Source organism: Kitasatospora sp. MAP12-44, assembly GCF_029892095.1.
Lineage (GTDB): Bacteria > Actinomycetota > Actinomycetes > Streptomycetales > Streptomycetaceae > Kitasatospora.
Genome location: NZ_JARZAE010000004.1, coordinates 5199116 through 5256526, shown reverse-complemented (window position 1 = coordinate 5256526; position 57411 = coordinate 5199116). Strand labels below are relative to the sequence as shown.

The following is a 57411-nucleotide window of genomic DNA, read 5'->3' as shown; positions in this document are numbered from 1 at the left end:
CGTCGACCCACTCCTTGTGCGGACCGTCGGCGTTGTAGCTGATGGTCAGCTGGCCGCCGGGGATCCCGCCGCCCTGCTGGATCAGCGCCTTGGCCTTGGCCGGGTCGTAGACGCAGGCGTCACCGCACAGTCCCGACTTGTAGCCGCCGGACTCGCCGAGCACCGGCGAGGTCCAGTCGGTCGCCGGGGTACGGGTGCTGGTGAAGACCACCTTGGTGATGGTGGGGCGGTCGATCGCCATCGAGATGCCCTGGCGGACCAGCTTCGCGTTGGCGGTGTTCCACTGCGGCTGGTTCAGCGGGAACGAGATGGTCTGGATGATGCCGGCGGGCTGGTTCAGGTACCGGCCGTTCAGGTCGTTCTGGATGGTCTTCAGGGCCGAGTTCGGGATGCCGTTGTCGATGTCCAGGTTGCCCGACTGCAGGTCGGCGTAGGCCGCGTTGGTGTCGGTGTAGACCTTGAGGTTGATGCCGCCGTTCTGCGGCTTGATGCTGCCGCTGTACGACGGATTGGGCTTCAGCTGCATGCTCTGGCTGCGGGTCCACGAGTCGATCAGGTACGGGCCGTTCCCGATCGGCTTGTTGAGGTAGGCCGCGTGGTTGGAGAAGAAGGCCTGCGGCAGCGGGTAGTAGGCCGAGTAGCCGAGGGTCTGCGGCCAGGTGGAGAACTTCTGGCTGAGCGCGACGGTGAAGGTGTTGGTGTCGACCACCTTGAGGCCCGACATGGTCTGGGCCGTCGGGGCGCCGGTGGTCGGCGCCACGTCGTTGTAGCCGTCGATGTAGCCGAAGAAGCTGGCGTTGACCTGCTTGTTGGTGACCAGTGCGCCGTAGTTCCAGGCGTCCACGTAACTGGTGGCGGTCACCGGTGTGCCGTCGCTGAACTTCCACCCGGGATTGAGCTTGACGGTCCAGTTCTGCTGGTCGGTCGAGGTGATCGACGCGGCGTTGGCGTTGCTCGCCTTACTGGTCTTCGGGTCGTAGACGACCAGGCCGGTGAAGATCATGTTGAGCACCGCGCCGCCGTTGACCTCGTTGGTGTTGGCCGGCTCCAGCGGGTTCTGCGGGTCACCCCACCACGCCGTGACGACGCCCGAGCCGCTCGTCCCACCACTGGCACTGCTGCCGCTACCGCTGCTACTGCTGCTGCACCCCGTGGCCACCAGCGCCACGGATGTCGCAGCGATAACGGCCCAGCGCGCTCGGGTTGCTGCCGGCATGAAGGTTCCTCCTCGACGTGTGTGTCGCATCACACCCCATCAGAAGGCCGGACCAGCGACGGCGCACCCGCAAGTAAGCCGGACGAGGGACCGCAGCAGAAAACCGCCGGCCGGACCCGCGAGGGGTCCGACCGGCGGCTTCAGAAACAGCGTCAGTTCTTCTTGGCGCGCGAGGCCGTACGGCCGCGCTCCTTCTGGTCCAGCACGACCTTGCGGATGCGGACGGTCTCGGGGGTGACCTCGATGCACTCGTCCTCGCGGCAGAACTCCAGCGACTGCTCAAGCGACAGCTTGCGCGGCGGCACCAGGTTCTCGGTGGTGTCGGAGGAAGCCGCACGCATGTTGGTGAGCTTCTTCTCCTTGGTGATGTTGATGTCCATGTCGTCCTGGCGCGAGTTCTCGCCGACGATCATGCCCTCGTACACCTCGGTGGTGGGCTCCACGAAGAGCGTGCCGCGCTCCTGGATGCCCATCATCGCGAACGGGGTCACGACGCCCGCGCGGTCGGCGACCAGCGAACCGTTGTTGCGCATCCGCAGCTCGCCGAACCACGGCTCGTGGCCCTCGAAGATGCTGTGCGCGATGCCGGTGCCGCGGGTGTCCGTGAGGAACTGCGTGCGGAAGCCGATCAGGCCACGCGACGGGACGATGAACTCCATGCGGACCCAGCCGGAGCCGTGGTTCGTCATGGTCTCCATGCGGCCCTTGCGGACGGCCATCAGCTGGGTGATCGCGCCGAGGTACTCCTCGGGGCTGTCGATGGTCATCCGCTCGACCGGCTCGTGGGTCTTGCCGTTGATGACCTTGGTGACCACCTGCGGCTTGCCGACGGTCAGCTCGAAGAGCTCCCGGCGCATGGTCTCGACCAGGATGGCCAGCGCCAGCTCACCACGGCCCTGCACCTCCCAGGCGTCGGGGCGCTCGGTCGGCAGCACGCGCAGCGAGACGTTACCGATCAGCTCGCGGTCCAGGCGGTCCTTCACCATGCGGGCGGTGACCTTGTGGCCCTTGCCGCCCTTGCCGACCAGCGGCGAGGTGTTGGTGCCGATGACCATCGAGATGGCGGGCTCGTCGACCGTGATCAGCGGCAGCGCGATCGGGTTCTCGAGGTCCGCGAGGGTCTCACCGATCATGATGTCGGGGATACCCGCGACGGCGCAGATGTCGCCGGGGCCGGCCACCTCGGCGGGCTTGCGGGTGAGCGCCTCGGTCATCAGCAGCTCGGTGATCTTCACCTGCTGGATCGAGCCGTCGCGCTTCATCCAGGCCACCTGCTGGCCCTTGCGCAGCTCGCCCTGCTCGACGCGGCAGAGCGCGATACGGCCGAGGAAGTTGTCCGCGTCCAGGTTGGTGACGTGCGCCTGCAGCGGGGCGTTCTCGTCGAACTCCGGGGCCGGGACGGCCGAGAGGATCGTGGAGAAGAACGGCTCCAGGGAGTCGCTGTCGGTCGGGACCGTGCCGTTCTCGGGCTTGGTCAGCGAGGCGACACCGTCACGCGCACAGGCGTAGACGATCGGGAACTCGATCTGCTCCTCGGTGGCGTCCAGGTCGAGGAAGAGGTCGTAGGTCTCGTTGATGACCTCGTCGATCCGGGAGTCCGGACGGTCGGTCTTGTTGATGCAGAGGATGACCGGCAGCTTGGCCGTCAGCGCCTTGCGGAGCACGAAGCGGGTCTGCGGCAGCGGGCCCTCGGAGGCATCGACCAGGAGGACGACCGCGTCGACCATGGAGAGGCCGCGCTCGACCTCGCCACCGAAGTCGGCGTGGCCCGGGGTGTCGATGATGTTGATCGTGATCGGCGCGCCACCCTCCTTCGGGTGGTACTTGACCGCGGTGTTCTTCGCGAGAATGGTGATGCCCTTCTCGCGCTCCAGGTCGTTCGAGTCCATCATGCGGTCGTCGAGATGCTGGTGAGCCGCGAAGGCACCGGCCTGCTTGAGCATCGCGTCAACCAGGGTCGTCTTGCCGTGGTCGACGTGGGCGACGATGGCTACATTGCGGATGTCATTGCGCGTGGGCATGCGGAGCGAACTCTCCCGGAGTCGTGGGTTACGGCGCCCCGGCTGCGACCTGCGGTCGCCCATTCCCTTACCGGTCCACCCGCCGGGCAGTCATGCCACGGCTTGTCCTATGGTACGTGGCTCGGGCCAGACGGGCAGATTCGGGCAGCTCACAGCTACTGCCGACGCAGGAAACCCAGGTCCTGATAGCGCGGCCAGGCGAAGCCGAAGGCCCCCGCACCGGCCACGCCGTCGCGCACGGCGACCAGATCCGGCCGCTGGTAGAGCGGCACCGAGTGGCCCAGTTGCCAGATCCGGACGTCCAGTTGGCGCAGCAGCGCGGTCTGCGCGGCGGGATCGGGCTCGGCGGCGGCCCGATCGAACAGCTGGTCGATCTCATCCGTGCCGGATCCGCCGAAATTCGTGCCGGCCATCAGCCGGCCGTCCGCTCCGGGGCGCGGTTTGGCGTAGAGCGGGCGGGCGTCGGCGGCGGGGAAGGCGGTGGCGGGCCAGGAGAAGAGCGCGAGGTCCCAGTCGCCGTCGACCAGGTGGTCGCGGACGAAGCCGTCGGCCGGGACGGCCTGCGGGTGCACGGTGATCCCGGCCGGGGCCAGCTGGGCCACCAGGGCGTCCGCGGCACGGCGGGCGATCGCCGAGCCGGCCGGGATCAGCAGGGTGAGGTCGAGGTCCAGGTTGCGGGCGGTGGGGGCGAGCGCGCCGCTGTCGTCCTGGTAGCCGTCCTGGTCGGCCATCAGCAGGTGGTTGCCGAGTGGGGTGACCGGCAGGCCGAGCGGGGCGAGGGCGGCCTCGGCGACCGTACGGCGGTCGATGGCGGCGGCCACCGCGCGGCGGACGGCGGGTGCGGCGAGCGGGCCGCGGGCGCCGTTCAGGGTCAGCTGGGTGAAGGCCGGCGCGGGCGCGCGGTGCAGGCTCAGGCCCGGGAGCGCCTCGGCCCGCCGCAGCGCCTGGTCGGAGGCGTCCACCGTGCTCTGCAGCGCGGCGACGTCCACGGCGCCCTGGTCGAGGGCGTCCAAGCGGTTCGGCGTGGCCAGGAAGTCGATCCCGTCGACTTTCACCGCATCGCCCCACCAGTTCGGATTGCGCACCAGTGAGGCCTTGCCACCCTTGGCGTCCAGCGAGCGCAGGGCCAGCGGGCCACCCGTGACGGGCAGGCCGGCGGCGGGGTAGAGCGGGCTGAAGAGGGCGCGCCACGGGGCGTACGGCTGCTTGAAGGTGACCGTGACCTGGTGCGGGTCGGCGCCGGGGGCGATCGCCGAGATGGCCGCGTAGCCGGGGTGGGTGGCGCGCAGAGCGGTCCACTGGGCGGTGAAGTCGGCGGCCGTGAGCGGCCGACCGTCGCTCCAGACGGCCCGCGGGTTGAGCCGGTAGGTGACCGTCCGGTCGCTCGCCTCGGCGCCCGCCAGGTAGTCCGGGTCGGCGGTGGGCCGGCCCCGGTCGTCCGGGCGGAAGAGGGAGGGCAGCAGGGCGTGCGCGATCAGCGCGGTGTCGGCGGTGGCGGCGGGCTGGTAGACGTCCAGCGAGTCGGGCACGGCGTCCACCGCCCAGCGCAGCGTGCCGCCGTCGCCGACCGCCGAGCGCTCCCCGGGGGTGAGATCGGAGGCGGCGGGCAGCGGCACGGGCCGGGGCGGTGGCGGCGGCGGTGCGGAGCAGCCCGCCAGTGCGCCGAGGACCACGGCGGCGGCCAGAGCGCGCCGCAGGAACCGGGAGGTGGTCATGGAATCCACTGAACTCCAGGGCCTGGCGGGGCGGCTGACGACACGACAGGCGGGCACCCGGTTGGCTGAGCGAATCCTGTCAGAAGCCTTCCGGAGATTTGTGATCAAGGTCACACTCGCAGGATGACCTTAGCGATCCCGGAACGAACTCTCCGTACCGACCGCTGGTGGCTGCCACAGTTCGCGACGGCGGCCGGGCTGCTGGCCTTCATCGCCTACTCGACCTGGCGGGCCTTCGAAGGCGCCCACTACTACGCGGCGCCCTATGTCTCACCGTTCTACTCCCCCTGCCTGGCGGCGAACTGCGCCGTGATGCGCGGCGGCGCCGACTGGGCGGTGGTCGGCAACTGGTGGCGGCTCTCGCCCGCGCTGCTGGTGCTGGTCTTCCCGCTCGGCTTCCGACTGACCTGCTACTACTACCGCAAGGCCTACTACCGGGCGTTCTGGTCCTCGCCGCCGGCCTGCGCGGTGGCCGAGCCGCACGCCAAGTACACCGGCGAGACCAGGTTCCCGTTGATCCTGCAGAACCTGCACCGGTACTTCTTCTACCTGGCCATCCCGGTCGCCCTGATCCTCACGTACGACGCGGCGCTCGGTTTCCGCAACGCCGCCGGGGCGTGGGGGCACGCCGGGCTCGGCACCGTGGTGCTGGTCGTCAACGTCGCGCTGATCTGGGCGTACACGCTCTCCTGCCACTCCTGCCGGCACATCGTCGGCGGTCGGCTCAAGCACTTCTCCAAGCACCCGGTGCGCTACCGCGCCTGGCAGTTCGTCGGGCGGCTGAACGCCCGCCACATGCAGTTGGCCTGGTTGTCGCTGGGCTCGGTCGGACTGGCCGACCTGTACGTCTACCTGGTCTCGTCGGGCGTCTTCAGCGACCCGAAATTCTTCTGAGGGGAGCCTGCATGGACAGCTACGACGTGGTGGTGGTCGGCGCGGGCGGGGCCGGGTTGCGGGCGGCGATCGAAGCGCGCGAGCAGGGCATGCGGGTCGCGGTGATCTGCAAGTCGCTCTTCGGCAAGGCCCACACGGTGATGGCCGAGGGTGGGATCGCCGCGGCGATGGGCAATGTGAACAGCGGCGACACCTGGCAGGTGCACTTCCGCGACACCATGCGCGGCGGCAAGTTCCTCAACCACTGGCGGATGGCCGAGCTGCACGCCACCGAAGCGCCGGACCGGGTCTGGGAGTTGGAGACCTGGGGCGCGCTCTTCGACCGCACGGCGGACGGCCGGATCTCGCAGCGCAACTTCGGCGGGCACGAGTACCCGCGGCTCGCGCACGTCGGCGACCGGACCGGCCTGGAGCTGATCCGCACCCTCCAGCAGAAGGTGGTCTCGCTCCAGCAGGAGGACTTCAAGGAGACCGGCGACTACGAGGCCCGCCTGAAGGTCCTCCAGGAGTACACCGTCACCAGGGTGCTCAAGGACGGCGACAGGGTGTCCGGGGTCTTCGGATACGTGCGGGAGAGCGGGCAGTTCTTCACCATCGCCGCGCCCGCCGTGGTGCTCGCCACCGGCGGGATCGGGAAGTCGTTCAAGGTGACGTCCAACTCCTGGGAATACACCGGCGACGGCCACGCGCTGGCGCTGCTGGCCGGCGCGAACCTGCTGAACATGGAGTTCGTCCAGTTCCACCCCACCGGCATGGTCTGGCCGCCCTCGGTGAAGGGGATCCTGGTCACCGAGTCGGTGCGCGGGGACGGCGGGGTGCTGCGCAACAGCGAGAACCGGCGCTTCATGTTCGACTACATCCCCGAGGTCTTCAAGGGCCAGTACGCGCAGAGCGAGGAGGAGGCGGACCGCTGGTACGCCGACCCCGACCGCAACCGCCGCCCACCCGAGCTGCTGCCGCGCGACGAGGTGGCCCGGGCGATCAACTCCGAGGTCAAGGCCGGGCGCGGCACCCCGCACGGCGGGGTCTTCCTGGACGTCTCCAGCCGGCTGCCGGCCGAGGAGATCATCCGCCGGCTGCCCTCGATGCACCACCAGTTCAAGGAACTGGCGGATGTCGACATCACCCGCGAGCCGATGGAGGTCGGCCCGACCTGCCACTACGTGATGGGCGGCGTCGAGGTGGACCCGGACACCGCGGCCAGCCCGGCCGTGCCCGGCCTGTACGCGGCCGGTGAGGTGGCCGGCGGGATGCACGGCTCCAACCGGCTGGGCGGCAACTCGCTCTCCGACCTGCTGGTCTTCGGCCGCCGGGCCGGGCTGCACGCGGCCCGCTACGCCGCCGCGCTGACCGAGCGCCCGGCCGTGCACCAGGCCCAGCTGGACGAGGCGGCCGCCGAGGCGCTCGCGCCCTTCGGCGAGGGGACGGAGAACCCGTACACGCTGCACCAGGAGCTCCAGCAGACCATGAACGACCTGGTCGGCATCATCCGGCGGGCCGGCGAGATGAAGCAGGCGCTGGACCGGCTCGCGGTGCTGCGCCGCCGGGCCGCGCAGGTCTCGGTGGAGGGGCACCGGCAGTTCAACCCGGGCTGGCACCTGGCGCTCGACCTGCGCAACATGCTGCTGGCCTCGGAGTGCGTGGCGCGCGCGGGCCTGCTGCGCCGGGAGAGCCGGGGCGGCCACACCCGGGAGGACTGGCCGGGCATGGACCGGGACTGGCGGCGGGTCAACCTGGTCTGCGGCGTCGAGGGCGACGGGATCCAGGTGCGGCGGCAGGAGAACCCGCCGGTGCGCGCGGACCTGCTGGCGCTGTTCGACCGCACCGAACTGGCGAAGTACTTCACCCCTGAGGAGCTGGCCGATGAGCTATGAGACAGAGTTCCGGGTCTGGCGCGGCGAGGGCGGCCAGGGCGGTTTCGCCAGCTACCGGGTGGAGGTCAACGAGGGCGAGGTGGTGCTCGACCTGGTGCACCGGCTGCAGGCCACCCAGGCGCCGGACCTGGCGGTGCGCTGGAACTGCAAGGCGGGCAAGTGCGGTTCGTGCAGCGCCGAGATCAACGGGCGGCCGCGGCTGCTCTGCATGACCCGGATGTCCACGCTGCCGGAGGGTGAACCGGTGGTCCTCACCCCGCTGCGGGCCTTCCCGTCCATCCGCGACCTGGTCACCGACGTCTCGTTCAACTACGCCAAGGCGCGCGAGGTGCCGTCCTTCGTACCACCGGCGGAGCTGAAGCCCGGCGAGTACCGGATGCGGCAGGAGGACGTGAACCGCTCGCAGGAGTTCCGCAAGTGCATCGAGTGCTTCCTCTGCCAGGACACCTGCCACGCGGTGCGCGACCACGAGGAGAACAAGGCGGCGTTCGCCGGGCCGCGCTTCCTGATGCGGGTCGCCGAGCTGGACATGCACCCGCTGGACGCCGCCGCCGAGGTCGGCCTGGACCGCAGGGCCGAGGCCCAGGAGGTGCACGGCCTGGGCTACTGCAACATCACCAAGTGCTGCACCGAGGTCTGCCCCGAGCACATCAGGATCACCGACAACGCCCTGATCCCGCTGAAGGAGCGGGTCGCCGACCGCAGGTACGACCCGCTGGTCTGGCTGGGCTCGAAGATCGGCCTGCGGCCGAGGAGTTAGACGCCGAGCTCGAACCAGACGATCTTGCCGTGCGGGGTCCGCCGGCTCCCCCAGCGCTCCGCCAGCAGGCTGACGAGTTGCAGGCCGCGGCCGCCCTCGTCGGTCTCCTGGGCGCGGCGCTGGCGGGGCTGGGCATAGCCGTCGTCCCAGACCTCGCAGACCAGGTTGGCATCGCGCAGCAGCCGCAGCCGGATGTCGCCGCGGCCGTGCCGCAGCGCGTTCGTCACCAGCTCGCTGACCAGCAGCTCGGTGGTGTCCACCTGCTCGTCCATACCGCGTACCAGCAGCCAGCCGCAGGCCAGTTCGCGGGCCTTGGCCACCGAGGTGGGCTCCGGCGGCAGCCGCCAGTCGCCGACCGCGTCCTCCGGGATGGCCCGGACCCGGGCCATCAGCAGGGCGATGTCGTCCTCGCCGTGGTGCGGGTCCAACTCGCTGAGCACCTGGTCGCAGAGCAGCTCCAGACCGGGCGAGCCGTTCTGCAGGGCGGTGCGGAAGGCCAGCAGGCCCTCGTCCAGCTGGTGCTTGCGGGACTCCACCAGGCCGTCGGTGTAGAGGCCGAGCAGGGCGCCGTCGGGCAGCGTCAGCTCGACCTCCTCGAAGGGCTCGCCGCCGACGCCCAGCGGCAGGCCGGGCGGGACGTGCAGCATCCGGGCGTCCTCGCCGGGGCTGAGCAGCACCGGCGGCAGGTGGCCGGCGTTGGCGAAGACGCAGCGCCGGGTGACCGCGTCATAGACGGCGTACACGCAGGTCGCCAGGTAGACCTCGACGGCGTCCTCGTCGGCCGGTCCCGGGTCGCCCAGGCCACGGGCGATCTCGTCCAGGGCGGTCAGCACCTCGACCGGATCCAGGTCGAGCATCGCCAACGTCCGTACCGCCGTGCGCAACTGACCCATCGCCACGGCGGCGCGCAGGCCGCGGCCCATCACGTCGCCGATCACCAGCGCGGTGCGGTTGCCGGGCAGCGCGATGACGTCGAACCAGTCGCCGCCCACCTCGGTGTTGTTGTTGCTGGGGCGGTAGCGGCAGGCGATCTCCAGGCCGCTGGCCTCCGGGTTGCCCGGGGGCAGCAGGCTGCGCTGCAGGATCAGCGCGCGCTCGTGCTCGCGCCGGTAGAGCCGGGCGTTGTCCACGCAGACGGCGGCCCGGGCGGCGATCTCCTCGGCGATCGCGACGTCCCTGGCGTCGAAGGGCTCGCTGCCGATCGCGCGGGAGAGCTGGACCAGGCCGAGCACCACGTTGCGGGCCACCAGCGGCACCACCAGCGTGCTGCGCAGCAGCGGGTCGGGGCCGGGCTCGGGGATGGCGCTGCGGCCGGTGCGCAGGGCGCGGGCGTGCGGGGAGCGCGGGGGGTAGCAGAGCGTGCCGCCGGGCTCGGCGGTGGGCAGCGGCGCGGCGCCGGACGCCGGGTCGCCGCCGAGCACCGAGGAGGCGTCGCCGACCACGCTGGAGACGGCCACCCGGCGCAGCTCGCCGCTGCCGTCGTACGGGCCGCCGCCGGCGCCGGTGAGCGAGGGTCCGCTCTCGCCGGAGAGCAGCGCCGAGTACAGGTCGACGGTGGCCAGGTCGCAGAACTGCGGGACGACCACGTCCAGCAGCTCCTTGGCGGTGGTCTCCAGGTCGAGGGTGGAGCCGATGTGCGCGCTGGCCTCGTTGACCAGCGCCAGGTTGCGCCGCACGCCCGCCGCCTCGCGCTCGGCGACGTGCCGGCTGGTGACGTCGTGCACCTGGCCGGCCACGCCCATCGAGCGCTCGCCCGGGCCGGTCAGCCGGTAGAGCGAGATCGCCCAGCGGCGGTTGCCGCCGCGGGTCGGCACCGCACCGCTGAACCGCAGGTCGACCACCGGGTCGCCGCTGGCCAGCACCTGGCGCAGGGCGGCCTGCAGGCGGTCCGCCTCGGTGGTCGAGAACAGGTCGTAGGCGGTCAGGCCGGTCAGGCCCTCGGGCTCGACGCCGACCGCCTCGGCGAAGGAGCGGTTGACCCGCTGCAGCTTGAGCTGCTGGTCGAAGAGGAAGAAGCCGCTGGGGGTCTGGCCGAAGACGGCCTCGGAGGCGGCCAGGTCGGTCTCGATGCGGCGCAGCTTGCCGAGGTCGACCGCGAGACAGAGCGCGCCGGCGGCGGTGCCGCCCTGGTCGGCTTCGGTGCTGGCGGGCATCAGGTAGACCTCGGCGAGGCCCTCGGCGCCGCCGCGGTCCCGGTAGGGGGCGGTGCCGATCCACTCCTCGCCGGCCAGCGCGCGCTCCAGCCGGTCGCGCCCGCGCCGCCAGAGCTCGCGCGGGACGAGGGTGGTCACCGGGTCTGCGCCGACCGCCTCGGCGGCGGGCAGCGCGAAGAAGTCCGCCGCGCGCTCGCTCCACTGGCTGATCCGGCCGTCCGCGCCGATCGCGAAGGTGGCGACCCGGATGTACTCGTAGATCGAGCCCGGATCACTGTGGCCCCAGCGGCCGGAGTCCGGCTCAGGAGGCGAGGGCACAGGACCGCCGACCGGTGTCCCCGGTTGCCCGGGTACGGCGGCATGGCCACCGCCAGTCAGCGCTTCCCGCGCCGGCATGCTGTTCAAGGACCGACCCCTCCAACCCGCGCCCATCCGGATGTCGAGAAGACCGAGTATTCATCATCCGGAGGCACCCGCACACGCCCACAACATCACAACATCAAATCGGGGGAAGGATTTTGTTCCCCAGCGCGCGCTACCCCCCTGCCATCCTCGCGCCCCTGGTCCGCTCCCGTACGCCCACCCCAAGTTTGTCATGGACAGGATCTCCATTATCGATGATCCGTGCGATCAATCCGTGCGGATCATTACTGGTTCGGTTCCTTCCCCGGCAATTCCTGCTCGAACCAGACCACTTTGCCCATTCCCTCGGCCCGGGTGCCCCAGCGCAGTGCCAGCCGGCCCACCAGCTCAAGACCCCGGCCGCCCTCGTCGGCCTCGGCGGCGTGCCGCTCGCGCGGCGGGTCGGGCAGCGGGTCCGAGATCTCCACCAGCAGGCTGCCGCTGAGCGTCAGCCGTACCCCGATCGGGGCGCTGGCATACCGGACGGAGTTGGTGACCAGCTCGCTGACCAGCAGCTCGGCGACGTCGGTCAGTTCCTCGACCGCCCACTCCTGGAGCGCGCCGCGGACCAGCCGGCGGGCGCGCGAAACCGCGGTGGGTTCCGCCGGGAGCGTCCAGCCGACCGTGCGCGCCCCCTCCTCACCCCTCCCGAGCCGGGCCAGCAGCAGCGCGACGTCGTCCGGCTCGCGGCCCTGCTCCATGATGGTGTCCAGCACCGCCTCACACGCGTGCTGGATGGACACGTACGGCTTCTCCAGCACCGCCTGCAACCTGCCCAGGCCCACGTCCAGGTCCTTGTCCCGGGACTCCACCAGGCCGTCGGTGCAGAGCGCCAGAATGCTGCCCTCGGGAATCTGCAGCTCGACCGATTCGAACGGGACGCCGCCGACCCCCAGCGGCGCACCCGAGGGCAGGTCGAGCACCTGCCCCTGACCGCCGTGCAGCGGGCTGCCGCGGCGCGCGGGGCCGGTGATCGGCGGCACCACCAGGACCGGCGGGATATGGCCCGCCTTGGCCACCACCAGGCGCGCGGTGGCCGGGTCGTAGACGGCGTAGACGCAGGTGGCGAGCAGCGCCTCGTCCGGCCCCTGGGCGAGGTCGTCGGTCAGCTCGTGGACATGCCGCAGCAGCACGTCCGGCGGCAGGTCCAGCGCGGCCAGCACCCGGACCGCGGTGCGCAGCCGGCCCATCGTGGCGGCGGCCCGCAGGCCGTGGCCCATCACGTCGCCGACCACCAGCGCGGTGCGCTCGCCGGGCAGCGGGATGACGTCGAACCAGTCGCCGCCCACCTCGGTGCCGCTGCTGCCGGGGACGTAGCGGTAGGCCACCTCGACGCCGGTGGGCTGCGGGACCTGCTGCGGCAGCAGCGTGCGCTGCAGGGTCAGCGCCGCGGTGCGCTCGCGGGCGTAGAGCCGGGCGTTGTCCAGCGAGCTGCCGGCCCGGTCGGCCAGCTCGACCGAGAAGGCCAGGTCGTCCCGGTCGAAGGCCTCCCGGCGGCCCGCCCGGCTGAGCACCAGCAGGCCGATCACCAGGCCCCGGGCACGCAGCGGGACCACCAGCACCGAGTGCGTGCCGAGCTCCTGCGCCGCCCGGACCTTGGGGTCGCCGGGGTAGGTGGCGTCCTCCAACCCGTCGGCGCCGGAGAGCACTTCGGGCAGGCCGGTACGCAGCACCCGGCCGTAGCAGGACTCCTCGGCGAAGGTGATCCTGGCTCCCCGGCGGAGCATCACCTCGACCTCCTCACCGTCCTGCACGGCGGCCACGCCCAGTTGCAGCAGCGAGGTCCTGCGGTCGTGGCCGTGCCGCGGCAGGTCGTCGCCGTGGGCGACCGCCTGCAGCAGGATCGCGGCCGCGAAGTCGGCCAGCTTGGGGACCACCGCGCCGGCCAGCTCCTGGGCGATCCGCGAGGCGTCCAGCAGGTCGCCGACCCGGGAGCCGAAGTCGTTCAACAGGGCGAGCCGGCGCCGGGCGTGCTCGACCTTGGCCACCGCGCGGTAGCGGTCGGTGACGTCCATCACCGTGCCCGAGATGCCCAGCACCTTGCCGGCCCGGTCGGTGAGCCGGCTGTAGGAGACCGAGCGGTAGCCGCCGACCGGGGCGGTCGCCGGCGCGGCGAGCGTGACGTCGATGACCGGCTCGCCGGACGCCAGCACCTCGCGCTGGATCGCGCTGATCTCGTCGGCGCCCCGCTCGGGGAGGGTCTCGCCGGTGGTGCGCCCGAGGTGCTCCTCGGGGGCGACGCCGTTCATGTCGGCCAGCGTCTGGTTGACGGCGGTGTAGCGCAGCTCGGTGTCCAGCACCGCGATGCCCAGCGGCGACTGCTCGAAGAGCGCGTCCCGCACGGCCAGGTCGCGCTCGACGGACTGCAGCGAGCGGGCCTCGGCGAGGGCGACCAGCAGGAACGGCGTGCCGTCGCCGTCCACCAGGAGCGAGATCCTGGCCTCGACCGGGACCTTGTCGCCGTCGCGGTGGCGCAGTTGGGTCAGGCCCTTCCAGCCGCCGGTGCTCAGGGCGACCCGGAAGGCCTCGCGGGTGGCGAGCACCAGCTGCTCGTCCACCAGCAGCTCCTCGATCCGGCGGCCCACCAGCAGCTCGCTCGGCCAGCCGAGCAGCTCCTCGGCGGCCGGACTCCACAGCACCACGCGGCCGGAGGTGTCGAGCATCGCGATGGCGACCTTGACAACGTCGAAGAGGCTGCCCTGGGTGTGGTCGCCCGGGCCCTCGGCGGCGGCGCTGCCGGGGAACGGCTCACCCGGGGAGCTGCGCAGGGTGGGGACGGCGGGGGCCGGCAGCTCGCCGCCCGGGAGGATCCTCGGACCGCCGGGGGCCGAGGCGGCGGCGGGGCGGGCGCGGGGGCCCCCCAGCCGGTCAGCGGGACCCAACCGGTCAGCGGGACGCAGGGCCGCGGCGGGGCCGCGCACGGCGTTCCTGGCCGGGCCGCGGGCCCGCAGCCTGGCCCGGGCCGCGGCACCACCGGTGCGCCGCGCTCCCCCGCCGCTACCCGTACTCGTCACCGACGGGCCTCCGGCTCTCAGGCTGCGCGCCGCGGCCGGTTGCCGAGGCGCGATGGGCGTGACTCACCAAGCGTGACGAACCATGCCGAAATGTGACATACCCAGCTGAAACCTTGACTATCCCGGCGTCTGGGTCATCTTTTCCGATTGGCCTACCCATGGAGTGGTTGCTGTGGCGAGCAGCCGGGCCACTTCGGGCAGCACCTCGCGGTCGTGCTCCAGCCAGTCCACCACCGACAGCTCGTCCGGGCCCAGCCAGCGCAGCTCGGAGTGGTCCTCCAGCGGCTGCGGATCGCCGGCGAGCAGCTCGGCCGCCCAGATCCGCAGCAGCAGACCGGGCCGGACCGTCCACTCCCCCGCCAGCCGCCGCAGCGCACGCGCCCGGACGCCCAGCTCCTCGTGCAGCTCGCGCTCCAGTGCCTGCGGCTCGCTCTCACCGGGCTCGGCCTTGCCGCCGGGGAACTCCCACCGCCCGGCCACCTCGGCCGGCGCACTGCGCCGCGCGGCCAGCACCCGCCCCTGGTGGATCAGTGCTCCGCCGACGACGATCCGGTTCTCGATGGCTTCCATGGGTCGACCCTAGGACGTTTCGGCCGTCACCCAGTACAGCTGCTTGTGACCGCGCGCCTCGAACTCGGCGGCCAGCGCCTCGGCGGCCTCGCGGGTCAGTCCGCGGGCGACCAGGAAGCGGTTGCCGTTGTCGTCCTGGCGCATGACGCACCAAGGGGAGGAGGCGGAGTCGGTCGTCATGGTCCGGAGCGTAGCGAATCGCCCGCCGCTCGGACGCGCGGTGCCCGGCCCGGCTCGGTGGGGGTCGAGTCGGGCCGGGCACAGCGCCGGCCGCCCTGTGCCGAGGCTAGGAGCGGCCCGCTAACGGGGCGTGCGGACGAGGTTTCCGTGCTGTTAGGCAGCTGGTGGCCCGGTTAACAGCGCGTAAGCCGAGGGAGCCGAAGGTCGATCGAGGTTCCGCCCGATGCCCCTGCCCCGCTGGTTTGTCACGGCGGGCGCTGACGGTGCCTCGCCCGCACCGGTCCCCACCCGTCAGTCGTACCGCTGCCCCCGCCCGCCCCGGTCCGGTCGGATGATACCGACGTGGACACCTCACGTACGACTATCGCAAGGGTGGACCGGCTATCGCCCCAGCGCAAGGTGCTAGCGGGGTCCTTCCCGTCCGGGATTCTTTGAACACGCACCGAAGGGTCGGTCGGCGGTGGCCGACCGGGCCCGGCGACGGTGCGTCAGACGCTCTGCGAAGAGTCGCCGGACGGGTCCGGACCGGTCGCCCAGGACTCGTCGGTGGAGAGCTGGAGCAACTGGCGGACGGCCTTCTGCTGGTCGTAGGCCCGGTGCTGGTCGGCCTCCGCGAGCTGGGCGATGAGCTCGTTGGTGTCGGTGCTGGCGCCGGCCGCGCGCAGCGCCGGGATCCGCAGCTTCAGCTCGGCGATCTGCGCGGCGATCGCTTCCATGGCCCCCGGATCCCAGGTGTCCCCGGCCAGTGCGTTCGTCTCCGACTCCACCGTGGTGGCCATGGCCGTCGCCCAGCTGCGGAAGCTCGCCGGATCGTCGGCCACCGAGCCGGACGGCCGCTTGCCGGCCTGCTCGTCGATCGCGTCCATCGCCCACAGGTAGGCGTACTGGGCGGAGGTGGTGTTGCTGCTGTCCTTGCGCAGCGAGCCGGTCAGCTTCTGGTCCGGCTCGGTCAGGAAGCAGCTGACCCGGCGTTCGCCGGCCGCCCAGTCGCCCTGCTGCGGGTAGAAGTAGTGCACCAGCACCGCGCTGGGGATGGCCCAGTTGTCCATCGCGTAGTCGCCGGCCAGCTGGACGCACGTCTGGCCGACCTCCTGCTCGCGCTGGGCCTGGCTCGGGTAGTCGCTGTCCTCCAGCTGGGTGCCGCCGACCACCTCGCCGTCGTGCGGCAGGTCGCAGGAGACGACGTCGACCTGCGACGAGGCGCGGTTGAAGCACTGGCCCAGCTGCAGGCTCACCGGGGAGGTGCCGCCGAACGCCTGGAACGGGCTGCCGGAGTGGAGGCCGCCGGCCACCACGCCGATGGTCGCGAACAGGCCCAGCACCGACAGCACCATGCCGCTGACCGCCAGGCCGGTGCCGCGCTGGTGGCGGCGCGGGATCTGGACCAGGCCGGTGATGCCGAAGCCGAGGGCCAGCGGCCAGAGGAAGCAGGCCAGCGCGGTGACCAGGGAGGCGATGGCGAAGCCGTTGACGGACGGCCGCGGTGCCGGGAGGCCGGACCAGGCACCGTACGGGCCGGGCGAGTACGGGCCGTTGGGCGGCGGGTACGGGCCGGTGGGATACGGGCCGGTGGGGTACGGGCTGCCCGCGTACGGGGGCGCGGGGTACGGCGGCGCGGCCGGGTAGGGCGCGGCCGCCTGAGGGGTGGGGTGCGACAGGGCCGAGGGCGGGGCCCAGGGGTCGACCGGTGGCGGGGCGACCACCGCCTCCTCCGCGCCTTCCGTGCCTTCGGTACCCCCGTCGCCGCCCGCTGCCGTCATGACGCCCCCCGCATACACGTGCACCAGTTCGATGAAGCCGCGACTCTAGCCGACCCCGTCGCCCCCGTTCAGCCGCGGGCCAGGATCTCCCCGTGCAGCAGCGCGAACCAGCCGTCGGGGTCCACCGCCCAGCGCCGCCAGCCGTCGGCGATCCGTGCCAGGCCCGCCTCGTCCGCCACCCCCTGCGCCAGCGCAGTCTCGGCCAGGCCCGAGTCGACCACCCGGTCCGCCCACAGCCCGCCCCACCACAGCCGCTCGCCCGCCGTCGCGTACGTCCAGCTGGAGGAGGACGCGCTCACCTCGGTGAAGCCGGCCGCCCGCGCCCAGGCCAGCAGCCGCCGTCCGGCGTCCGGCTCGCCGCCGTTGGCCCGGGCGGAGCCCTGGTACATGGCCAACCACTCGTCCAGCTCGGGCAGTTGCGGGTACCAGGCCATCGCCGCATAGTCGGCGTCACGGGCCGCCACCAGGCCGCCCGGCGCGCTGACGCGGCGCATCTCGCGCAGCGCCGCCACCGGGTCGCCGACGTGCTGCAGCACCTGGTGGGCGTGGACGACGTCGAACTCGCCCGCCGCGTACGGCAGCGCGCCCACGTCGGCGACGGCGAACTCCACATGGCCGATCCCGCGCGACGCGACGTACTCGGCGGCCTGCCGCAGCACGTCCGGCGAGGTGTCCACCGCGACCACCCGGCCACCGGGGCCCACCAGTTCGGCCAGGTCCGCGGTGATCGTGCCGGGGCCGCAGCCGACGTCCAGCACGGTGTCGCCCGGGCGCAGCTCGGCCAGCAGGTAGGCGGCGGAGTTGGCCGCCGTCCGGCTGCGGTGCGAGCGCAGCACGGCGTCCTTGTGGCCATGGGTGTAGACCGCCTGATGTTCCGTCATGACAGCTCTCCTCAAAGGCTCGACAGCCCCTCGACGTCACGTTTGAGCTTAGCCATCGTCTCAGCTGGCAAGAAGATATGTCTCGTAAAGTGAGACGATCAGCGCCCCGACCGGCGGTCAGGTCGTACGGTAGGCAGCCCCGACTGAACGGACCGACCGATGGCCACCAAGCGCCCATACGTGCTGCTGAGCGCGGCGATGTCGATCGACGGCTACCTCGACGACGCCACTCCCGAGCGGCTGCTGCTCTCCAACGCCGCCGACTTCGACCGGGTCGACGAGCTGCGGGCCGGCTGCGACGCCATCCTGGTCGGCTCCACCACGCTGCGCCGGGACAACCCCCGCCTGCTGGTCAACGACCCGGCCCGGCGGGCCACCCGGACGGCCGCCGGGGAGCCGGAGTACCCGCTCAAGGTGACCCTCAGTGCGAGCGGCGACCTCCCGGCCGATCTGCGGTTCTGGCACACCGGCGGCGCCAAGGTCGGCTACACCACCGACGCCGCCGCGCCCGCCCTGCGCGCCGCGCTGGACGGATTGGCGGACGTGGTCGGCCTCGGCGAGCGGGTCGGGCTCGGCGCCCTGCTGGACGACCTGGGCCGGCGCGGCGTGCGGCGGCTGATGGTGGAGGGCGGCGGGTCGGTGCACACCCAGTTCCTGGCCGAGGGGCTGGCCGACGAGCTGCAGCTGGTGGTCGCGCCGCTGCTGGTCGGCCAGGCCGCCGCGCCCCGCTTCGTCAACCCGGCCGACTTCCCCGGCGGGAGCACCCGGCGGCTGCGGCTGCTGGAAGCCCGTACGGTCGGGGATGTCGTCCTGCTCCGGTACGCCCCGAAGGAAGCCGCCTCATGACCGCCACCGCGACCGACCTGGCCCTGCTCGCCCGCGCCATCGAGCTCTCCAAGCACTGCCCGGACTCCGCGACCGCGTTCTCGGTCGGCGCGGTGATCGTCGGCGCCGACGGCGAGGTGCTCAGCGAGGGCTACAGCCGCGAGAGCGACCCGCTCAGCCATGCCGAGGAGGCCGCGCTGGCCAAGCTGCCCGCCGGTGACCCCCGGCTGCGTATGGCGACGATCTACAGCTCGCTCGAACCGTGCAGCCGGCGCGCCTCCCGTCCAGTGCCGTGCGCCCGGCTGATCATCGCCGCCGGGATCCCCCGGGTGGTGGTGGCCTGGCGGGAGCCGGACCTCTTCGTCACGGGCTGCGAGGGCCTCGGACTGCTGGCCGCGGCCGGCATCGAGGTGGTCGAGCTGCCCGAACTGGCGGCGGCCGCCCGCGAGGTCAACACCCACCTGCTCGGCTGAGCCGCGGGCCGCACGGACGAGGCCCCCGAGGCCCGCGCCGCCGAGTTCGCCGACCGCTACCGCGCCGAACTCGCCACCCCCGCCCAGCACTCCCGCCTCGGCACGCTGCGCACCCACGCCCCGCTGACCCTGCTCACCGAGGAGCTCGGAGGCGGCGCCAGCAGCGGCAGCGGCAGCTAACGGGCGTCAGCAGGCAGCCCTGCCAGGTCGGCCATCAGGCCCATCTGGTGGTCGAAGTACTCCCGGCGGGCCTCGATGACCGCGTCGGTGCGGCCGAACACCTCGAAACTGACCAGCCCGAACAGCTGGACCCAGCCCGCGAACACGCGGCCCAGCAGGTCCTCGGGGATGTCGCCGGGCTGCTGGTCGATCAGACTGCGCAGGTCAGCCCGGACCGCATCGGGTAGTGGAGTGAACTGCGGGAGGGCGCCGGGCCGCTGCTGCGCCGCCTCGACCGCCGTCGCGGCCAGCAGGAGGACCACGGCCATGGCCGGCGCGCTGGTGTCCTGCGGCGCGGCGTACCCGGGCACCGGAGTGCCGTAGAGCAGGCCGTACTCGGCCGGGTTTGCCAGTGCCCAGTCCCGTACGGCGTGCGCCACGGCCAGCCACCGCCCGCGGGCGTCCGCCCTCGGCAGCCGGGCGTCGGCCTCCCCCGCGGCGGCGGCAAGCGCCTCGTACGCCTCCGTGATCAGCGCGGTCAGCAGGTCGTCCCTGCTCGGGAAGTACCGGTAGAGCGCCGACGCAACGATTCCCATGTCCCTGGCCACCCCGCGCAGCGACAGGTTGGCCCCGTCGGCCGCCAGCCGCCGGCGGGCCACGGCCTTGATCTCCTCGGTCATCTCGGAGCGGACCCGGGCGCGAAGTGACGGTGCTGACATGCCTGCCAGTCTTCCACAGCAGAGAACGCCACTCCCATCAGAGAACAGTGTTCTTGACGCAGTACGGAGTTCACTCATACGGTGTTCTCGTTCGAGAACACCGTTCTCTCATTGGAGTCGATCATGTCCCTGCACGTCATCGTGGGAGCCGGCCCCGTCGGCTCGGCCACCGCCCGGTTGCTGGCCGACCGGGGGGACGAAGTCCGCCTGATCACCCGCAGCGGCTCCGGGCCGGCACACCCCGGCATCGAACGCGTGAAGGCCGACGCCACCGACCCGGACACCCTGGTCCGCCTGACCACGCGGGCCACCGCCATCTACCACTGCGCCCAACCCGCCTACCACCGCTGGGCGGCCGAGTTCCCGCCCCTGAACGCGAGCACCCTGCACGCCGCCGAGGCGACCGGCGCCGTCCTGGTCAGCGTGGGGAACCTCTACCTGTACGGCCAGGTGGACGGGCCGATCACCGAAGACCTGCCCGCGCGCCCCAACTCCGCGAAGGGCCGGGTCCGCGCGGACCTCTGGGCCGCCCAGCTCGCCGCCCACCACGCCGGTCGCATCCGCGCGGCCGAAGTCCGCGGCTCCGACTACCTCGGCGCCGACGTCGTGTCGACCTTCACCGTCATGGTGCTGCCCGCCGTCCTGCGCGGCCGCCGCGCCCTCGCCCCCGCCGACGTGGACACCCCGCACAGCTGGACCTACACCGGCGACATGGCCCGCACCCTCGTCGCCGTCGCCGACGACGAGTCAGCCTGGGGCCGCCCCTGGCACGCCCCGACCCCGCCACCCATGTCGATGCGCGAACTGGCCGACCTCGCCGCCACCTTGGCCGCCGCCCCCACCGCCCGCACCGGCCGGATGCCCACCGCCCTGCTCCGCCTGGCCGGCCTGTTCAGCGCCGACGCCCGGGAGATCCCCGAGGTCCGCTACCAGTTCGACCATCCGTTCGTCCTGGACTCCACCCAGGCCACGACAGCCTTCGGCCTCGCCCCCACACCGACCGAGGAGGCCCTTCGCGAGACCATCACCGCCGCCCGAATCAGTAGTGGTAGCGGGCGGCGAGGATGATGATCTCTTCGTCCGTGACCAGGTAGACGAGCCGGTGCTCGTCATCGATCCGCCGTGACCAGGCGCCGGCCAGGTGGTACTTCAGCGGCTCGGGCTTGCCGATCCCGGCGAAGGGATCACGGCGGGCGTCCTCGATGAGTTTGTTGATCCGGGCGAGCATCTTGCGGTCGCTCTTGAGCCAGGACGTGTAGTCCTCCCAACCCTGATCCTCGAAAACGAGCCTCACGCGGCGCCCTGCCCCGCATCCGCCGCGTCGGGGTCGATCAGCTCGCGCTCGGAGAGGTTTATGCGACCGAGGGCGTTTTCGTACGCCTTGAGCAGGCGGCGGGCGTTCGCGGGCGAGCGCAGAAGGTAGGAACCCTCGCGCAGGGCGGCGTAGTCCTCGGCAGAGACGAGTACGGCATTCCCGTGCTTGGAGACGATCTCGATCGCCTCGTGATCGTCGTTGACCTTCTTGATGAGCGGGAAGAGATCCTTGCGGGCCTCGCTCGCGGTGATGGACATCAGAGGGAGCCCCTTCGCCGAGTGGTACCGAATAACGTACCACTCGCACGGCCGCCAAGCAGAGGGGCCCACCTGCAAGCAGGTGGACCCCATCCGACGTCAGACGTTGAAACGGAACTCCACCACGTCGCCGTCCTGCATGACGTATTCCTTGCCCTCGATGCGGGACTTGCCCTTGGCGCGGGCCTCGGGGATGGAGCCGCAGGCGACGAGGTCGTCGAAGGAGACGATCTCGGCCTTGATGAAGCCCTTCTGGAAGTCGGTGTGGATCACACCGGCGGCCTCGGGGGCGGTCGCGCCCTTCTTGATGGTCCAGGCGCGGACCTCCTTGGGGCCGGCCGTCAGGTAGGTCTGCAGGCCGAGGGTCTCGAAGCCGACGCGGCCGAGGGTGGCCATGCCGGCCTCCTGCTGGCCCATCGACTGGAGGAGTTCGAGGGCCTCGTCGTCGTCCATGCCGATCAGCTCGGACTCGATCTTCGCGTTGAGGAAGATCGCCTCGGCGGGGGCGACCAGGGCACGCTGGGCGTCCTTGAAGGCCTCGTCCGTCAGCTCGTCCTCGTCCACGTTGAAGACGTAGAGGAAGGGCTTGGTGGTGAGCAGGTGGAGCTCGCGCACCGAGGAGGCGTCGAAACCAACCTCGAAGAGGGTCTTGCCGGTCTCCAGGACCTTCTGGGCGGCCTCGGCGGCGGCCAGCGTGGCGGCCGACTCCTTCTTGAGGCGGGCCTCCTTCTGGAGCCGGGGCAGCACCTTCTCGATCGACTGGAGGTCGGCGAGGATCAGCTCGGTGTTGATGGTCTCGATGTCGTCCTTGGGCGAGACCTTGCCGTCCACGTGCACCACGTCGGGGTCGACGAAGGCGCGGATCACCTGGCAGATGGCGTCGGACTCGCGGATGTTCGCGAGGAACTTGTTGCCCAGGCCCTCGCCCACCGAGGCGCCGCGGACGATGCCGGCGATGTCGACGAAGTCGACGGTGGCCGGGAGGACGCGCTGCGAGCCGAAGATCCCGGCGAGCACGGCCAGTCGCGGGTCCGGGACGCCGACCACGCCGACGTTCGGCTCGATGGTGGCGAACGGGTAGTTGGCCGCCAGGACGTCGTTCTTGGTCAGGGCGTTGAACAAGGTCGACTTGCCGACGTTCGGCAGGCCGACGATTCCGATCGTGAGCGACATGTAGCGAGATCCCGTGGGCTTGGAGGGCGTGGAGCGGCACCGTACGGGCCGATCGCCCAGTCTACGGGCGGCGGCAGGGGGCCAGGAAACGAGCCGTTCGAAGACACGGACGGGCCAGTTTTGTATCCATTACACAGCGGGGCGATGATCGGACCGTACGTTGGGCAGGTGGAGCAGAGCATCCGTACCCAGCCGCCCGGGCCCCGGCCCCGCCCGCCAGTCGGCGGCGGGGCCGCTGAGGCCGCCGTTCCGGCGCCGGCCGCGCCCCGCGACGCCGGCCCGCGGCCGTCCAGGCTGCGGACGGCCTCCGGCGCCGCCGGCCCGGCCCGGCTGAAGTGGAAGCTGCCGCTGAGCCGACCGGCCGAGCGGCAGCGCAGCGGGCGGCCGGCCCGGCTGACGGCGATCGGCACCGGCGTGCTCACGCTGGCCGGGACGCTGGCTGCCGCCGCCCTCGACCAGCTGATGTTCGGCGGCCTCGGCGTGCTCTTCGGGCTGGGCTTCCTGGCGGTCTGCTTCCAGGCCGCCGTGCGGGTGCGTTCGGCGGACCTGGCGGCGGCGCCGATCAGCGGGCCGATCGCCTTCGCGCTCGCGCTGCTGCTGCTCGGTCCGGTGAGCAGCCCGGGCGTGATCGGTCAGGTGCTGGCGCTGGCCACCGGCCTGGCGCTGCGGGCCGGCTGGCTGTTCGCCGGGACGGGCCTCGCGGCGGCGATCGTCACGGCGCGCTTCGTCGCGCAGCGCCGGATCCGCCGCCAGCAGCACCGCTGACCAATTGCCGGTCGGTCCATGGGTCAGGAGCCGCCCTTGGCGGCGGCCATCGCGGCGCCCACGATGCCCGCGTCGTTGCGCAGCAGGGCCGGCACCACCCGAGCCGCCCGCTCCCTCAGCAGCGGCAGGAACTTGTCGTGCTTGCGGCTGACGCCGCCTCCGATGATCACCAGCTGCGGCGAGAACAGCCGCTCCACCAGGTCCAGGTACTCGTCCACCCGTACCGACCAGTCGGCCCAGCTCAGCTCGTGCCGCTCGCGCGCGCCGGCCGAGGCGCGCCGCTCGGCGTCCTTGCCGCGCAGCTCCAGGTGTCCCAGCTCGGTGTTGGGGACGAGCGCGCCGTCGATGAAGAGGGCGCTGCCGATCCCGGTGCCGAAGGTCAGGGTGAGCACCACGCCGCCCTGGTCGCGCCCCGCGCCGTAGGCGACCTCGGCCAGGCCCGCCGCGTCCGCGTCGTTGAGCAGGGTGGCGGGCAGGTCGAGCGCCTCGCGGAAGAGCCCCGCGGCGTCCAGGTCGATCCAGCCCTGGTCGACGTTGGCGGCGGTTCTGGTGTGTCCGTCGACCACCACGCCGGGGAAGGTCAGGCCGACCGGGCCGCGGTGGCCGAAGTGCTCCACGACCTCCTTGACGGCCGCGACGACCGCTTCGGGCGAGGCGGGGTGGGGGGTGAGCACCTTGTGGCGGGGCTCGGCGAGTGCGCCGCGTTCCAGATCCACCGGCGCGCCCTTGATCCCCGAGCCGCCGATGTCCACGCCGAACACCGAGAGTGCCGTCACGTCTGTGCCTCCTCCGCGTTGTCCACACCCTGTGCACAACCGTACGAGGCCCGGATCGGCCCCGCCTGCTGATACCCGGAGCAGGCGGGTCCGAAAGCCGGTGGGAGCGGGTCAGAGCTTGCCGGCGGCCTCGGCGCGCAGGTCGCGGCGCAGCTCCTTGGGGAGCGAGAACTGCAGGGTCTCCTCGGCCGTCTTGACCACCTGGACGTCCTCGAAGCCGCGCGCGGCCAGCCACTCCAGCACGCCCTGCACCAGGATCTCGGGGACCGAGGCACCGCTGGTCAGGCCGACCGTGCCGACGCCGGCCAGCCAGGCCTCGTCGAGCTCCTCGGCGAAGTCCACCAGGTGGGCGGCCTTGGCGCCGTACTCCAGACCGACCTCGACCAGCCGGACCGAGTTGGAGGAGTTCTTGGAGCCGACCACGATCAGCAGGTCGGTCTCCGGGGCGATCTGCTTGACCACCACCTGGCGGTTCTGGGTCGCGTAGCAGATGTCGTCGCTCGGCGGGCTGACCAGCAGCGGGAAGCGCTTCTTGAGCTCGCCCACGGTGGCCATCGTCTCGTCCACCGAAAGGGTGGTCTGGGACAGCCAGACGACCTTGCTCTCGTCCCGGACGACGACGTTCGCGACGTCCTCGGCGCCGTCCACCAGGTGGATCCGCTCGGGGGCCTCGCCCATCGTGCCGACCACCTCCTCGTGGCCCTCGTGGCCGACCAGCAGGATGTCGTAGTCCTCCTCGGCGAACCGCACGGCCTCCTTGTGGACCTTGGTCACCAGAGGGCAGGTGGCGTCGATGGTGGCGAGCTTGCCGGCCTTCGCCTCGTCGTGGACGGCGGGGGCCACACCGTGCGCGGAGAAGACCACGATGGAGCCCTCGGGCACCTCTTCGGTCTCGTCGACGAAGATGGCGCCCTGCTTCTCCAGGGTCCGCACGACGTACTTGTTGTGGACGATCTCCTTGCGCACGTAGATCGGGGCCCCGTACTGCTCCAGGGCCTTCTCCACGGCGATGACGGCACGGTCGACGCCCGCGCAGTAGCCCCGGGGGGCGGCGAGCAGGACACGGCGCTGTGCGGTGGTGGACATGGCTCCCATGGTAGAGCCGCCGTGGGCTGTCGCAGGACGGCGCTAGCCTCGTGCCCATGGCCAACTCCAGTTCTCCCGAAGCCCCGATCCCGGTCGGGAAGGTCTCCGCACTGATCGGCAGCTGGGTGGACCGGCTGGGCGCGGTGTGGGTGGAGGGCCAGATCACCCAGCTCAGCCGGCGTCCGGGCATGCAGTTCCTGACCCTGCGCGATCCGGACAAGGACATCTCGCTGGGCGTCACCTGCTACCGCTCGGTCTTCGAGCCGGTGGCCGACGTGCTGCAGGAGGGCTCGCGCATCCTGGTGCACGCCAAGCCGGAGTGGTACACGCCGCGCGGCACGCTGTCGCTGCGGGCCGTCGAGATCCGCCTGGTCGGGCTCGGCGAGCTGCTGGCCCGCCTGGAGCACCTCAAGCGCACGCTGGCCGCAGAGGGGCTCTTCGCGGCCGAGCGCAAGAAGCCGCTGCCCTTCCTGCCGAGCTGCGTCGGGCTGGTCACCGGCCGGGCGTCGGCGGCCGAGCGGGACGTGCTGGAGGTGGCCAGGCGGCGCTGGCCGGCGGTCCGCTTCGAGGTGCGCAACGTGCTGGTACAGGGCACCCAGGCGGCGTCCCAGGTGGCCGCTGCGGTGCACGAGCTTGACGAGCTCCCCGAGGTGGACGTGATCATCGTGGCGCGCGGCGGCGGCAGCGTCGAGGACCTGCTGCCCTTCTCGGACGAGCAGCTGCTGCGGGCGGTGGCCGCCGCCGCGACGCCGGTGGTGAGCGCGATCGGCCATGAACCGGACCAGCCGCTGCTGGACTTCGTGGCGGACCTGCGGGCGGCCACGCCGACCGACGCGGCCAAGCGGGTCGTCCCGGACGTCGGCGAGGAGCAGACCCGGGTCCGCCAGCTGCGCGACCGGGCCCGGCGGTCGGTGACCGGCCTGGTCGAGCGCGAGCTGCACGGGCTGGCGGGGGTGCGCAGCCGTCCGGTGCTGGCCGCGCCGCTGCGCCTGGTGACCGAGCGGGACCAGGAGCTGACGGCGCTGCTCGAGCGCTCCCGGCGTTCGCTGGGGCACCGCCTCGACCGGGCCGAGTCCGATCTGGGGCACACCCTGGCCCGGGTGGTGGCGCTCTCGCCGGCCGCGACGCTGGAGCGCGGCTACGCGGTGGTGCAGCGGGCCGACGGCGCGGTGCTGACGGATCCGGCGCAGGCAGCGCGGGGCGAGCGGCTGCACATCCGGGTGGCCGGTGGCGGCCTGTCGGTGACGGCGGAGGAGGCCGACCCGGCCGACCCGGCCGACCCGCAGGACGGCGGGATTGTCGCTGCCGACGCCTAGGCTGACGCCATGGCAGACGAGGACACCAAGACCGGCACGAGCAGCGACGACGCGCTCGGCTACGAGCAGGCCCGCGACGCCCTGATGGACGTGGTGCGCCGGCTGGAGACCGGCGGGACGTCGCTGGAGGAGTCGCTGGCCCTGTGGGAGCGCGGCGAGCAGCTGGCCAAGGTCTGCCAGCGCTGGCTGGACGGCGCCCGGGCCCGGCTGGACGCGGCGCTGACGGCGGAGGAGCGGGCGGAGGACCGCTAGCCCGCCGCCAGCCCGCCGGGCGATGTGATTCGACTCACATCGACTCCAGGAATCGTTGAACGTTCATCCAAGTTGGACCGGGTGAGCGGCACACAGCCGCGCTACCGACTCCAGCTTGAGGTGGACCAGCATGACCATCGCCAACGACGCCCTCGTCCTCGACCCCGCCGCCCAGGACCTGCTGTTCCGCGAGGCCCGCACCGCGAACACCTTCACCGACGAGCCGGTCACCGACGAGCAGATCCAGGCGATCTACGAGCTGGTCAAGTACGCCCCGACCGCGTTCAACCAGCAGCCGCTGCGTGTTGTCCTGGTCCGCAGCCCCGAGGCCCGCGAGCGCCTGGTCGCCCACCTCGCGGACGGCAACAAGGCCAAGGCCAGCACCGCCCCGCTGGTCGCCATCCTGGCCGCCGACAACGAGTTCCACGAGGAGCTGCCGACCCAGTTCCCGCACTTCCCGGCCGCCAAGGACGTCTTCTTCTCCGAGCGCCCGGTCCGCGAGGGCTCGGCCCGTCTGAACGGCGCGCTGCAGGTCGGCTACTTCATCCTCGGCATCCGCGCGGCCGGCCTGGCCGCCGGCCCGATGACCGGCTTCAACGGCGAGGGCATCGACAAGGAGTTCTTCGCGGACGGCGAGCACTCGGTGCTGGCCGTGGTGAACATCGGCAAGCCGGGCGAGGACGCCTGGTTCCCGCGCTCGCCGCGCCTGGCGTACGACGAGGTCGTCACCACCGTCTGATCACGCTGGACCGATCGGACCGACCGGCACTTGGCAGGGCGACGCCGCCCGCCGAGTGCCGGTTCTGCTTGAGACCGACCGTTCTAGCGCAGGGCCGCGGCCAGCTGCCCGAGCTCGTCGTAGGAGGCCGTGCCGGTGACCACCGTGGTCGCCGTGCCGGTCGCCTCGGTCAGACCGCGGTAGTGCTGGCCCTGCACCCGGTCCCAGCTGCGGCCGTCGATGGTCGAGCTGCCGTCCGCCTGGTAGCCGGCCACCACGGTGGACAGCACGGTGGGCTTGGGGGCGTCGCTCTGCTCGATCGCGGCGTACTGCCCGTCGGGGGTGACGAAACCCAGGTGCCAGACGGCGTGGCCGTCCACGTTGGCCTGGTACTGCACCGAGGTCGCCTTCCATTTGTCCGGCAGCCCGACCGGGGACAGCAGCGGATACGGCGCCGCGCGCTTGGCCGAGGCCACCGCCGAACCGTAGTCGACGGCGTGAACCCCGTCACCTCCGGAGTGCGGGATGAACACGTAGGTCACCAGGCCCAGACCACACACCGCGGCCATCGACAGGATCATGTCCCGTACGGTCTGCCGCCCTCGCGTACCACTCTTTCCTGCCACCCCCACATGGTGACCCATCGTGTCCTGCGGCCTCGCACCCGGGGTGCCCGCGAACGGCCCAACCGGGACGAATCGCCCCGGAGCCGCAGGTGGCAGGGACCCGCGCCACAGACAGTCATCCCGTACACAGATACGATCGGGGGACCCTCACCGCAGCGTTCGACCAGGCACGTAGTCGACCGCTCACTGGCCGTCGCGTACAGAGAGGTATCGACGATGACCGCGCACGCAGTCAACAAACCCAGCTCCTCCCAACTTCCGCAGGCCCTGGAGGTCGCCCCCGAGGCGCCCGACCGTAACCTCGCGCTCGAACTCGTCCGGGTCACCGAGGCAGCGGCCATGGCGGCCGGTCGCTGGGTCGGCAAGGGCGACAAGAACGGCGCCGACGGCGCGGCCGTCAAGGCCATGCGCACCCTCGTCTCGACCGTCTCGATGAACGGCGTCGTCGTCATCGGGGAGGGCGAGAAGGACGAAGCCCCGATGCTCTACAACGGCGAGCGGGTCGGCGACGGCACGGGCGCCGAGTGCGACGTGGCCGTCGACCCGGTGGACGGCACCACGCTGACCGCCAAGGGCATGGCCAACGCCGTCGCCGTGCTCGCGGTCGCCGACCGCGGCACGATGTTCGACCCCAGCGCCGTCTTCTACATGGACAAGCTGGTCTGCGGCCCCGAGGCCGCCGACTACGTGGACATCACCGCCCCCGCCGCGGTGAACATCCGCCGGGTCGCCAAGGCCAAGGGCAGCAAGGTCGAGGACGTCACGGTGATGATCCTGGACCGTCCGCGCCACGCGAACCTGGTCAAGGAGGTCCGCGCCGCGGGCGCCCGGATCAAGTTCATCACCGACGGCGACGTGGCGGGCGCCATCATGACCGCGCGCGAGGGCACCGGCGTCGACCTGCTGCTCGGCGTCGGCGGCACCCCCGAGGGCATCATCGCGGCCTGCGCGATGAAGTGCATGGGCGGCGTCATCCAGGGCCGGCTCTGGCCCAAGGACGAGGCCGAGAAGCAGAAGGCGCTGGACGCCGGCCACGACCTCGACCGGGTGCTCACCACCAACGACCTGGTCAGCGGCGAGAACGTGTTCTTCGTCGCCACCGGGATCACCGACGGCGAGCTGCTGCGCGGGGTGCACTACCGCCAGTCGACCGCCACCACCAGCTCGCTGGTGATGCGTTCCAAGAGCGGCACGATCCGGCAGATCGACTCCGTCCACCAGCTGTCCAAGCTGCGGGCGTACAGCGCGATCGACTTCGACCGGGCGAACTGACCAACCGCGGTGTGAGCGCGGCGGATTGCTCTGCGATCCGCCGCGCTCAGCCCGCTATCCGGCCGCGCTCGGCACTGCGCTGACCGGCCACCAGCTGGGCCTCGGCGCGCAGTTCGAGCTCCCGGCGGCGCCGCCGGGCCAGCACCACGCGCCGCTCGGCCGCCGTCAGCCCACCCCAGACGCCATACGGCTCGGGCTGGGCCAGCGCGTGCTCCCGGCACTCCAGCAGCACCGGGCAGCGCGCGCAGACCTGCTTGGCCTGCGCCTCACGGGCGAGGCGGGCCGCCGTGGGCTCCTTGGACGGCGCGAAGAACAGCCCGGCCTCGTCCCGGCGGCAGGCCGCGCAAGTGTGCCACGGGTTGTCCTCCAGGTGGTCGAGCCGCACCACAGCGGGAGCACTCCCGGCTGCGCGCCGCTCTGCGGCCGCCGCCGCGCGGACGACACCGGTGGTGCTGGGCTCGATCGGGTGCAGCACGGCGACTCCTGACACAGCTCGGGGAAGGCTCGCGTCACTGCCCGGCTGCTGTTCTGACCGCAGCCGTTCAAGAAACGATGTGCGTGAGGAATTACCCCGCACGATCCCGGTTCATGCACACCGTGCGCGCTCGACCACAGCCTGCACTCAAGCCAACCCCGAGTGCAGGTGACGGAGTTGACGGAACGTCCGGTTCCGCCCGAGGCTCCCGCGAGCCGGCCCCGATCAGCCCTCCAGCTGGCGGCGCACCCACTCCTTGAGCTTCTTGCCCCGGCTCGGTTTGGCGTCGCACCCTCCGAAGACGGCCGCGCCCTTGACCCGCACCACCGGCGCGTACGGATCGGCGGCGGTCTGCTCGCGGACGTCGAAGCCCCCGAAGACCCCGACCCCGCTGCCGTGCAGGCTGACGTTCTCCGGCACCCGGATCTCCACCCCGCCGAAGACCGCGACCACCTCGATCACCACCTCGGGCGACTCGAAGACCGCGTCGGTGAGGTCGATCTCCACGCCGCCGAAGACCGCGACCGCCTTGAGGTGTGAGCCGACCCGCCAGCGGCCCTTGCGGCTCGCGCCGCCGAAGACCGCCACCATGCTTGGCGATTCCAGGCGGGCCGGCGGCAGCGGTGCGGCGGTCCGGGCGTCCGGCTTGTCCATCGAGAGCGGGCGGTGGGCGGGCAGGTCGCGGGTGAGCGGGGCCAGTTCGCCCAGCGTCCGGGCGTTGTAGGCCGCCTCGATCCGCTCCGAGTGCTCGTCGACGGTCAGCCGGCCGTCGGCGTAGGCGTCGCGCAGCAGGTCGGCGATCCGCTCCCGGTCGGCGTCCGAGGCACGCAGTTCGGCCTCGGCGACGGGCTTGGTCATGGGTACGGGCGCCTGGCCCTCGGGCTTCTCTGACGGGAAGTTGTCCACGGCACCAGCCTAGCCAGTGCGGCCCCTGGCGAACGGGTGTTCTTCGCTCTCGAAGTGACCCCTGTCACGCAGGCTCACCCGCGCACCCGGGCCGCCGTCGCGGGTTCTACGCTGGAGGGCGCTTCAACGACGCAGCCGGATCCGGATCGACCCCCGAAGGACCGCCCCATGGCAGCCACGCCAGACTTCGCCTACTCCGACCTCCTCCCGCTCGGGGCCGACCCCACCCCGTACCGGAAGCTGACCTCCGAGGGCGTCAGCACCTTCGAGGCCGACGGCCGGCGCTTCCTGAAGGTCGAGCCCGAGGCCCTGCGGCTGCTCACCGCCGAGGCGATGCACGACATCTCGCACTACCTGCGGCCCGCGCACCTGGCCCAGCTGCGGCGGATCCTGGACGACCCCGAGGCCAGCCCGAACGACCGCTTCGTGGCGCTCGACCTGCTGAAGAACGTCAACATCTCGGCCGGCGGCATCCTGCCGATGTGCCAGGACACCGGCACCGCGATCGTGATGGGCAAGCGCGGGCAGAACGTGCTGACGGCGGGCGGCGACGAGGCCGCGATCGCCGGCGGTGTCTTCGACGCGTACACCAAGCTCAACCTGCGGTACTCGCAGATGGCGCCGGTGACCATGTGGGACGAGAAGAACACCGGCAACAACCTGCCGGCCCAGATCGAGCTCTACGCGACCGACGGCGACGCGTACAAGTTCCTCTTCATGGCCAAGGGCGGCGGCAGCGCCAACAAGTCGTACCTGTACCAGGAGACCAAGGCGATTCTCAACGAGAAGAGCATGCTGGCCTTCCTGGAGCAGAAGATCCGCTCGCTGGGCACCGCGGCCTGCCCGCCGTACCACCTGGCGATCGTGGTCGGCGGCACCAGCGCGGAGTTCGCGCTGAAGACCGCCAAGTACGCCTCGGCGCACTACCTGGACCAGCTGCCGACCTCCGGTGACGCGAAGACCGGCCACGGCTTCCGCGACCTGGAGCTGGAGGCCAAGGTCACCGAGCTGACCCAGAAGATCGGCATCGGCGCCCAGTTCGGCGGCAAGTACTTCTGCCACGACGTGCGGGTGATCCGCCTGCCGCGACACGGCGCCTCGCTGCCCGTCGCGATGGCCGTCTCCTGCTCGGCGGACCGCCAGGCGCTGGGCAAGATCACCGCCGAGGGCGTCTTCCTCGAGCAGCTGGAGACCGACCCGGCCAAGTACCTGCCGGAGACCACCGACGCTGCGTTGACTGGCGGCTCCGCCGCGGGCCTCGACGACGACGTGGTGCGGATCGACCTCAACCAGCCGATGGCGCAGATCCGCAGCGAGCTCGCCAAGCACCCGGTGAAGACCCGCCTCTCGCTGACCGGCACGCTGGTCGTGGCGCGCGACATCGCGCACGCCAAGATCAAGGAGCGGCTCGACGCCGGCGAGGGCATGCCGCAGTACCTCAAGGACCACCCGGTCTACTACGCCGGCCCCGCCAAGACCCCCGAGGGCTACGCCTCCGGCTCCTTCGGCCCCACCACGGCCGGGCGGATGGACTCCTACGTCGACCAGTTCCAGGCGGCCGGCGGCTCGATGGTGATGCTCGCCAAGGGCAACCGCTCCAAGCAGGTGACGGACGCCTGCGCCAAGCACGGCGGCTTCTACCTCGGCTCGATCGGCGGCCCGGCGGCCCGCCTCGCCCAGGACTGCATCAGATCAGTCGAGGTCCTGGAGTACGCCGAGCTGGGCATGGAGGCGGTCTGGCGGATCGAGGTCGAGGACTTCCCCGCGTTCGTGGTCGTGGACGACAAGGGCAACGACTTCTTCACCGAGACCGCCGACCCGGCGCCGCTGATCACCAGCATCCGGGTCCGCTCGGCGGAGTAGCCGGGACCCGACACAGTCAGTGCCCGTGCGCCGAACGGCACACGGGCACTGTGCTGCCTACTGCCAGGCCGTCAGCAGTTCCTCGGGCCCGACGACGGTCAGGCCCTGCACCGTGCAGCCACTGCGGGCCACCGCCAGCAACGGTGTGGACGGGTCGGCGCCGGGGAGCTGCGAGCGGTGGACGGCGAGCTCCGCCAGGTCGTGCGCGTCGAAGGGGCGCTGCTCCAGCCACTTCACCGAGCCGACCGCGGTGATCCGCTTGGCGATCGGGCCACGGTCGGCCGCCACGATGTCGATCTCCGGGTCATTGCTCCTGGTCCAGTAGCCGCCCACCACGCCGGTGCCCTCGGGCAGCACTCCGGCCGGCATCCGGTGCAATGCCTCCCGGACGACGGGCTCGATCGCCCTGCCCCGCCAGGACGTCCAGGACTTCCTGATCCGGTCCAGTACGAGATCCCCCCGGCCGCGTTCGATCTCGGACAGATAGGGCCCGATGAACTGCAGCCAGAAACGAAGATAAGGGTCGGCGACCAGGTACCGGGTCTCCTTCGACGGCTGACCGGAGAGCGGGGTCACCGCATCCACCACCCGCTTGGCGGTGAGCAGTTGGAGCGCCCGTCCGAGTGATGCGTGCGGCATCCCACCGGCCGCCCGACCGATCAGCGAGTAGCTTCGCTCACCCGAACCGATCGCACCCAGCACCTGCCGCGCCTGAGCCTCGGTCGGGAACTCGGCCGCCAGCGCCCGCTCTGCGCTGACCAGGAGCGCCGATGTGGGGTCGTGAACGGCGTCGGCGAGGTAGTCGAGAACCCCGGTTCCGTCCGGCCACTCATCGAGGATGAGCGGCAGACCGCCGGAGACCAGATAGGCGTCGAAGGCCTCGGCAGGCGGCAGGCGCAGCATCCCGGCGACCGCTGCGGGGCTCATCGGCGGGACGACCATTTCGGTGGCTCGCTGGTGGAACGGCCTCCCGTACTCGTTCAGCGCCTCCATCATGGCGAGGTCGGAGCCGATGCACAGGAGCAGCACCGGACGCTTGGAGAGCTCCCGGTCGAACAGTTTCTGGAGTGTGCCCTCGAAACCCGGGTCGTTGGCGATCAGGTACGGCATCTCGTCCAGGACCACGATGCTCGGCCGGTCCAGCGGCACCGCGTTGGCGAGCAGGGAGAGCGCGGCGTCCCAGTCCTGCGGGGCCTGCCCGCGGAAGGAGGCGGCTCCGGGAAGCGTGGAGCTCTCTGCCGCGGCGGTGAAGAGGCGAACATCGGCCTGGACGGACGACTGCGCGGAGGCCGTGAAAAAGAGGCAGGGCACCCCTGCACGGTCGATGAACTCCTCCGCCAGCCGGGACTTGCCCACGCGGCGGCGGCCCCGCATGAGGACGGCGCGCCCGGGGCGACCGGCGCGACCGCCTGCTTCCACGCGGCGCAGCATGCGGTTCAGCTGGTCGAGTTCGCGATCGCGACCGAGGAAGTCGTCCACCTGGGCCTCCATACAGCCATTTTTGAGAGTCTCATGGATGAGTGTATCAAATTTGGATGTGTTGCAGGTCTCAGTGCCCGTAGAGCGCGTCGATGCCGACCAACAGGACGTCCTCGCGCTGCGCGGCCAGCTGCTCCAGCTCCGGGCTGAATCCCGTGAGCGAGAAGACCGCGAGCGTGGCGCCTTCGGCCCGGTGGCCCTCTGACGTGAGCAACTGCCTGATGCGCTCCAGGCGTTCGATGTCACCGGGCGTGCGACGCTGCAGGGTCGCCTTCGCCTCTCCGAGCAGGATGATGCTCGCGCCGCCCGCGCCCGGGCGCCGCCCGGGCGCCAGGGCGACGACGTCGACCTCGTGCTTGGCCCGACCGGCCGCGTCGTGGACCGCGGTGGTCCCCACCGCACCGACCAGGCGGCCGCCCAGCGACTGCGCTCCGGCGAAGTCGCGCGTCCAGCCGCGCGAGAGCTCCTCGAAGTGCGGGCCCAGGATCTGCGAGGCGAACGTCGCCCTGGACGCCTCCCACACCTGACGCGCCTCGCGCCGGTCGAGCAGGTCCGCGTACGGCACGGTGATCAGCTGGTTGAAGCGGATGATCGGGTCGGTGACGCTGATCGTCGGATTGCGCGTGTGCAGAAGGTCCTGGCTACGGCGCAGGTAACCCGCCGACTCCAGCACGGACAACGGGTGTGCCAAGGCCGTCCGCTCCCGGCCGATGACCCCGCCGATCTTCGTGGGGGTGGTCGCGCCCCCGGCCACCGCGGTGAGGATGTCGTAGTAGAGCGTCCGCCGGGTGATCCTGGGGTCCTCGCGGAGCAGGTGCTCGGTCTCGTTGCGGGTGAAGAGGCCCAGATCGGGGTCGAGCAGGTTCTCCACGACCCAGTCGTCGAACTCCTCCAACGTGCCGGGCGGAGCATCCTGCACCAACTGCCGGTAGCCGGGCGCCCCACCGAGTACGGCATGCAGGCGAAGCGCCACCGTCGGCTCGTCCACTCCCCAGAACCGGCCCGCGGCACGGTAGTCGAACTGGCCCAGCCGCATGTCCAGCGCGGCACGGCCGCGTAGCGCCTTGTTCCCCGACAGCAGTTCCGTCATCACGCTCATCGCCGAGCCGCAGAGCACCAACCTGCCGCCGGGTGCCTGTCCCGCCTGCGAGTCGTCGTAGAGGTGCTGGAGCAGCGAGGGGATCTCGGGTGAGTGGTCGAGCAGGTAGGGCAGCTCGTCGATGATCAGCAGGGGCAGCGCGCCGGTGGCTCGACGCCGCTCGACGAGTTCCAGGGCGGTGGTCAGGATCTGCTGCCAGTCGTCGAGTTCCACCGTGCCGGCGGGCAGCCCGGCGTAGCCCGCCAGCGCCGCCGTGAACCGCCGCTGCGCCGCCAGCCGCCCCTCCTCCTGCACCGCCGTGACGTACAGACCGCCGGTGGCCTCGGCCAGTGCGCGGAGCAGGAAGGACTTGCCGTGGCGGCGCCGGCCCGACAGCAGGCCGATGTGCAGGGCGGGTCCACCGCGCTGGACGAAGCGGGTCAGCGAGGACCACTCCTGGGAGCGGCCCATGACCCGGGTGGGCTTGGGGATCGAGCTCGAAGGCATCTTGTATGACTCAATCTATACGGATCTGTATAAGTTGAACTATACAAGCCTCGCCCGTCAATGCTCCCGGCCTTCCAAGGCGCCGGAAATTGACATACCAGGCCAATTCTGGCGGACCACAGAAAATGCCCCGCACCGGTCGATACCGGTACGGGGCGGAGCTGTGGGACGGCCTCAGTGCGTGGGGGTTATCAGGCCGAGAGGCTTGACGTCACCCTCAGACTGACCCCATGCCACTGCGGGTTCCGCCGCCGTGGGCTGCTCGATGACGGGCGCGCTGGCCTGCGCGGGCACCAGCAGCTCGCCCTCCTCCGCAGCAGGCACGGTGGTCGCCGACGCGCTGGACTCCTGAGGGACTGCGATCAAGCTCTCGTTCTCGGCCATGACAAGGCCTTTCTGGTCGTTAGGTTCACTTCCACCCCGATCGGGACCAGCCGAGGCGTAGGGACAGTATTGTAGGAATCGTTAAATGTCTTATAAACAGCCCTCCGCTCGCTCAACTCGCCGCCCCGCACCGACCCTCACGTGGTGCGATGCACGACTGAGCGGGGAGGGCAGCAATTTGTAGGTGCACAGCCACCGGCCTTCAGGGGATCTCATGGAGCTTCAGGCAACGCAGCACGACGCCGTGCTGCGGTTCCAGGTGCTCGGACCCGTCCAGGCATGGCGCGGCGACCAGGCCCTGGCCCTCGGATCACCGCAGCAGCAGGCGGTCCTGACGGCCCTGCTGCTGAATCGGGGCCGACCGGTCACCACGCAGGAACTGGTCGACGGTCTCTGGGGCGACCGCCCACCGCCGCAGGCGGTCGCGGCGCTGCGCACCTACATCTCCCGACTGCGATCGGTGATCGAACCGGGCCGCGAGGTGCGGGCGCCCGCGGAACTGCTGGTCTCGGTTCGCGACGGCTACGTTCTACGCGTGTCAGCGGACGCGCTCGACCTGGCCGTCTTCGATGCGAGGTTCTCCGATGCCAACCAGGCCCGACAGGTCGGCGAGGCCGAGCGGGCCCACCAACTGCTCGTCTCCGCACTCGCGCTCTGGAGCGGCCAGCCGCTGGCCGGAATCCCCGGTCCGTACGCGGACTCCCAGCGCCTGCGGCTGACCGAGCGTCGGGTGACAGCCTGGGAGGAGCGGTTCGCTGCGGCGCTCGACATCGGCCTGCACGCCGACGTGGCCTCCGAGCTGAAGTCGCTCGCCACCGAGCACCCGCTGCGCGAACGCCTTCGCGAACTCCTGATGCTGGCGCTCTACCAGTGCGGACGGCAGGCCGAGGCGCTCAACGTCTACGCGGCCACCCGCAAGCTGCTGATCGACGAACTCGGTGTGGAACCGGGGATCAGCCTGGCTGCCATGCATTCCCGGATCCTCTCCGCAGACCCGACACTGATGTACGCCCCGCCGGAGCCGGTCAGCCCGGCTCCCGAGAGCGGGCAGCCGGCGCTCACCGCTCCTCCCGCCCAGCTTCCGGCCGACATCTCGGACTTCAGCGGCCGCGACCCACTGGTCACCGAGTTGCGCGATGCCCTGCGCAGCGCCTCCGGCCAGGCGGTGGTGGTCACCTCGCTGGCGGGCATCGGTGGCGTGGGGAAGACCACGCTCGCCGTGCACGTCGCACACAGCGTCCGAAACGAGTTCCCGGACGGTCAGTTGTACGTGGATCTCCGCGGGGCGGGAGCGACGCCCGCCGACCCCGCCATGGTCCTCGGCGACTTCCTCTTCGCGCTGGGTGTGGCCGAGGCTCCCGAACCCTTCGAGCAACGGGTCGCCCTCTACCGCTCGCTGCTGGCCGACCGCCGGATGCTGATCCTGCTCGACAATGCGCACGACGTCACCCAGGTCGCACCGCTGATCCCCGGGGTCGCCGGCTGCGCGGTCCTCGCGACGAGCCGTTCCCGGTTGGCCGGCCTGCCCGGAGCCCACCTCGTGGACGTCGAGGAGTTGTCCCCGCAGGAGGCGCTCGAGCTCTTCGCGGCCATCGTCGGGCAGCAGCGCACCGACGCCGAACCCGAGGCCGCCCTCGCAGTGGTCACGGCCTGCGGATTTCTTCCGTTGGCCGTCCGGATCGCGGCCGCCCGGCTGGCGAGCAGGCCGCGTTGGAGCGTCTCGGACCTGGCCCGTCGGTTAGCGGACCAGCGCCGGCGGCTGGACGAACTCCAGCTGGGCAACCTCGCCGTCGAGACCACCCTCGGTCTCGGCTACGGCCAGCTCAAGGCCGACGAGGCACGGGCATTCCGACTGCTGGCCTCGGTCGACAGTCCTGACCTGCCGCTTGCCGCGGTGGCAGCTCTGCTCGGCACGACGGAGGATCAGGCGGAGGACCTCGCGGAGGCACTGGTCGAAGCCAACATGCTGGAGTGCTTCACTCCGGGCCGCTACCGCTACCACGACCTGCTCCGACTCTTCGCCCAGAAGCAGGCCGACAAGTTCAAGACACAGGAGGAGGAACAGGCCGGCCTGCTCCGACTCCTGGACCTGCTGCTCGCGACGCTCCGGAACGCCGCGCAGACCCTGGAACCTGACGATCTGCTGGCAGAAGCACTGCACCACCCCGCTCAGGCGGGCATCAGGTTCGAGACCACGGGGACGGCGCGTGGCTGGCTGCGCGCCGAATTCGCGCTCCTCCTCGCGACGATGGAGAGGGTCGTCGAAGACTCGTCCGAACTGATGCGCCGGGCTGTCGACGTGCTCATCGTCCTGAGATCGCTCGTGGAGGAACGGATCCACGGGGAGCGCATCCGCCGCATCCTGGACATCGCCGCCCGCAGCGCGGCCTCCCAGGCCGACGAGGGCGCACTCGCCCGGATCCGCTTCGCGCTGGGGGTGCTCGGCTACATGGCCGGCGACTTCCCCGACTCGGAAAGCTCCCTACGTGAGTGCCTGGATTTGCTGAGCCCCACCGAGACGCCGATCCTCCGATCGACTGCGGCCAGTCTCCTGGGCACCGTGCTGAGTACCACGAACCGGCCCGCCCAAGCCCTGCCGTTCTTCGAACAGGCCCGGGAACTTCTCGAAAGCCTGGAGGCCAAGAGCAGCGAGGCTCGGGTCCTCGGGAACATCGCGCGCGCCCACCTCGCCCTCGGCCAGCGTGAACGGGCCGTCAGCTCCGCCGAGTCGGCGCTGGTCACGGCGCGGATGTCGAACAACGCCTACTGCCTGACCGACACGCTCTACCAACTGGGCGTCGTGCTCGGCACCGCCGGCTCGCCGGCTCAGGCAGCCACCCATCTTCGCGAGGCGTACCAGCGCTACCAGGAGCAGCAGCAGCGGTTCTGGGAAGGGCTCTCGCTGGCCCGGCTGGCCGGGTGCCTGCTGACGGACGGGCAGGTGTCCGAAGCGGCCGTCGCCGCCGACGAGGCGCTGACCATCGCCGAGGAGGTCGACAACGCCTACTGCCAGGGCCTGGCGAACGCCGCGCTCGGCGAGGCGCTGCTGCGTCAGGGGCAGCCCGACCGCGGGCTGTCCCACCTGCACGACGCGCTGGGCATCTTCACCCGGCTCGGTGTGCCCGAGGCCCTGCCCGTGCAGGACCTGATCGACGCTCAGCACACCGAGCCTCCAACCACCCCCGCGCCTTGATGATCGGGGTCCCCCGTGACCCCGATCCCCCCGTTCTGGGAAGCACCCCCCGCTCCCTGTTCCCCCCGGAACAGTGGTGTCCCCGCAGCCCCCCGGCTGCGGGAGCACCTCTCTGCGCTTCCCCGGCGCTGGTAGAACTCTGACACCCGGCGATTGACGTTCGATAAACGCCGACGAAACGACCCACCCCCTGCGCCACGCGGCGCGCGAGGGCCGCTCTCACCACCCCCGCCTGCCCCACTGAGCTCCCGCCACCTGCTGCGTATTCGTCCCGGCAGGTATGAGTTGGCTGGAAACGGACTCCATACCGCAGTGATCACGCATATTCTCAGAGGCCAGGTGGCACGTGCGGCGGGCGCGCGCGACCGGCGGAGCGGACGGGGACTGCGAGGAGCGGACGGCCACCGACTGTAGCGGCGGTCGGTGCCACGGTGGAAAGGTGCCTCTCAATCGTGACGACGGGACAGATAACGGACCCTGCCCAGGGCGCGGCGGCCGAGCCGCACCCCCTGGTCTGCCGCAGTGCCGAGCGCGCCCTGCAGGCACTGGCCTTCGACGTGATCGGCTCCCGCTACAGCGAGGCGTTTCCCGCCAAGTCCGGCCAGCTCGCGGCGGGTTGCCGGCTGCTGGCCGAACTCCCGATCGGCTCCCGGGTGCTGGACATCGGCTGCGGAATCGGCGATCCAACCGCCCGCCAACTGGCTGCCGGCGGCCTGGACGTGACGGCCATCGACCTCTCCGACGGCATGCTGAGGCTGGCCCGGCAGAACCTGCCCGAGGCCGCCCGCTACCACCGGATGGACATGTACGACCTCGCCACCGAGCGCGCCGAGCAGGCCTGGGGGCTGCCGGAGCTCGGGCCGGCCGGGGCCGGGCGCTTCGCCGCCGTCACCGCGTTCTTCTCGCTGATCGTGCTGCCGCAACGCGAGATACCGCTGATGCTGGACCGGATCCGGACACTCCTGCGGCCCGGCGGGCTGCTGGCGCTCGGCATGGTGGAGGCCGACCTCGACCACTACCCGCTGCTGTTCCTCGGCCAGGAGATCAGGATCAGCGGCTACCTCCGCGAGGAGCTGGCCCAGCTGCTGCACCAGGCCGGCTTCACCGTGGAGGCGTGCAGCGACCGCCCGTACGCTCCCGCCTGTACCGCGCTGCCGCCGGAGGAACAGCTCTTCCTGCACTGCCGCCGCATCGACTGACCACCCCGAACCCGCCCGACCCGCCGTCACCCTCGACCAGTAAGAACGGGCAGCCGTGCGCGACCTCCCCTCCCCCCAGGCCGGCCAGTCGCCCGCCGTCCCGGCCCAGCGCCGCCCGCCCACCGAACCCGGCGCGCCCGCCCCGCCGCTGAACCTGCGGGTCCGCCAGGCCCTGAACGAACGGCTGGCGTACCTCAACTGGGCCACCCGACGGATCAACGGCACCCTCGACCCGGTCGGCACGGTCCGCAACCTGGTCAAGGTGCTGGTCCCGGCGCTGGCCGACGCCGCGCTCGTCCACCTGCGCGACCCCGTTCCGGCCAGTGAGCGCGACCGCAGCCGTCCGCCGACCGCGCTGCGCCTGCACCGCGCCGAGGGCACCAGGCTGGGCCGGCGCCGGGAGACCGTCACCGCGCGGCCCGGCGGTGCGCTGGCCGAGGTGCTGCTCCAGCAGGCCCTGGTGGGCCCGCTGGTGCTCGGCGGCCGGCGCAGCGAACGGCTGCTGCCGCTCTTCACCGAGCTGTACGGCGCCCGCGCGCTGGCCGGCCTGGCGCGCGGCACCGCACTGCTCGCCCTGCCGCTGCACGGCCGCGGCGCCGTCATCGGACTCCTGGTGCTGATCCGCCGCCCGCGCGCCACCGACGGCAAGCCGGGCCGCTTCGACAGCGCCGACACCCACACCGCCGCCCACCTGGCCACCCTGGCGGGCCTGGCGGTGGACACCGCGCTGCGCTACACCCGCGAGTCGGAGATCGCCGACCAGCTGCAGCGCAGCATGCTGCCCGCCCACCTGCCGCAGCCGCACGGCGTCCGGCTGGCACACCGCTACCTGCCCGCCGAGAGCGACGCCCAGGTCGGCGGCGACTGGTACGACGCGATCCCGCTGCCGGGCAACCGGGTCGCCCTGATCGTCGGCGACGTGATGGGCCACTCGCTCACCTCGGCCGCCGTGATGGGGCAGCTGCGGACCAGCGCGCAGACCCTGGCCGCGCTCGACCTGCCCCCGCACGAGGTGCTCTACCATCTCGACGAACAGGCCCAACGGCTGGGCCGGGAACAGCACTTGGCCACCTGCGTATACGCGGTCTACGACCCGATCGCCAACCGCATCGTGGTCTCCAACGCCGGACACATGCCGCCCGCGCTGATCCACCCCGACGGCCGGGCCGAGCTGCTCGACCTCCCGCCGGGCGCGCCGATCGGCGTCGGCGGGGTCGACTTCTCCTCCGTGGAGCTGCCCGCACCGCCCGGCTCCGCGCTACTGCTCTTCACCGACGGCCTGGTGGAGACCCGTCGGCGCCCGATCAGCAGCGGCCTGGAGCTGCTGCGCGCCCGGCTCTCCACCGCCCACCACCACTCGCCCGAGCAGCTCTGCCAGGAGGCGCTGAAGATCCTTCCGCCGGGCGACCGCGGTGACGACATCGCGCTGCTGGCCGCCTCCTTCGACGGGATCCCGGCCGAGGACGTCGCCTACTGGTACCTCCAGCCGCGGCACGAGACCCCCGGCCGGGCCCGCCGGCTGGCCGGGCACGCGCTGCGCCGCTGGGGCCTGGAGGAGCTCACCGAGAACACCGAGCTGATGGTCAGCGAGCTGGTCACCAACGCCATCCAGCACGCCACCCGCCCGGTCACCCTGCGGCTGGTGCGGACCTCGCACCTGCGCTGCGAGGTCGGCGACGACAGCCCCCAGCTGCCCCGGCGCCGCCCCGCCGGGCCGCAGGACGAGCGGGGCCGCGGCCTGCACCTGGTCGCCAAGTTCGCCGAACGCTGGGGCGCCACCCGGCTCGGCGGCGGCAAGGTCGTCTGGTTCGAGCAGCGGCTGCCCGTCTGAGCCGGCGCGCTCGGACGGGCAGCCGGGCTCAGCGGGGCAGCTTGCGCCAGAGCGGACGGGGGATCAGCCGCATCACGCCGGCCAGCACCCCCATCGAGCGCGGCACCCACACCACCGTCGAGCAGTTCGCCAGCGCCGCGGCGACCGCCGCGCCGACCGCGGCCGCGGTGGTGGACGCCGGGGCCGGCGCCATGCCCGCCGTCATCCGGCCGATCACGAAACCGGGCCGCACCAGCAGCAGCCGCACGCCGCTGCCGTGCAGCGAGTCGGCCAGCCCCCGGGCGAACGCGTCCAGGCCCGCCTTGGCCGCGCCGTACACGTAGTTGGCCTTGCGCGGACGCACCGCCGCGACCGAGGAGAGCACCACGATCATGCCCTGGCGCTGCCTGCGCAGGTGCTGGGCCACCGCCAGCAGCGTGGTGACATGGCCGGTCAGGTTGGTCTCGACGAGCAGCCCGGCGCGCAGCGGGTCCTGGTCCAGCAGCTCCTGGTCGATCAGCACGCCGGCGGCCGAGACCACCAGGTCGACCGGTCCGGCCGCGAAGACCTCGTCGACGAAGCGCTGGTGGCTCTCCAGCGCGGTGGCGTCGTAGTACGCCGTCCGCACCCGGAACGGCAGGTCCGCACCGGCCACGGCCATCCGCTGCTCGTCGCGCCCGGCCAGCACCACCTCGCAGCCGGGCGGCAGGTCGAGTGCGAGCAGGATCTCACGGCCGATCTCGCTGCCGCCGCCGAGCAGCAGCACGCGGCCGGGCACGCGCAGTCGGGCGGGTCGGTGGTTCATCGGCACAGTCCCAGTCTCCGTCCCAGATCGGATCGCATCGTATCGGCGGGGTCGAGCAGCGCCCGGGCAGCGCGCCAGTCCTCCAGCGGGCCGTACATCGCGTCGAAGGCGGTGCGGCTCAGCCGGGCGTCCTTGGCGAGGTAGACCCGGCCGCCGGCGTTCGCCACCCGGCGGTCCAGCTGGTGCAGCAGCTCGTCAAGGCGCGGACCGCCCAGCGGCATGTCCACCGCCAGCGACCAGCCCGGCAGCGGGAAGGAGAGCGGGCCGCCGCGGGCCGGGCCGAAGCGCTTCAGGGTGCCGAGGAAGGGCGCCGCGCCGACCCGCTGCAGGGCCTCAAGGACTTCGGCCACCAGGTGCCGGGCCCGCAGCGGGACGGCGAACTGGTACTGCAGGAAGCCTCGCGGGCCCAGCGAGCGGTTCCACTGGGCGACCGCGTCGAGCCGGTGGAAGAACTCCGGGAAGCCCTGGACGGCGTGCCGTTCGCGCGGCGCGCGGCGGTACCAGAGCTCGTTGAAGGCGCGCGCGGTGAGCGGGTTGAACAGGCCGAGCGGCAGCCGGGGGGCGAGCGGGGCGCTGGTCGGCCCGTAGCGCAGGCCGTCCGGCTCGGCGAGCGGGTGCGGCGCCGGGAGGTGGTCGCCGAGGTCGACGATGCCGCGGCCCAGCGAACGGCCGGTGGCGGTGGTGTCGATCCAGGCGACCGCGTAGCGGCTGGCCGCGGACTCCAACTCGGCCATCAGCGAGTCGAGATCGGGCGCCCGGCGGACGGTCACCCGCATCATCGAGCTGCGGATCCGGATCAGCCGCAGGGTGGCCGCCAGGATGACGCCGGTCAGGCCCATCCCGCCGACCGTGGCGCGAAACGCCGGTCCGTCCGCCTCCACATTCGCCCTGAGCGTGCGCAACTCGCCGTCGCCGCCCAGCAGTTCGATGCTGTCCAGCCAGCGGAAGATGGTCCCGTCGGCCCGCTGGTTCTTGCCGTGCACATCGGCCGCCACCGCGCCGCCGACGGTCAGGTGGCGGGTGCCCGGCAGGACCGGCAGCAGCAGGCCGTGCGGGACGATCAGGGTGAGCAGTTCGGCGAAGGTGGTCGAGCCGGCCACCCGCACCGTCGCGGCGGCGGTGTCGAGTTCGATCCGGGAGGCCGTCGCGGGGGCGAGCACCAGGCCGCCGGCGTTCTGCGCGGCGTCCCCGTAGCTGCGGCCGGCGCCGCGGGCGAGCAGGCCACGATCGGGCCGCCCGGCGATCAACTCCCGTAGCGCGCCCGGCTCCAGCGGCCCGACCACCCGGGAGACGCTGGCGGTGGTGCGGCCCCAGCCCTGCAGCAGGCGGTCCGGCGACGTTGCCCTGACCACGGGGGTCATCCACGCATCCCCACCACGAAGAGGGCCAACCACAGCACTTCGCAACCCAGCATAGGTCCGTCCCTGGTGATCAGATCCTCGACCCGGGTCATCGTCGCCCGCGCGGTGAGCCGGTCGAAGCGGGCCAGCGCGGCGGCCAGCGGAACGGCCGTGACCAGATGCCAACCGACCGCCCAGGGCGAGCCGTTGAGCAGCGCCCAGCCGAGGTAGGCGCCGATCATCGCGGCGCTCACCAGGCGCTGCGCGAACCGCAGGCCGGTCGGCGTGTAGCCGCGCAGGCAGGGCCGGTGCCCGGCCGCGCCCGCCCCGAGGCCGGCGAGTTCGGTGTACCGCTTGGCGATGGCCACCAGCAGCGCGCCCAGGCTGCAGACCAGCACGAACCAGCCCGACGGCGCCACCCGCGCGGCGGCCGCGCCACCGAGCGCCCGCAGCACGAACCCCGAGGCCACCACGGTCAGTTCGAGCACCGGGATGTGCTTGAGGGTGGCCGAGTAGAGGAACGAGATGGCCAGGTAGCCGGTGACCGTGGCGACCAGCCCGGCGCTGCCGATCGCGAGTCCGCCGGCCTCGGCCAGCAGCACGAAGGCGACCGCGATCGCCACCGCCTGCCCGGTGCCGAGTTGGCCGGCCGCGATCGGCCTGGTGCGCTTGCTCGGGTGGCGCCGGTCGCGCTCGACGTCCACCACGTCGTTGACGAAGTAGACGGCGCAGGAGGCCATCGTGAAGACGCCGAACGCGACCAGTGCGTAGGCCAGTCCGTCGGCCCGCCCGCGCGAGGCGCCGGCCACCGGCGCGGCGAACACCAGCAGGTTCTTGGGCCACTGGCGCGGCCGGGAGGTGCGCAGCACCGCGAGCGGCCAGCCGACCCAGACCGGCCGGGTGGCGAGCTGGACGGGATCGGCGAACTCCGGTGCCGGGAGCACCGGGGGCTGCGCGGTCATCGGGCGTACACCGCGGTGAAGTCGCGGCTGGTCGGCTCGAAGTAGCGCTCGGCCGGGCGCTCCTGGTCAGGGAGCAGCTTGACCGGCGTCGGGTCCTGAGGGTCGGATCCGGGCTGGTAGTAGTTGAAGGACATCCAGGCCGGGTTGATGTCCAGCTGCATCGCCTCCACGCAGCCGGCCTGCTGCAGCAGGTTCGCCAGCGTGCGGACCGACAGCGCCGGACCGTAGACGAAGACCAGCCGCCCGTCCGCGGTGACCCCGACCCCGGAGCGCCAGACGAAGTACGCGCCGCCGATGGTCAGGCCCCAGCCGCTCTCGATGTGGCTGTCGACGTCGTCCGGCACGGCGGCCTGGTCGACGATGACGCGCAGGTTCTGCCGCACCCCGACCACATCCGGGCTCATCTCGACGCCGTTGTCCCAACTACCCACCGTGGCATGGCCGTCCTTGTAGAAGACCAGCGAGGCCGCGCCGGAGGTCAGCGTGCCGTGGGTGACACCGTTGAGGAAGAAGCCGCCGCGTGCCTCGTTGACGTTGACCTTGAAGCCGCCGTTGAAGCTGGCCAGCAGCCCGGCACGCTGGTCCGGCGGGATGTTCGGCGGCACGCCCCAGTTGTCAGGGCCGGGGTCGTCGGTGCCCGGGTGGAGCTGGAAGCGCACCAGCCGCGGGTCCATCGAGACCACGCCGGCCAGGTAGGAGGTGTGCGTGGCATCGGGGCGCAGCTCGGCGGCCTGGATGGCGGGCGTGCCGCGGACACTGCTGAGCACCCGCCAGGCGCCCTCGCCCGGCAGCGGGTCGCCGGCCGGGCTGGTGAGCGGTGCCAGCTCGATCGGCGGCAGGGCCGGGGTGGGTGCATGGCTGGCGGGGTCGACCGTGGTGGCCAGCGGGGCCTGCGGCCCGCCGATGGCGATGCTCGGCCGGCCGCCGACCCTCGGCGGGCTCATCTTGTACTGGGCCGTCTCCAGCATCGTCACCATCGGGCCGAGGTGGTGGTCGCGCCCCCACTCGGCCAGCCGGGCGGCCGTGCTGTCGTTGCCGGGGGCGAGCAGCGCGCCGCCCACCGACCAGCTGAGCCAGGCCAGGAAGGCGGCGAACACCGCCAGGATCACCCGCACCGTCGGTCTGGCGAGCAGCCGGCGCAGCCGGCCGGGCGGGCGACGTACGGGATCGGCGGACGCGCCCGCGCCGACGTCCTGATCCGGATCGGGTTTGGTCGACGGTGCCACGCCACTTACTCCCTGCCGCTCGAACTCTCTGGCCTCGCTCATGCTCACGCCGTGGCGCGCGGGCGGCCACGCGGCGGCGGGGCGTAATCGGCTGGTCAGCAGGCTGATGGAGTGTCGAGAGAGAGGCTCAAGGGGCCCGAGAGGAAAGGGAGTTGAACAATGATCAGACAATAAGGAGAAAACCCCGGACGGTTACTCCGTCAGACGGATCCTCAGCTGACGATCCGCACGGGAAGGTCGGCCAGTACCTCGCGCAGGGAGTCGGCGAAGCGGTCGTACTCGGCACTGCGGGCCGAGCCGGGGCGGGTGGCCAGGCCGATCCGGCGGCCGGGCGCGGGGGCGCTGAAGTGCACCGCGGCGAGCCGGTCGGTGCGGCCAGCCTCGACCTCCAGCGCGGTGGCGGGCAGCAGGGTGACGCCCAGACCGCCGGCCACCAGCTGCACCAGGGTGGAGAGCCCGGCCGCCCGGGTACTGCCGCCGCCGGCCTCGGCGCCGACCTCGCGGCACAGGTCGAGCGCCTGGTCGCGCAGGCAGTGCCCCTCTTCGAGCAGCAGCACGTCCAGATCGAGCAGGACGTCCCGGGGCACGTCGACGCGCCCGGCCAGCGCGTGCTCGGGCGGCGTGACCAGCACGAAGTCCTCGTCGAACAGCGGGATGTCGCGGGTCGGCGAGGAGCCGCCGGCGGGCAGCGCGAGCAGCAGCAGGTCGAGGCGCCCGGCGGCCAGGCCCTCGAGCAGCGAGGGGGTGCGTTCCTCGTGGACGTGCAGTTCGAGATCCGGGTAGCCGTCGCGGACCAGCCGCAGCACGGCCGGCAGCAGGTACGGCGCGACGGTGGGGATCACCCCGAGGTGCAGCGGCCCGGTGAACGGGCGCCGGGCGGCCTCGACCTCCCCCGTCAGGTCCTGCAGGGCGCCGAGCACCCGGCGCGCGTGCTCGGCCACGCGCTCCCCCAGGGAGGTGATGATGACCTTGCGCGTCGTACGCTCGACGAGCTGCGCCCCGAGCGCCTCCTCCAGCGCGGCCACCGCCCCGGAGAGCGCCGGCTGGCTGGTGCCGATCGCCGCGGCGGCGTCGCGGAAGTGCCGGTGCTCAGCCACCGCGACGAAAGCGCGCAGCTGGGAGACGGTGGGCGTGCGGGTGGCGCGGGCTGTGGCGCTCGCCACACCCGCCTCAGGTTTACGCGGTCGCTCCGTGCGCGGCCTGCGGTACTCGGTACTGATAGCTCTCTCCGATCAGATATCACGAGTCTAGCTATTTCACTGATCAGTGCGCGCTGTGTCACTGTGGATCACGTCGGGATTCCGCCGAACCATAGGCAATTCGGACATTTACCCTCACTTCCTAACCCAGGAGAAGCGAACGTGCTGACGATCGGTGACAAGTTCCCCGAGTTCGAACTCAAGGCCTGCGTCGACCTCGACGCCGCGAAGGCGTTCGCCGACATCGACCACAAGTCCTACGAGGGCAAGTGGAAGATCGTTTTCTTCTGGCCGATGGACTTCACCTTCGTCTGCCCGACCGAGATCGCCGCGTTCGGCAAGCTGAACGAGGAGTTCGCTGACCGCGACGCGCAGATCCTGGGCGTCTCCGGCGACTCCGAGTTCGTCCACCACGCCTGGCGCAAGGACCACGCCGACCTGCGTGACCTGCCCTTCCCGATGCTGGCCGACATCAAGCACGAGCTGATGCGCGCCTGCGGCGTCGAGGCCGAGGACGGCACCGCCCAGCGCGCCGTCTTCATCGTGGACCCGAACAACGAGATCCAGTTCACCATGGTGACCGCCGGTTCCGTCGGCCGGAACCCGAAGGAGGTCCTGCGGGTGCTGGACGCCCTGCAGACCGACGAGCTGTGCCCGTGCAACTGGACCAAGGGCGAGGCCACCCTGGACGCCGGCGCCCTGCTGGCCGGCTGATCCGATGGCTCTCGACGAACTGAAGTCGGCGCTGCCGGACTACGCCAAGGACCTCAAGCTCAACCTGAGCGCGGTCATCGGCAACTCCGACCTGCCGGCCCAGCAGCTCTGGGGCACCGTGCTCTCCTGCGCGATGGCCACCGGCAGCAAGCCCGTGCTGAGCGAGCTGGAGCCGCAGGCCAAGGAGCTCCTCTCGGCGGAGGCGTACACCGCCGCCAAGGCCGCCGCCGCCGTCATGGCGATGAACAACGTCTACTACCGCACGCTGCACCTGCTCTCCGACAAGGAGTACGGGAACCTGCGGACCGGACTGCGGATGAACGTCATCGGCAACCCGGGCGTCGAGAAGATCGACTTCGAGCTGTGGAGCTTCGCGGTCTCCGCGATCAACGGCTGCGGCCAGTGCCTCGACTCGCACGAGCAGGTGCTGCGCAAGGCCGGCGTCGAGCGTGAGGTCATCCAGGCCGCCGCGAAGATCGCCGCGATCGTGCAGGCCGTGGCGTCCGTGCTGGACGCCGAGGCGGCGCTCGCCTAGTCGGTTCGGTTGTTGAAGGGGCTTCGCTCGGGTGAGCGGGGCCCCTTCAACACGTGCAGGCCCGCCACCGTCTCCGCGCCGAAGATCAGCGCGGCGCGGGGCGCGGTGTGCAGCCGCAGCATCTCGTAGAGCACGTCCGCGAACGGCTGGACGGCCAGCGCGTGCGCGACGGCGGCGGCCTCGGCGCGCTCGCCCTGCGCGGTGGTCCGGGCCAGGTCGCGCAGCATCGAGCGGCAGCGGACGTACGCCTGGGCCCGGCCGCGCTCCAGCACCGGGCGGTCCAGGCCGAAGACGGTGATCGTCTCGTGCCCCTTGGGGGTGCGCGGCCGGTAGGCGCCGGTGGCCAGGGTCAGCGCCAGGTGGTCGGCGGGCTCGTCGCTGGTCGGGTCGATCAGCAGGGCCGAGCCGTGCCGGTCGGTCGGGTAGCGGTCGCGCTTCTGGTTGCTGTTGCAGAAGGCGCAGGCCCACAGGTGGTTGAGCCAGTCGAAGGCGCGCAGCGGGGCCAGCGCGATCGGCTGGAAGTGGTCGATGCTGGTGCCCTCGCTGTCGCCGCAGTACATGCAGCGCGAGAGGCCGGCCGCCATCGCGACCAGGTGGACGCTCAGGTCCCGCCGCACCGTGCGGCTGTCGCGCCACAACTCCCGGGCGCCGCCGCCGCGGTCGGCCAGCCGCTCGGTGCGGGCGGCCATCCGGGCGGACAGCTCCTCGGGCAGCGGCCCGCGCTGCAGCGGGATCACCCGCGTCTGCCCAGCCGCGCGGAGACCTCGTCGACCCGGGCCGAGAGCGAGCTCATCAGCCGCTCGCTCAGCTCCTGGTACTCCGCGAGCTCGTCGTCGCTGGAGTCACCGGCCAGCACCCGGCCCTCGATGTCGCCGAGCCGGCGGCGGGCGTCCTCGGCCCGGTCGGAGTAGGGCGACTCCAGGCCGAAGAGCTCGGAGAGCACCGCGTCGTCCCCGCTGCCGTAGACGATCCGGCGGTAGAGCTCCTCGCTGACCGGCTGCGGTGGGAAGTCCTCGTCCACACCCGCTATCCGGATCAGCCCACCCGGGTCGGCAGCCTGGCAGATATACGGACTGTGCGTCGAGACGATGAACTGCACCAGCGGGAAGTGCGCCTTGAGCCAGGGCCCGATCCGCTGCTGCCAGCTGACGTGCAGATGGGCGTCGATCTCGTCGATCAGCACCACCCCGGGCAGCGCCACGGCTCCGGCCTCGTCCAGCGGGAGCAGGCCGTAGGCGGACTGGAACTGGCGGACCAGGTCGAGCACCAGGGCGGCGACCGTGCGGTAGCCGTCGCTCATCTCCCGGAGCGGGAAGTCGGGCCCGTCGACTCTGCGGACCCATAGGCCGTCGGAGTCGACCTTGGCGACGGTGTAGCCGTCGGGCAGCAGACCGTCCGAGAGCAGCGCGCTCACCACGTCGAGCGCCTGCTGCGCGCCCGGGCGGCCCTCCAGGCGGCGGACGTGCTGGTCGACCAGCCAGGAGACGCCCTCGGCGAGTGAGGCCTCCTCGTGGAAGAGCGTGGCGAGCCGGCCGACCGGGCCGGCCGAGAGCATCAGCCGCTGGCTCTCGCCCGCGCCGCCGAGCAGCCGGCGGAACGGGCCGTAGCCGGCGAAGAACCAGCCGCGCGGGTTCTCCGCCCAGGGGCCGCGCTCGGGGTTGGGCGAGCCGAAGGTGGTCAGCTCCGGGCGCGGGCCGCCCGGCGGCAGCGTCCAGCGCAGGCCGAGCCGAAGATCGTACTTAGGTGCCTTGCCGCTGCCCGCGAGCCGGTCCACCGACCAGTCGGGGCGCACGAAGGCCTGCACCCACCCGGTGCTCTCCCCCGCCGTGATCCACCCGGAGAAGTCGCTGACCAGGCTGCGCGCCACCGACGGCCCGCCGAGCGCCAGCGCGAGCGCGCGCAGCAGCGTCGTCTTGCCGGCGCCGTTACGCCCCGCCAGCACCGTCCAACCCGCCTGCGGCAGCTCCAACTGGCGCACCTCGCGCGCCGGCGTGAAACCCCGGATACCCGAGATGCCCAGCCTGGTCACATACATGACGCCATGTTAGACCGCCCGGCAATCGGTGGGTGGAAGAAGGAGCGGGGTCCGGGCCGAGTCTGGGCGGTGCCGACGAGGGAGCCACTGCGGAGCTGAGGGCCCCTCCTGCCCGTTGCCGGGCAAGGAGGGAGACTGAGGAGAAGCCGTCCAGGCGACAGCCCGGGCGTCGCGACGCCGCCCACCGATTGCCGGGCGGTCTCAAGCGTGGGCAGGCTCCGGCGGGGAGGTGTCGTGCGGAGCCGCTGCTTCCTGGGCCGCCTCCAGGGCCACGAAGACCTCGTTGCCCGCCGCGTGGCGCCGGCGCAGGTGACCCACCACGGTGTTGGTGACGGCGATCAGCGGCACCGCGACGATCGCCCCGCCGATCCCGCCGATGATCGAGCCGGACGCCACGCCCAGCACCACGCCCAGCGGGTGCACCCGCACCGCGCGGCCCAGGATCAGCGGCTGCAGCAGATGCCCCTCCAGCTGCTGCACCGCGATCAGCACCACCAGCACCAGGCCGGCCGTGGTGACGTCCTTGGTCACCAGCGCGACCAGCACCGCCAGGGTCCCGGTCACCAGCGCGCCGACCAGCGGCACGAAGGCGCCCAGGAAGATGATCACCGCCAGCGGCAGCGCCAGCGGCACACCGAGCAGTTGGATGCCGATGCCGATGCACAGCGCGTCGATGAAGGCGACGAAGACGGTGCCCCGGACGTACGCGGTAAGGGTGGCCCAGGCCTTCGGACCGGCGCCGGCCATCGCGTAGCGGGACTGCTGCGGCAGCGCGCGCAGCATCCAACTCCAGATCTGCGCGCCGTCGTAGAGCAGGAAGAAGGTGGTGAAGACGGCCAGCAGCACGCCGGTCAGCACCTCGATGGCGATGCTGACGCCGGTGAAGCCGAGTGAGGTTATCTGCTGGGCGTTGGTGCCGATCGCGGTCTGGATCTGGTGGGTGAACTCGGTGATCTGCTGCTGGGTCACATGCATCGGGCCGTGGATCATCCAGTCCCGCAGCTTCGCCACGCCCCGCTGGGCCTGGTGCGAGACGTTGTCCAGATTGCTGGTGACCTGCCAGATCACGAACCAGCCGACCAGGCCGATGCCGGCCAGTCCGCTGAGGAAGGTGCCGGCCGCGGCCAGCGAGCGCGGGACGCCGTGCCGGCGCAGCCAGGAGACGGTGGGTTCGAGCAGCGCGGAGACCAGCAGGCCGGCCAGGATCGCGAAGGCGACCAGCCGCAGCATGTCGACCACCGAGAAGATCACATAGAGTGCGCCGCCCAGCAGCAGCAGCCGCCAGGTGGACTCGGCGGCGACCCGCAGCCCCCAGGGCACCGCGTCGGCGGGGGTGGCCGGGCGGCCCAGCGTGGGCGCGCGGCCGGACGGGACGTAACCGTGCTCCGCGGCCGGCTCGACCGGGCGCGCCGCCGGGACCCGCACGGGGTCGTCGATCTCCGGCTCGATCTGCTCGGTGGCGGCCCGCCGGCGCTCCTCGAGTCCGGCCGCGGCGCGGGCCGCGACCGACGCCATGGCCCGCAGCGCCTTGGGGCCTCGTTGCCCTCCCCTTGCCATCTGTGCTCCGCCTCCCGGTCGCGCCCGTGATTCTCAGGGATGACGCTACCCGGGGCCGGGGCCGATCATGGCACGGGGGGCTTGCGGGCCTCTCCCGCTCCGGACCCTGGTCGCCTGGTCGCCGAAACGCCGAACGCCCCCGACCGGTGGGGTCGGGGGCGTTCGGACGGACTTCTAGTACCAGCTAGTACCAGCTGTGGGCCTGCCAGAAGGACCAGGCACCGCACGGGCTGCCGTAACGGTCGTTCATGTAGCCGAGTCCCCACTTGATCTGGGTCGCCGGGTTGGTCTGCCAGTCCGCGCCGGCCGAGGCCATCTTGGAACCGGGCAGCGCCTGGACCAGGCCGTAGGCACCGGAGGGGTTCCGGGCGGTGTAGTTCCAGCCGCTCTCGCGCGTCACGATGTTGCTGAAGCACTGGAACTGGGTGCCGTCCATCATCCCGGCCGCGATGGCCTGGACCGAGCCCGCGCTGAACGAGGACGCGGGCGGCGCCGAGGCCGAGTCGGCCGTGGCCGACATCGCCGACGTGGCCTTGGCCCGAGCAGCGGCGGCGGCATCGGCCGCGGCCTTGTCGGCGGCAGCCTTGGCGGCGTCCGCTGCGGCCTTGTCCGCGGCAGCCTTGGCCTGTGCGTCGGCAGCCGCCTTCAGACGGGCCGCCTCCTCGGCGGCCTTCTGTGCGGCCGCGTCGGCAGCGGCCTGCTGCGCGGTGGACTGGGTGACGAAGTTGTCGCTGACCGTCTGCGCCTGGGCTGCTGAGGGGACGTCGGCGAGCAGAGTCGCGCCTGCGACTTCAGTCGCCTGCGGGCTCGTCGCCTCGCTGCCCGAGGCCACACCCACGACGGCACCGACTGCGGTGACGGCGGTGGCGGAGGCCACAGCAACTCCCCGGACCGAGATCCGAGTCACATGGTTTCCTTCCAGCGTCGCCCACGCGTGACCGTGAAGGCGCAACATGCCCCTGGTCGCTGGCCTCCATCGGTGCTGGTCACGGGAGGCGCTGGCCCGGCGCCCACCCCCTGACTACCGGGTGCGGGCGAGTGATTCGGGCGGCGTACGGTCCTTCGCTTTTCAGTTGTCGCCCAACAGGTGGGCCGTACGCGGGGCCTGACAGAACCCTCACCATGCCGCAAGGGGACGCGCGTGCGCAATTCCCGGTTGCGTGGCGAAGCTCACATCCTGCGCCGCGACAAGAATTGGCCACTCACTGGACAGCGAGCGGTGCGATGTGATGACGATCCGCCCGACGCCGGGAGAACTCCCGGTGCCGGGCGGATCGTTCGCGGCCGCACTGACTGGGACGGCCTACGGCTGGATGTCCTCCAGCAGCTCGGTCACCAGCGCCGCGATGGGCGAACGCTCGGACCGGGTCAAGGTGATGTGTGCGAAGAGCGGATGCCCCTTCAGCTTCTCCACCACCGCGACCACCCCGTCGTAGCGGCCGACCCGGAGGTTGTCCCGCTGCGCCACGTCGTGGGTGAGCACCACCCGCGAGCCCGAGCCGATCCGGGAGAGCACCGTCAGCAGCACGTTGCGCTCCAACGACTGCGCCTCGTCCACGATCACGAAGGCATCGTGCAGCGAGCGGCCCCGGATATGGGTGAGCGGCAGCACCTCCAGCATCCCGCGGGAGATCACCTCTTCGATCACCGCCGGCGTGGTGACGGCCGACAGGGTGTCGAAGACCGCCTGCGCCCAGGGGCTCATCTTCTCGTGCTCCGAGCCCGGCAGGTAGCCCAGCTCCTGGCCACCCACCGCGTACAGCGGCCGGAAGACCATCACCTTGCGGTGCTGCCGGCGCTCCAGCACGGCCTCCAGACCCGCGCAGAGCGCGAGCGCCGACTTGCCGGTGCCGGCTCGGCCGCCGAGCGAGACGATCCCGACCTCGGGATCGAGCAGCACGTCCAGCGCGACCCGCTGTTCGGCGCTGCGGCCGCGCAGCCCGAACGCCTCGCGGTCGCCGCGGACCAGCCGGACCCGGCCGTCCCCGGTCACCCGGCCCAGCGCCCGACCGCGCTCCGAGGTGAGCACCAGGCCGGTGTGCACCGGCAGCTCCTCGGCGCCGTCGATCTCCACCGAGGCCTCGTGCGGGGCACCGAAGAGCTCGTCCACCTGATCGCCGGAGACGGGCAGTTCGGACATTCCGGTCCACCCGGAGGTGATGGCCAGCTCGGCGCGGTACTCCTCGGCGAGCAGGCCGACCGCGCTGGCCTTGATCCGCATCGGCAGGTCCTTGGAGACGACGGTGACGTCGTACCCCTCGGCCTGCAGGTTGCGGGCGACCGCGAGGATCCGGGTGTCGGCCTCGCCGCCGCCGAGCCGGTAGCCGGCCGGCAGCACTGAGGTGTCCGAGTGGTTGAGCTCCACCCGGATCGAGCCGCCGGTGTCGCCCACCGGGATCGGCTCGTCGAGTCGGCCGTAGCGGACCCGGTAGTCGTCGAGCAGGCGCAGGGCCTGGCGGGCGAAGTAACCCAGCTCGGGATGGTGGCGCTTGGCTTCCAGCTCGGTGACCACCACCACCGGGAGCACCACCTCGTGCTCCTCGAAACGCGTCATGGCGAGTGGATCTGCGAGGAGCACGCTGGTGTCGAGGACGTACGTGCGCCGGTCTGGCGTCCGGCGGCTCTTGGAACTGACCACTAGGCCTCCAGGGCGGGCGACCCTGCGTCACCCGCGGCTCACCGGCCCCCGCGACCCCGATGGTCAGGATGCCGGTCTGGCAGTTGTATTCCCTGACGGGGGGCCGTGCATGCCCGCGTAAGCGAACTCACGGATCACTACGGATGAACGTTTGCCCCGAGTGGCCAGTGGGGTAGGTGGGACGAACGGCGGGACGCCTTCGCGCTGTTCGCGCCCTGTTCGCGCCCTGTCCGCCTGGGAGTTGACTGGGAGTTGACCAGGGGTTTGCTGGACGTCAGCCGCCGTAGCGGCGGTTGCGCTCCCCGTAGTCCCGCAGCGCGCGGAGGAAGTCGACCTTGCGGAAGGCCGGCCAGTGCGCCTCGCAGAAGTAGAACTCGCTGTGCGCGCTCTGCCAGAGCAGGAAGCCCGAGAGCCGCTGCTCGCCCGAGGTGCGGATCACCAGGTCCGGGTCCGGCTGGCCCTTGGTGTAGAGGTGCTCGGCGATGTGCTCGACGTCCAGGATCTCGGCCAGCTCCTCGATCGAGGTGCCGCGCTCGGCGTGCTCCTGGAGCAGCGAGCGGACGGCGTCGGCGATCTCGTGCCGACCGCCGTAGCCCACCGCCACGTTGACCGTGATGCCTTCGAGGTGCGCGGTGGACTGGGCGGCGTTCTTGAGGATCTCGGCGGTCTGCGGCGGCAGCAGGTCCAGCGCGCCGACCGGGCGGATCTTCCAGCGCTTGGCCTCGGCGAGGCCGGTCACCGCGTCCTCGATGATCCGCAGCAGCGGGACGAGCTGCTCGGGCGGGCGGGAGAGGTTGTCGGTGGAGAGCATCCAGAGGGTGACGACCTCGACCTTGGTCTCGTCGCACCAGCCGAGGAACTCGGTGATCTTGTCCGCGCCGCGGCGGTGGCCGTAGTCCGGGGAGTTGCCACCCGCCTTGGCCCAGCGGCGGTTGCCGTCCAGGATCACGCCGACGTGGTGCGGAGTGCGGGCGAGGTGCGCCTCGACCCGCTGGCCGTAGAGGTTGTACATGCCGCCCAGCAGGGTTCGCAGACCCGGTGTGCGGTCGACGATGTCGCGCAGACCCATGACTTTCGGCCCCTCCGAGCTCGTACCCCCCTGGCCCCCGGCCCTCACTGCCATGGGTCCGGAGGAAGCCTACTCCCGCCCTGGCAAGGAAGAAAACAGCAGGTAGGAAGCATCAAAACACGGTCGGTCAGCGGCCGTGGCGGTGTGGCCGCGGTCACAGTGGGGCCGGACACGACCAGGTCTCCGATTCCTTAAGGGAGTCGTAAGGCGGCAGATCGGTCCTTGACGCATGCCATTGGTCTAGTCCAGCTTGTTCGTCAAGCGGTTGAGCACTCAACCGCTTGCCTCTCAGCTTGTGCTGCCCCCCACACACGGGCCGCCGCGACCCCCACCGCGGCGGCTCTTCCCCTCCTCCCCACAGGAGAGTTCGTCATGGCCCGTACGGTTTCCCCCACCCACCGGCGCCGACGCCGCGCCCTGCCCGCGCTCACCGCCGGCACCACCGCCCTCGCACTGGCCGGCACCGGCCTTGCGCTGTTCGCCGGTGGTGCCAGCGCAGCCGCCGTCAATCTGGTGGCCAACGGCGGCTTCGAGACCGGCACGCTGGCGGGCTGGAGCTGCACCGCGAGCGCGAGCGCCGTCAGCACGCCGGTGCACTCCGGCTCGTACGCGCTGCAGGCCACGCCCAGCAGCTCGGACAGCGCGCAGTGCACGCAGACGGTGTCGGTGCAGCCGAGCTCCAGCTACACGCTGAGCAGTTGGGTGCAGGGGCCGTACGTCTACCTCGGCGCGAGCGGGACCGGCGGGACCGACCCGAGCACCTGGTCGAGCCAGAGCTCGTGGAACCAGCTGAGCACCACGTTCACCACGGGTGCGAGCACGACGAGCGTGACGGTATATCTGCACGGGTGGTACGGGCAGGGGGCGTACTCGGCGGACGACGTGACGCTGACGGGGCCTGCGGGGGCTTCGGCTCCGCCTACTACTGCTCCGCCGACCACTGCTCCGCCCACTACTGCTCCGCCGACCACCGCGCCGCCGACGACTGCTCCGCCGACCACGCCGCCTCCCACCACGCCGCCGCCGGCCTCGGGCGGCCTGCCGAAGCACGTCCTCACCGGCTACTGGCAGGACTTCGACAACGGCGCGACCGACCAGAAGCTCGCCGACGTCCAGAGCGCGTACGACATCATCGCGGTCTCGTTCGCCAACGCCGACCCGACCAAGCCCGGCGGCATCACCTTCGCCCTGGACCCGACGCTCGCCACCAACCTCGGCGGTTACACCGACGCGCAGTTCCGCGCCGACATCGCCGCCAAGCACGC

At 71.8% G+C, this 57411-nt stretch carries 47 protein-coding genes and 1 pseudogene (2 of these 48 only partly in view); 17 read left to right on the top strand and 31 right to left on the bottom strand.

All coding sequences use genetic code 11. From position 1 onward, the window contains the following. The 3 genes from P3T34_RS24355 to P3T34_RS24345 all read right to left on the bottom strand — a co-directional run. Nucleotides 1–1216: the 5' portion of an ABC transporter substrate-binding protein gene (locus tag P3T34_RS24355; RefSeq protein WP_280668171.1), read on the bottom strand. 431 nt of this gene lie to the left of the window's left edge; the window shows 1216 of its 1647 coding nt (coding positions 1–1216); it begins with the start codon at nt 1214–1216; its stop codon lies beyond the left edge, outside the window. Nucleotides 1217–1368: 152 nt separating this feature from the next. Next, nucleotides 1369–3237 carry a translational GTPase TypA gene (typA, locus tag P3T34_RS24350; RefSeq protein WP_280668170.1) on the bottom strand — a complete coding sequence of 623 codons (1869 nt, stop codon included), beginning with the start codon at nt 3235–3237 and terminating at the stop codon, nt 1369–1371. 155 nt (nt 3238–3392) lie between these two features. Then, nucleotides 3393–4952 carry an ABC transporter family substrate-binding protein gene (locus P3T34_RS24345; RefSeq protein ID WP_280668169.1) on the bottom strand — a complete coding sequence of 520 codons (1560 nt, stop codon included), beginning with the start codon at nt 4950–4952 and terminating at the stop codon, nt 3393–3395. A 123-nt stretch (nt 4953–5075) separates the two neighbouring features. Between P3T34_RS24345 and P3T34_RS24340 the strand changes: the two genes are divergently transcribed. From P3T34_RS24340 to P3T34_RS24330, 3 genes are read left to right on the top strand one after another with little or no spacing between them, the layout of a single operon-like run. Next, entirely contained in the window at nt 5076–5846 is a 771-nt protein-coding gene (locus P3T34_RS24340; RefSeq protein ID WP_280668168.1) for a hypothetical protein, read from the top strand. 11 nt (nt 5847–5857) lie between these two features. Next, a complete protein-coding gene (locus tag P3T34_RS24335) occupies nt 5858–7720 on the top strand; it encodes a fumarate reductase/succinate dehydrogenase flavoprotein subunit (protein WP_280668167.1) in 1863 nt (620 codons plus the stop codon). Then, nucleotides 7710–8480: a succinate dehydrogenase/fumarate reductase iron-sulfur subunit gene (locus P3T34_RS24330; protein WP_280668166.1), complete on the top strand. Its 771-nt coding sequence runs from the start codon at nt 7710–7712 to the stop codon at nt 8478–8480. Before P3T34_RS24335 ends, P3T34_RS24330 begins: the two co-directional genes overlap by 11 nt. Here the strand turns inward: P3T34_RS24330 and P3T34_RS24325 are convergent. The 6 genes from P3T34_RS24325 to P3T34_RS24300 all read right to left on the bottom strand — a co-directional run bounded on the left by P3T34_RS24325 (nt 8477) and on the right by P3T34_RS24300 (nt 17440). Further along, the gene (locus P3T34_RS24325) at nt 8477–10951 is read right to left on the bottom strand and encodes a SpoIIE family protein phosphatase (RefSeq protein WP_280668165.1); all 2475 of its coding nucleotides are present in this window, start codon (nt 10949–10951) and stop codon (nt 8477–8479) included. The genes P3T34_RS24330 and P3T34_RS24325 overlap by 4 nt on opposite strands. 329 nt (nt 10952–11280) lie before the next feature. Then, the gene (locus tag P3T34_RS24320) at nt 11281–14049 is read right to left on the bottom strand and encodes a SpoIIE family protein phosphatase (RefSeq protein ID WP_280668164.1); all 2769 of its coding nucleotides are present in this window, start codon (nt 14047–14049) and stop codon (nt 11281–11283) included. Nucleotides 14050–14166: 117 nt separating this feature from the next. Continuing rightward, nucleotides 14167–14619 carry a (deoxy)nucleoside triphosphate pyrophosphohydrolase gene (locus P3T34_RS24315; RefSeq protein WP_280668163.1) on the bottom strand — a complete coding sequence of 151 codons (453 nt, stop codon included), beginning with the start codon at nt 14617–14619 and terminating at the stop codon, nt 14167–14169. 9 nt (nt 14620–14628) lie between these two features. Beyond that, nucleotides 14629–14799, bottom strand: a complete 171-nt coding sequence (locus P3T34_RS24310; RefSeq protein WP_280668162.1) for an SPOR domain-containing protein — start codon at nt 14797–14799, stop codon at nt 14629–14631. A gap of 488 nt (nt 14800–15287) precedes the next feature. Continuing rightward, nucleotides 15288–16559, bottom strand: coding sequence for a DUF4190 domain-containing protein (locus P3T34_RS24305; RefSeq protein ID WP_280668161.1), 1272 nt, complete (start codon nt 16557–16559; stop codon nt 15288–15290). A 68-nt stretch (nt 16560–16627) separates the two neighbouring features. Further along, nucleotides 16628–17440 carry a methyltransferase domain-containing protein gene (locus P3T34_RS24300; protein ID WP_280668160.1) on the bottom strand — a complete coding sequence of 271 codons (813 nt, stop codon included), beginning with the start codon at nt 17438–17440 and terminating at the stop codon, nt 16628–16630. Nucleotides 17441–17599: 159 nt separating this feature from the next. Here P3T34_RS24300 and P3T34_RS24295 point away from each other — a divergent pair. Next, nucleotides 17600–18738, top strand: a pseudogene (locus P3T34_RS24295) (dihydrofolate reductase family protein). 176 nt (nt 18739–18914) lie between these two features. Here P3T34_RS24295 and P3T34_RS24290 read toward each other — a convergent pair. Next, nucleotides 18915–19616: a TetR/AcrR family transcriptional regulator gene (locus tag P3T34_RS24290; protein ID WP_280668159.1), complete on the bottom strand. Its 702-nt coding sequence runs from the start codon at nt 19614–19616 to the stop codon at nt 18915–18917. Nucleotides 19617–19739: 123 nt separating this feature from the next. On the opposite strand from P3T34_RS24290, the gene P3T34_RS24285 reads away from it, so the two are divergent. Continuing rightward, entirely contained in the window at nt 19740–20684 is a 945-nt protein-coding gene (locus P3T34_RS24285) for an NAD-dependent epimerase/dehydratase family protein (protein ID WP_280668158.1), read from the top strand. Here P3T34_RS24285 and P3T34_RS24280 read toward each other — a convergent pair. The 3 genes from P3T34_RS24280 to ychF all read right to left on the bottom strand — a co-directional run bounded on the left by P3T34_RS24280 (nt 20656) and on the right by ychF (nt 22361). Further along, entirely contained in the window at nt 20656–20910 is a 255-nt protein-coding gene (locus tag P3T34_RS24280) for a Txe/YoeB family addiction module toxin (protein WP_280668157.1), read from the bottom strand. The genes P3T34_RS24285 and P3T34_RS24280 overlap by 29 nt on opposite strands. Continuing rightward, nucleotides 20907–21188, bottom strand: a complete 282-nt coding sequence (locus P3T34_RS24275; RefSeq protein ID WP_251490149.1) for a type II toxin-antitoxin system prevent-host-death family antitoxin — start codon at nt 21186–21188, stop codon at nt 20907–20909. Before P3T34_RS24275 ends, P3T34_RS24280 begins: the two co-directional genes overlap by 4 nt. Before the next feature lie 99 nt (nt 21189–21287). Further along, the gene (gene ychF / locus P3T34_RS24270) at nt 21288–22361 is read right to left on the bottom strand and encodes a redox-regulated ATPase YchF (RefSeq protein ID WP_280668156.1); all 1074 of its coding nucleotides are present in this window, start codon (nt 22359–22361) and stop codon (nt 21288–21290) included. A gap of 168 nt (nt 22362–22529) precedes the next feature. Here ychF and P3T34_RS24265 point away from each other — a divergent pair, with 168 nt between their 5' ends. Beyond that, complete coding sequence (locus P3T34_RS24265) at nt 22530–23126, top strand: DUF6542 domain-containing protein (protein ID WP_280668155.1); 597 nt, start codon at nt 22530–22532, stop codon at nt 23124–23126. A gap of 23 nt (nt 23127–23149) precedes the next feature. On the opposite strand, the gene ppgK is transcribed toward P3T34_RS24265, so the two are convergent. Continuing rightward, complete coding sequence (gene ppgK, locus P3T34_RS24260) at nt 23150–23902, bottom strand: polyphosphate--glucose phosphotransferase (protein WP_280668154.1); 753 nt, start codon at nt 23900–23902, stop codon at nt 23150–23152. A 111-nt stretch (nt 23903–24013) separates the two neighbouring features. Continuing rightward, nucleotides 24014–24997, bottom strand: coding sequence for a 4-hydroxy-3-methylbut-2-enyl diphosphate reductase (locus P3T34_RS24255; protein WP_280668153.1), 984 nt, complete (start codon nt 24995–24997; stop codon nt 24014–24016). Between the two features lie 47 nt (nt 24998–25044). On the opposite strand from P3T34_RS24255, the gene xseA reads away from it, so the two are divergent. The 3 genes from xseA (at nt 25045) to P3T34_RS24240 (ending at nt 27295) form a co-directional block, all read left to right on the top strand. After that, nucleotides 25045–26304 (top strand): exodeoxyribonuclease VII large subunit, encoded by a 1260-nt coding sequence (gene xseA / locus P3T34_RS24250; RefSeq protein WP_280668152.1) that lies wholly within the window; start codon nt 25045–25047, stop codon nt 26302–26304. A gap of 9 nt (nt 26305–26313) precedes the next feature. After that, on the top strand, nt 26314–26556 hold the full coding sequence (locus tag P3T34_RS24245) for an exodeoxyribonuclease VII small subunit (protein WP_280668151.1): 243 nt from the start codon (nt 26314–26316) through the stop codon (nt 26554–26556). Nucleotides 26557–26686: 130 nt separating this feature from the next. Then, the gene (locus P3T34_RS24240; protein ID WP_280668150.1) at nt 26687–27295 is read left to right on the top strand and encodes a malonic semialdehyde reductase; all 609 of its coding nucleotides are present in this window, start codon (nt 26687–26689) and stop codon (nt 27293–27295) included. Nucleotides 27296–27378: 83 nt separating this feature from the next. Here P3T34_RS24240 and P3T34_RS24235 read toward each other — a convergent pair whose 3' ends face one another. Next, on the bottom strand, nt 27379–27918 hold the full coding sequence (locus tag P3T34_RS24235) for a DUF4245 domain-containing protein (RefSeq protein WP_280668149.1): 540 nt from the start codon (nt 27916–27918) through the stop codon (nt 27379–27381). Nucleotides 27919–28116: 198 nt separating this feature from the next. On the opposite strand from P3T34_RS24235, the gene glpX reads away from it, so the two are divergent. Next, nucleotides 28117–29172, top strand: a complete 1056-nt coding sequence (gene glpX, locus P3T34_RS24230; protein ID WP_280668148.1) for a class II fructose-bisphosphatase — start codon at nt 28117–28119, stop codon at nt 29170–29172. A 46-nt stretch (nt 29173–29218) separates the two neighbouring features. On the opposite strand, the gene P3T34_RS24225 is transcribed toward glpX, so the two are convergent. Beyond that, the gene (locus tag P3T34_RS24225) at nt 29219–29560 is read right to left on the bottom strand and encodes a WhiB family transcriptional regulator (RefSeq protein ID WP_280672338.1); all 342 of its coding nucleotides are present in this window, start codon (nt 29558–29560) and stop codon (nt 29219–29221) included. A gap of 312 nt (nt 29561–29872) precedes the next feature. Then, a complete protein-coding gene (locus P3T34_RS24220) occupies nt 29873–30505 on the bottom strand; it encodes a DUF1707 domain-containing protein (RefSeq protein WP_280668147.1) in 633 nt (210 codons plus the stop codon). Between the two features lie 216 nt (nt 30506–30721). On the opposite strand from P3T34_RS24220, the gene P3T34_RS24215 reads away from it, so the two are divergent. Then, nucleotides 30722–32416: a fumarate hydratase gene (locus P3T34_RS24215; RefSeq protein WP_280668146.1), complete on the top strand. Its 1695-nt coding sequence runs from the start codon at nt 30722–30724 to the stop codon at nt 32414–32416. A 57-nt stretch (nt 32417–32473) separates the two neighbouring features. Here the strand turns inward: P3T34_RS24215 and P3T34_RS24210 are convergent, their stop codons facing one another. Next, nucleotides 32474–33895, bottom strand: coding sequence for a DUF234 domain-containing protein (locus P3T34_RS24210; RefSeq protein ID WP_280672336.1), 1422 nt, complete (start codon nt 33893–33895; stop codon nt 32474–32476). Nucleotides 33896–33965: 70 nt separating this feature from the next. Continuing rightward, nucleotides 33966–35480, bottom strand: coding sequence for an ATP-binding protein (locus P3T34_RS24205; RefSeq protein ID WP_280668145.1), 1515 nt, complete (start codon nt 35478–35480; stop codon nt 33966–33968). Nucleotides 35481–36078: 598 nt separating this feature from the next. Between P3T34_RS24205 and P3T34_RS24200 the strand changes: the two genes are divergently transcribed. From P3T34_RS24200 to P3T34_RS24190, 3 genes are all read left to right on the top strand, one after another. Continuing rightward, nucleotides 36079–39057, top strand: coding sequence for a BTAD domain-containing putative transcriptional regulator (locus tag P3T34_RS24200; RefSeq protein ID WP_280668144.1), 2979 nt, complete (start codon nt 36079–36081; stop codon nt 39055–39057). 452 nt (nt 39058–39509) lie between these two features. Next, on the top strand, nt 39510–40256 hold the full coding sequence (locus tag P3T34_RS24195) for a class I SAM-dependent methyltransferase (RefSeq protein ID WP_348534682.1): 747 nt from the start codon (nt 39510–39512) through the stop codon (nt 40254–40256). Between the two features lie 55 nt (nt 40257–40311). Further along, nucleotides 40312–42087 (top strand): SpoIIE family protein phosphatase, encoded by a 1776-nt coding sequence (locus P3T34_RS24190; protein WP_280668143.1) that lies wholly within the window; start codon nt 40312–40314, stop codon nt 42085–42087. A 28-nt stretch (nt 42088–42115) separates the two neighbouring features. Here the strand turns inward: P3T34_RS24190 and P3T34_RS24185 are convergent, their stop codons facing one another. The 5 genes from P3T34_RS24185 to P3T34_RS24165 form a co-directional block, all read right to left on the bottom strand. Beyond that, the gene (locus P3T34_RS24185) at nt 42116–42871 is read right to left on the bottom strand and encodes an SDR family NAD(P)-dependent oxidoreductase (protein WP_280668142.1); all 756 of its coding nucleotides are present in this window, start codon (nt 42869–42871) and stop codon (nt 42116–42118) included. Further along, complete coding sequence (locus tag P3T34_RS24180) at nt 42868–44232, bottom strand: FAD-binding oxidoreductase (protein WP_280668141.1); 1365 nt, start codon at nt 44230–44232, stop codon at nt 42868–42870. The genes P3T34_RS24185 and P3T34_RS24180 overlap by 4 nt, the downstream gene beginning before the upstream one ends. Continuing rightward, on the bottom strand, nt 44229–45173 hold the full coding sequence (locus tag P3T34_RS24175) for a decaprenyl-phosphate phosphoribosyltransferase (RefSeq protein WP_280668140.1): 945 nt from the start codon (nt 45171–45173) through the stop codon (nt 44229–44231). The genes P3T34_RS24180 and P3T34_RS24175 overlap by 4 nt, the downstream gene beginning before the upstream one ends. Then, nucleotides 45170–46399: a phosphodiester glycosidase family protein gene (locus tag P3T34_RS24170; RefSeq protein ID WP_280668139.1), complete on the bottom strand. Its 1230-nt coding sequence runs from the start codon at nt 46397–46399 to the stop codon at nt 45170–45172. The genes P3T34_RS24175 and P3T34_RS24170 overlap by 4 nt, the downstream gene beginning before the upstream one ends. 212 nt (nt 46400–46611) lie before the next feature. Further along, the gene (locus P3T34_RS24165; RefSeq protein ID WP_280668138.1) at nt 46612–47562 is read right to left on the bottom strand and encodes a LysR substrate-binding domain-containing protein; all 951 of its coding nucleotides are present in this window, start codon (nt 47560–47562) and stop codon (nt 46612–46614) included. Nucleotides 47563–47760: 198 nt separating this feature from the next. Here P3T34_RS24165 and P3T34_RS24160 point away from each other — a divergent pair, with 198 nt between their 5' ends. Next, nucleotides 47761–48312: a peroxiredoxin gene (locus tag P3T34_RS24160; protein WP_280668137.1), complete on the top strand. Its 552-nt coding sequence runs from the start codon at nt 47761–47763 to the stop codon at nt 48310–48312. 4 nt (nt 48313–48316) lie between these two features. Then, nucleotides 48317–48847 (top strand): carboxymuconolactone decarboxylase family protein, encoded by a 531-nt coding sequence (locus tag P3T34_RS24155; protein ID WP_280668136.1) that lies wholly within the window; start codon nt 48317–48319, stop codon nt 48845–48847. On the opposite strand, the gene P3T34_RS24150 is transcribed toward P3T34_RS24155, so the two are convergent. The 6 genes from P3T34_RS24150 to P3T34_RS24125 form a co-directional block, all read right to left on the bottom strand. After that, nucleotides 48844–49584: a hypothetical protein gene (locus P3T34_RS24150; RefSeq protein ID WP_280668135.1), complete on the bottom strand. Its 741-nt coding sequence runs from the start codon at nt 49582–49584 to the stop codon at nt 48844–48846. The two genes, P3T34_RS24155 and P3T34_RS24150, sit on opposite strands and share 4 nt — an antisense overlap. Beyond that, nucleotides 49581–50882: an AAA family ATPase gene (locus P3T34_RS24145; RefSeq protein ID WP_280668134.1), complete on the bottom strand. Its 1302-nt coding sequence runs from the start codon at nt 50880–50882 to the stop codon at nt 49581–49583. Before P3T34_RS24145 ends, P3T34_RS24150 begins: the two co-directional genes overlap by 4 nt. 201 nt (nt 50883–51083) lie before the next feature. Further along, the gene (locus P3T34_RS24140; protein ID WP_280668133.1) at nt 51084–52397 is read right to left on the bottom strand and encodes an AI-2E family transporter; all 1314 of its coding nucleotides are present in this window, start codon (nt 52395–52397) and stop codon (nt 51084–51086) included. A gap of 226 nt (nt 52398–52623) precedes the next feature. Then, nucleotides 52624–53346 carry a transglycosylase SLT domain-containing protein gene (locus P3T34_RS24135; RefSeq protein WP_280668132.1) on the bottom strand — a complete coding sequence of 241 codons (723 nt, stop codon included), beginning with the start codon at nt 53344–53346 and terminating at the stop codon, nt 52624–52626. Between the two features lie 396 nt (nt 53347–53742). Continuing rightward, on the bottom strand, nt 53743–55077 hold the full coding sequence (locus P3T34_RS24130; RefSeq protein WP_280668131.1) for a PhoH family protein: 1335 nt from the start codon (nt 55075–55077) through the stop codon (nt 53743–53745). 274 nt (nt 55078–55351) lie between these two features. Then, nucleotides 55352–56146: an isoprenyl transferase gene (locus P3T34_RS24125; protein ID WP_280668130.1), complete on the bottom strand. Its 795-nt coding sequence runs from the start codon at nt 56144–56146 to the stop codon at nt 55352–55354. 372 nt (nt 56147–56518) lie between these two features. Between P3T34_RS24125 and P3T34_RS24120 the strand changes: the two genes are divergently transcribed. Beyond that, nucleotides 56519–57411, top strand: the 5' portion of a protein-coding gene (locus P3T34_RS24120) for a glycosyl hydrolase family 18 protein (protein WP_280668129.1). The gene runs 670 nt beyond the window's last position; the window shows 893 of its 1563 coding nt (coding positions 1–893); the start codon lies at nt 56519–56521; its stop codon lies off the right edge, out of view.

Excerpts from the sequence above, each read along its gene's own strand:
- typA (WP_280668170.1), bottom strand. The coding sequence starts at position 3,237 with ATGCCCACGCGCAATGACATCCGCAATGTAGCCATCGTCGCCCACGTC.
- P3T34_RS24345 (WP_280668169.1), bottom strand. The coding sequence starts at position 4,952 with ATGACCACCTCCCGGTTCCTGCGGCGCGCTCTGGCCGCCGCCGTGGTC.
- P3T34_RS24340 (WP_280668168.1), top strand. The coding sequence starts at position 5,076 with ATGACCTTAGCGATCCCGGAACGAACTCTCCGTACCGACCGCTGGTGG.
- P3T34_RS24335 (WP_280668167.1), top strand. The coding sequence starts at position 5,858 with ATGGACAGCTACGACGTGGTGGTGGTCGGCGCGGGCGGGGCCGGGTTG.
- P3T34_RS24330 (WP_280668166.1), top strand. The coding sequence starts at position 7,710 with ATGAGCTATGAGACAGAGTTCCGGGTCTGGCGCGGCGAGGGCGGCCAG.
- P3T34_RS24315 (WP_280668163.1), bottom strand. The coding sequence starts at position 14,619 with ATGGAAGCCATCGAGAACCGGATCGTCGTCGGCGGAGCACTGATCCAC.
- P3T34_RS24310 (WP_280668162.1), bottom strand. The coding sequence starts at position 14,799 with ATGACGACCGACTCCGCCTCCTCCCCTTGGTGCGTCATGCGCCAGGAC.
- P3T34_RS24305 (WP_280668161.1), bottom strand. The coding sequence starts at position 16,559 with ATGACGGCAGCGGGCGGCGACGGGGGTACCGAAGGCACGGAAGGCGCG.
- P3T34_RS24300 (WP_280668160.1), bottom strand. The coding sequence starts at position 17,440 with ATGACGGAACATCAGGCGGTCTACACCCATGGCCACAAGGACGCCGTG.
- P3T34_RS24290 (WP_280668159.1), bottom strand. The coding sequence starts at position 19,616 with ATGTCAGCACCGTCACTTCGCGCCCGGGTCCGCTCCGAGATGACCGAG.
- P3T34_RS24285 (WP_280668158.1), top strand. The coding sequence starts at position 19,740 with ATGTCCCTGCACGTCATCGTGGGAGCCGGCCCCGTCGGCTCGGCCACC.
- P3T34_RS24275 (WP_251490149.1), bottom strand. The coding sequence starts at position 21,188 with ATGTCCATCACCGCGAGCGAGGCCCGCAAGGATCTCTTCCCGCTCATC.
- ychF (WP_280668156.1), bottom strand. The coding sequence starts at position 22,361 with ATGTCGCTCACGATCGGAATCGTCGGCCTGCCGAACGTCGGCAAGTCG.
- P3T34_RS24255 (WP_280668153.1), bottom strand. The coding sequence starts at position 24,997 with ATGGGAGCCATGTCCACCACCGCACAGCGCCGTGTCCTGCTCGCCGCC.
- xseA (WP_280668152.1), top strand. The coding sequence starts at position 25,045 with ATGGCCAACTCCAGTTCTCCCGAAGCCCCGATCCCGGTCGGGAAGGTC.
- P3T34_RS24245 (WP_280668151.1), top strand. The coding sequence starts at position 26,314 with ATGGCAGACGAGGACACCAAGACCGGCACGAGCAGCGACGACGCGCTC.
- P3T34_RS24240 (WP_280668150.1), top strand. The coding sequence starts at position 26,687 with ATGACCATCGCCAACGACGCCCTCGTCCTCGACCCCGCCGCCCAGGAC.
- P3T34_RS24235 (WP_280668149.1), bottom strand. The coding sequence starts at position 27,918 with ATGGGTCACCATGTGGGGGTGGCAGGAAAGAGTGGTACGCGAGGGCGG.
- glpX (WP_280668148.1), top strand. The coding sequence starts at position 28,117 with ATGACCGCGCACGCAGTCAACAAACCCAGCTCCTCCCAACTTCCGCAG.
- P3T34_RS24220 (WP_280668147.1), bottom strand. The coding sequence starts at position 30,505 with ATGACCAAGCCCGTCGCCGAGGCCGAACTGCGTGCCTCGGACGCCGAC.
- P3T34_RS24215 (WP_280668146.1), top strand. The coding sequence starts at position 30,722 with ATGGCAGCCACGCCAGACTTCGCCTACTCCGACCTCCTCCCGCTCGGG.
- P3T34_RS24205 (WP_280668145.1), bottom strand. The coding sequence starts at position 35,480 with ATGCCTTCGAGCTCGATCCCCAAGCCCACCCGGGTCATGGGCCGCTCC.
- P3T34_RS24200 (WP_280668144.1), top strand. The coding sequence starts at position 36,079 with ATGGAGCTTCAGGCAACGCAGCACGACGCCGTGCTGCGGTTCCAGGTG.
- P3T34_RS24185 (WP_280668142.1), bottom strand. The coding sequence starts at position 42,871 with ATGAACCACCGACCCGCCCGACTGCGCGTGCCCGGCCGCGTGCTGCTG.
- P3T34_RS24180 (WP_280668141.1), bottom strand. The coding sequence starts at position 44,232 with ATGACCCCCGTGGTCAGGGCAACGTCGCCGGACCGCCTGCTGCAGGGC.
- P3T34_RS24175 (WP_280668140.1), bottom strand. The coding sequence starts at position 45,173 with ATGACCGCGCAGCCCCCGGTGCTCCCGGCACCGGAGTTCGCCGATCCC.
- P3T34_RS24155 (WP_280668136.1), top strand. The coding sequence starts at position 48,317 with ATGGCTCTCGACGAACTGAAGTCGGCGCTGCCGGACTACGCCAAGGAC.
- P3T34_RS24145 (WP_280668134.1), bottom strand. The coding sequence starts at position 50,882 with ATGTATGTGACCAGGCTGGGCATCTCGGGTATCCGGGGTTTCACGCCG.
- P3T34_RS24140 (WP_280668133.1), bottom strand. The coding sequence starts at position 52,397 with ATGGCGTCGGTCGCGGCCCGCGCCGCGGCCGGACTCGAGGAGCGCCGG.
- P3T34_RS24125 (WP_280668130.1), bottom strand. The coding sequence starts at position 56,146 with ATGGGTCTGCGCGACATCGTCGACCGCACACCGGGTCTGCGAACCCTG.